This is a genomic window from Mucilaginibacter aquatilis (assembly GCF_009755275.1).
Lineage (GTDB): Bacteria > Bacteroidota > Bacteroidia > Sphingobacteriales > Sphingobacteriaceae > Mucilaginibacter > Mucilaginibacter aquatilis.
Window position 1 is genome coordinate 230686 of the sequence record NZ_WQLA01000008.1, and the last position, 57671, is coordinate 288356.

At 42.1% G+C, this 57671-nt stretch carries 53 protein-coding genes (2 of these 53 only partly in view); 28 read left to right on the forward strand and 25 right to left on the reverse strand.

All coding sequences use genetic code 11. From position 1 onward, the window contains the following. Window positions 1–1009, reverse strand: the 5' portion of a protein-coding gene (locus tag GO816_RS18335) for a xylulokinase (RefSeq protein ID WP_157543409.1). 485 nt of this gene lie to the left of the window's left edge; 1009 of the gene's 1494 nt are visible here — the first part of the coding sequence; the start codon lies at window positions 1007–1009; its stop codon lies off the left edge, out of view. 316 nt (window positions 1010–1325) lie between these two features. On the opposite strand from GO816_RS18335, the gene glgX reads away from it, so the two are divergent. From glgX to treY, 3 genes are read left to right on the forward strand one after another with little or no spacing between them, the layout of a single operon-like run. Then, window positions 1326–3470, forward strand: a complete 2145-nt coding sequence (gene glgX / locus GO816_RS18340) for a glycogen debranching protein GlgX (RefSeq protein WP_157543410.1) — start codon at window positions 1326–1328, stop codon at window positions 3468–3470. Continuing rightward, window positions 3442–5280 (forward strand): malto-oligosyltrehalose trehalohydrolase, encoded by a 1839-nt coding sequence (gene treZ / locus GO816_RS18345; protein WP_198171575.1) that lies wholly within the window; start codon window positions 3442–3444, stop codon window positions 5278–5280. The genes glgX and treZ overlap by 29 nt, the downstream gene beginning before the upstream one ends. Next, complete coding sequence (gene treY, locus GO816_RS18350) at window positions 5273–9499, forward strand: malto-oligosyltrehalose synthase (RefSeq protein WP_157543411.1); 4227 nt, start codon at window positions 5273–5275, stop codon at window positions 9497–9499. The genes treZ and treY overlap by 8 nt, the downstream gene beginning before the upstream one ends. Before the next feature lie 75 nt (window positions 9500–9574). Here treY and GO816_RS18355 read toward each other — a convergent pair whose 3' ends face one another. Continuing rightward, window positions 9575–10630, reverse strand: coding sequence for a fatty acid desaturase (locus GO816_RS18355; RefSeq protein WP_157543412.1), 1056 nt, complete (start codon window positions 10628–10630; stop codon window positions 9575–9577). A 106-nt stretch (window positions 10631–10736) separates the two neighbouring features. Between GO816_RS18355 and GO816_RS18360 the strand changes: the two genes are divergently transcribed. Next, the gene (locus tag GO816_RS18360; protein ID WP_157543413.1) at window positions 10737–10955 is read left to right on the forward strand and encodes a hypothetical protein; all 219 of its coding nucleotides are present in this window, start codon (window positions 10737–10739) and stop codon (window positions 10953–10955) included. Window positions 10956–11005: 50 nt separating this feature from the next. Here the strand turns inward: GO816_RS18360 and porT are convergent, their stop codons facing one another. The 4 genes from porT to GO816_RS18380 form a co-directional block, all read right to left on the reverse strand. After that, on the reverse strand, window positions 11006–11734 hold the full coding sequence (gene porT, locus GO816_RS18365) for a type IX secretion/gliding motility protein PorT/SprT (protein WP_157543414.1): 729 nt from the start codon (window positions 11732–11734) through the stop codon (window positions 11006–11008). After that, window positions 11735–12466 carry a bifunctional demethylmenaquinone methyltransferase/2-methoxy-6-polyprenyl-1,4-benzoquinol methylase UbiE gene (gene ubiE, locus GO816_RS18370; protein WP_157543415.1) on the reverse strand — a complete coding sequence of 244 codons (732 nt, stop codon included), beginning with the start codon at window positions 12464–12466 and terminating at the stop codon, window positions 11735–11737. A 105-nt stretch (window positions 12467–12571) separates the two neighbouring features. Beyond that, the gene (locus GO816_RS18375; protein ID WP_157543416.1) at window positions 12572–12997 is read right to left on the reverse strand and encodes a BLUF domain-containing protein; all 426 of its coding nucleotides are present in this window, start codon (window positions 12995–12997) and stop codon (window positions 12572–12574) included. A 106-nt stretch (window positions 12998–13103) separates the two neighbouring features. Beyond that, window positions 13104–13475, reverse strand: coding sequence for a response regulator (locus GO816_RS18380; RefSeq protein ID WP_157543417.1), 372 nt, complete (start codon window positions 13473–13475; stop codon window positions 13104–13106). Between the two features lie 146 nt (window positions 13476–13621). On the opposite strand from GO816_RS18380, the gene GO816_RS18385 reads away from it, so the two are divergent. The 5 genes from GO816_RS18385 (at window position 13622) to GO816_RS18405 (ending at window position 18517) form a co-directional block, all read left to right on the forward strand. Then, complete coding sequence (locus GO816_RS18385) at window positions 13622–14200, forward strand: Crp/Fnr family transcriptional regulator (RefSeq protein WP_157543418.1); 579 nt, start codon at window positions 13622–13624, stop codon at window positions 14198–14200. A 258-nt stretch (window positions 14201–14458) separates the two neighbouring features. Next, a complete protein-coding gene (locus tag GO816_RS18390) occupies window positions 14459–15853 on the forward strand; it encodes an arginine decarboxylase (protein ID WP_157543419.1) in 1395 nt (464 codons plus the stop codon). A 60-nt stretch (window positions 15854–15913) separates the two neighbouring features. After that, a complete protein-coding gene (locus GO816_RS18395) occupies window positions 15914–16768 on the forward strand; it encodes a helix-turn-helix domain-containing protein (RefSeq protein ID WP_157543420.1) in 855 nt (284 codons plus the stop codon). Window positions 16769–16848: 80 nt separating this feature from the next. Then, a complete protein-coding gene (locus GO816_RS18400; protein WP_157543421.1) occupies window positions 16849–17562 on the forward strand; it encodes an SIP domain-containing protein in 714 nt (237 codons plus the stop codon). A gap of 217 nt (window positions 17563–17779) precedes the next feature. Further along, window positions 17780–18517: a class I SAM-dependent methyltransferase gene (locus tag GO816_RS18405; RefSeq protein ID WP_157543422.1), complete on the forward strand. Its 738-nt coding sequence runs from the start codon at window positions 17780–17782 to the stop codon at window positions 18515–18517. A 220-nt stretch (window positions 18518–18737) separates the two neighbouring features. On the opposite strand, the gene GO816_RS18410 is transcribed toward GO816_RS18405, so the two are convergent. The 4 genes from GO816_RS18410 to GO816_RS18425 all read right to left on the reverse strand — a co-directional run bounded on the left by GO816_RS18410 (window position 18738) and on the right by GO816_RS18425 (window position 23730). Continuing rightward, window positions 18738–19817, reverse strand: coding sequence for an SGNH/GDSL hydrolase family protein (locus GO816_RS18410; protein ID WP_157543423.1), 1080 nt, complete (start codon window positions 19815–19817; stop codon window positions 18738–18740). A gap of 228 nt (window positions 19818–20045) precedes the next feature. Continuing rightward, window positions 20046–20774 carry an endonuclease III domain-containing protein gene (locus GO816_RS18415; RefSeq protein ID WP_157543424.1) on the reverse strand — a complete coding sequence of 243 codons (729 nt, stop codon included), beginning with the start codon at window positions 20772–20774 and terminating at the stop codon, window positions 20046–20048. 113 nt (window positions 20775–20887) lie between these two features. Further along, the gene (locus GO816_RS18420) at window positions 20888–23257 is read right to left on the reverse strand and encodes an endonuclease MutS2 (RefSeq protein WP_157543425.1); all 2370 of its coding nucleotides are present in this window, start codon (window positions 23255–23257) and stop codon (window positions 20888–20890) included. Then, window positions 23257–23730 carry a DUF4296 domain-containing protein gene (locus GO816_RS18425; RefSeq protein WP_198171576.1) on the reverse strand — a complete coding sequence of 158 codons (474 nt, stop codon included), beginning with the start codon at window positions 23728–23730 and terminating at the stop codon, window positions 23257–23259. Before GO816_RS18425 ends, GO816_RS18420 begins: the two co-directional genes overlap by 1 nt. Window positions 23731–23880: 150 nt before the next feature. Here GO816_RS18425 and GO816_RS18430 point away from each other — a divergent pair, with 150 nt between their 5' ends. From GO816_RS18430 to GO816_RS18445, 4 genes are read left to right on the forward strand one after another with little or no spacing between them, the layout of a single operon-like run. After that, complete coding sequence (locus GO816_RS18430) at window positions 23881–24570, forward strand: YggS family pyridoxal phosphate-dependent enzyme (RefSeq protein WP_157543427.1); 690 nt, start codon at window positions 23881–23883, stop codon at window positions 24568–24570. A gap of 8 nt (window positions 24571–24578) precedes the next feature. Next, a complete protein-coding gene (locus GO816_RS18435; protein ID WP_157543428.1) occupies window positions 24579–25052 on the forward strand; it encodes a GNAT family N-acetyltransferase in 474 nt (157 codons plus the stop codon). After that, window positions 25049–25849, forward strand: a complete 801-nt coding sequence (locus tag GO816_RS18440; RefSeq protein ID WP_157543429.1) for a DUF3298 and DUF4163 domain-containing protein — start codon at window positions 25049–25051, stop codon at window positions 25847–25849. The genes GO816_RS18435 and GO816_RS18440 overlap by 4 nt, the downstream gene beginning before the upstream one ends. A gap of 2 nt (window positions 25850–25851) precedes the next feature. After that, a complete protein-coding gene (locus GO816_RS18445; protein WP_157543430.1) occupies window positions 25852–27114 on the forward strand; it encodes an aspartate kinase in 1263 nt (420 codons plus the stop codon). Window positions 27115–27121: 7 nt separating this feature from the next. Here GO816_RS18445 and GO816_RS18450 read toward each other — a convergent pair whose 3' ends face one another. Both GO816_RS18450 and GO816_RS18740 read right to left on the reverse strand, forming a co-directional pair. After that, entirely contained in the window at window positions 27122–29182 is a 2061-nt protein-coding gene (locus GO816_RS18450; RefSeq protein ID WP_198171577.1) for a tetratricopeptide repeat-containing sensor histidine kinase, read from the reverse strand. Window positions 29183–29344: 162 nt separating this feature from the next. Continuing rightward, window positions 29345–29518 carry a hypothetical protein gene (locus GO816_RS18740; RefSeq protein WP_198171578.1) on the reverse strand — a complete coding sequence of 58 codons (174 nt, stop codon included), beginning with the start codon at window positions 29516–29518 and terminating at the stop codon, window positions 29345–29347. Window positions 29519–29723: 205 nt separating this feature from the next. On the opposite strand from GO816_RS18740, the gene GO816_RS18455 reads away from it, so the two are divergent. From GO816_RS18455 to GO816_RS18465, 3 genes are all read left to right on the forward strand, one after another. Further along, on the forward strand, window positions 29724–31079 hold the full coding sequence (locus tag GO816_RS18455) for a glutamine synthetase family protein (RefSeq protein ID WP_157543432.1): 1356 nt from the start codon (window positions 29724–29726) through the stop codon (window positions 31077–31079). A gap of 39 nt (window positions 31080–31118) precedes the next feature. Further along, entirely contained in the window at window positions 31119–32165 is a 1047-nt protein-coding gene (locus GO816_RS18460) for a hypothetical protein (protein ID WP_157543433.1), read from the forward strand. A gap of 97 nt (window positions 32166–32262) precedes the next feature. Then, window positions 32263–33123: an HAD-IIA family hydrolase gene (locus GO816_RS18465; RefSeq protein WP_157543434.1), complete on the forward strand. Its 861-nt coding sequence runs from the start codon at window positions 32263–32265 to the stop codon at window positions 33121–33123. Here GO816_RS18465 and GO816_RS18470 read toward each other — a convergent pair whose 3' ends face one another. From GO816_RS18470 to yihA, 7 genes are all read right to left on the reverse strand, one after another. Further along, a complete protein-coding gene (locus GO816_RS18470; protein WP_157543435.1) occupies window positions 33124–34065 on the reverse strand; it encodes a bifunctional metallophosphatase/5'-nucleotidase in 942 nt (313 codons plus the stop codon). Next, a complete protein-coding gene (locus tag GO816_RS18475) occupies window positions 34043–34786 on the reverse strand; it encodes a 5'-nucleotidase C-terminal domain-containing protein (protein ID WP_157543436.1) in 744 nt (247 codons plus the stop codon). The genes GO816_RS18470 and GO816_RS18475 overlap by 23 nt, the downstream gene beginning before the upstream one ends. Further along, a complete protein-coding gene (locus GO816_RS18480) occupies window positions 34773–35678 on the reverse strand; it encodes an NAD(P)/FAD-dependent oxidoreductase (RefSeq protein WP_157543437.1) in 906 nt (301 codons plus the stop codon). Before GO816_RS18480 ends, GO816_RS18475 begins: the two co-directional genes overlap by 14 nt. Before the next feature lie 67 nt (window positions 35679–35745). Continuing rightward, entirely contained in the window at window positions 35746–37347 is a 1602-nt protein-coding gene (locus GO816_RS18485) for a Na+/H+ antiporter (protein ID WP_157543438.1), read from the reverse strand. A 79-nt stretch (window positions 37348–37426) separates the two neighbouring features. Beyond that, window positions 37427–38038 carry a Crp/Fnr family transcriptional regulator gene (locus tag GO816_RS18490; RefSeq protein ID WP_157543439.1) on the reverse strand — a complete coding sequence of 204 codons (612 nt, stop codon included), beginning with the start codon at window positions 38036–38038 and terminating at the stop codon, window positions 37427–37429. Further along, a complete protein-coding gene (locus GO816_RS18495; RefSeq protein ID WP_157543440.1) occupies window positions 38023–38880 on the reverse strand; it encodes a UbiA-like polyprenyltransferase in 858 nt (285 codons plus the stop codon). The genes GO816_RS18490 and GO816_RS18495 overlap by 16 nt, the downstream gene beginning before the upstream one ends. Window positions 38881–38949: 69 nt before the next feature. Further along, window positions 38950–39558, reverse strand: coding sequence for a ribosome biogenesis GTP-binding protein YihA/YsxC (gene yihA / locus GO816_RS18500; RefSeq protein ID WP_157543441.1), 609 nt, complete (start codon window positions 39556–39558; stop codon window positions 38950–38952). A 54-nt stretch (window positions 39559–39612) separates the two neighbouring features. Between yihA and GO816_RS18505 the strand changes: the two genes are divergently transcribed. Further along, window positions 39613–40101 carry a VOC family protein gene (locus GO816_RS18505; protein WP_157543442.1) on the forward strand — a complete coding sequence of 163 codons (489 nt, stop codon included), beginning with the start codon at window positions 39613–39615 and terminating at the stop codon, window positions 40099–40101. Between the two features lie 2 nt (window positions 40102–40103). Here GO816_RS18505 and GO816_RS18510 read toward each other — a convergent pair whose 3' ends face one another. The 6 genes from GO816_RS18510 to GO816_RS18535 all read right to left on the reverse strand — a co-directional run bounded on the left by GO816_RS18510 (window position 40104) and on the right by GO816_RS18535 (window position 45363). Beyond that, on the reverse strand, window positions 40104–40841 hold the full coding sequence (locus GO816_RS18510) for a DUF481 domain-containing protein (RefSeq protein ID WP_157543443.1): 738 nt from the start codon (window positions 40839–40841) through the stop codon (window positions 40104–40106). A 70-nt stretch (window positions 40842–40911) separates the two neighbouring features. Then, complete coding sequence (locus GO816_RS18515) at window positions 40912–42162, reverse strand: DUF2130 domain-containing protein (RefSeq protein ID WP_157543444.1); 1251 nt, start codon at window positions 42160–42162, stop codon at window positions 40912–40914. Window positions 42163–42413: 251 nt separating this feature from the next. Then, entirely contained in the window at window positions 42414–42920 is a 507-nt protein-coding gene (locus GO816_RS18520; protein WP_157543445.1) for a hypothetical protein, read from the reverse strand. Continuing rightward, window positions 42913–43395, reverse strand: a complete 483-nt coding sequence (locus GO816_RS18525) for a hypothetical protein (protein WP_198171579.1) — start codon at window positions 43393–43395, stop codon at window positions 42913–42915. Before GO816_RS18525 ends, GO816_RS18520 begins: the two co-directional genes overlap by 8 nt. A 179-nt stretch (window positions 43396–43574) precedes the next feature. Then, a complete protein-coding gene (locus tag GO816_RS18530) occupies window positions 43575–44126 on the reverse strand; it encodes a YhcH/YjgK/YiaL family protein (protein ID WP_157543447.1) in 552 nt (183 codons plus the stop codon). 199 nt (window positions 44127–44325) lie between these two features. Then, window positions 44326–45363: a DUF4097 family beta strand repeat-containing protein gene (locus GO816_RS18535; protein ID WP_157543448.1), complete on the reverse strand. Its 1038-nt coding sequence runs from the start codon at window positions 45361–45363 to the stop codon at window positions 44326–44328. A 464-nt stretch (window positions 45364–45827) separates the two neighbouring features. On the opposite strand from GO816_RS18535, the gene GO816_RS18540 reads away from it, so the two are divergent. From GO816_RS18540 to GO816_RS18590, 11 genes are all read left to right on the forward strand, one after another. After that, entirely contained in the window at window positions 45828–46991 is a 1164-nt protein-coding gene (locus GO816_RS18540) for an ABC transporter substrate-binding protein (protein WP_157543449.1), read from the forward strand. Beyond that, window positions 46984–48138, forward strand: a complete 1155-nt coding sequence (locus tag GO816_RS18545; protein ID WP_157543450.1) for a CaiB/BaiF CoA transferase family protein — start codon at window positions 46984–46986, stop codon at window positions 48136–48138. Before GO816_RS18540 ends, GO816_RS18545 begins: the two co-directional genes overlap by 8 nt. Further along, window positions 48135–49271: a CaiB/BaiF CoA transferase family protein gene (locus GO816_RS18550; RefSeq protein WP_157543451.1), complete on the forward strand. Its 1137-nt coding sequence runs from the start codon at window positions 48135–48137 to the stop codon at window positions 49269–49271. Before GO816_RS18545 ends, GO816_RS18550 begins: the two co-directional genes overlap by 4 nt. Before the next feature lie 2 nt (window positions 49272–49273). Then, window positions 49274–50533, forward strand: a complete 1260-nt coding sequence (locus tag GO816_RS18555; RefSeq protein ID WP_157543452.1) for an extracellular solute-binding protein — start codon at window positions 49274–49276, stop codon at window positions 50531–50533. Beyond that, window positions 50517–51596: a Gfo/Idh/MocA family protein gene (locus GO816_RS18560; RefSeq protein ID WP_157543453.1), complete on the forward strand. Its 1080-nt coding sequence runs from the start codon at window positions 50517–50519 to the stop codon at window positions 51594–51596. The genes GO816_RS18555 and GO816_RS18560 overlap by 17 nt, the downstream gene beginning before the upstream one ends. Window positions 51597–51799: 203 nt before the next feature. Beyond that, complete coding sequence (locus GO816_RS18565) at window positions 51800–52243, forward strand: MaoC family dehydratase (RefSeq protein WP_157543454.1); 444 nt, start codon at window positions 51800–51802, stop codon at window positions 52241–52243. 22 nt (window positions 52244–52265) lie between these two features. After that, window positions 52266–53576: an L-fucose:H+ symporter permease gene (gene fucP, locus GO816_RS18570; RefSeq protein WP_157543455.1), complete on the forward strand. Its 1311-nt coding sequence runs from the start codon at window positions 52266–52268 to the stop codon at window positions 53574–53576. A 2-nt stretch (window positions 53577–53578) separates the two neighbouring features. After that, complete coding sequence (locus GO816_RS18575) at window positions 53579–54823, forward strand: ribulose-bisphosphate carboxylase large subunit family protein (protein WP_157543456.1); 1245 nt, start codon at window positions 53579–53581, stop codon at window positions 54821–54823. A 7-nt stretch (window positions 54824–54830) separates the two neighbouring features. Beyond that, complete coding sequence (locus GO816_RS18580) at window positions 54831–56228, forward strand: four-carbon acid sugar kinase family protein (RefSeq protein ID WP_157543457.1); 1398 nt, start codon at window positions 54831–54833, stop codon at window positions 56226–56228. 7 nt (window positions 56229–56235) lie between these two features. Beyond that, window positions 56236–56889 carry an aspartate/glutamate racemase family protein gene (locus tag GO816_RS18585; RefSeq protein ID WP_157543458.1) on the forward strand — a complete coding sequence of 218 codons (654 nt, stop codon included), beginning with the start codon at window positions 56236–56238 and terminating at the stop codon, window positions 56887–56889. Between the two features lie 12 nt (window positions 56890–56901). After that, a protein-coding gene (locus tag GO816_RS18590) for a bile acid:sodium symporter family protein (RefSeq protein WP_157543459.1) crosses the window boundary here: on the forward strand, window positions 56902–57671 show its 5' portion. Its footprint extends 538 nt past the window's final position; the window shows 770 of its 1308 coding nt (coding positions 1–770); the start codon lies at window positions 56902–56904; the stop codon falls past the right edge of the window.

The following is a 57671-nucleotide window of genomic DNA, read 5'->3' on the forward strand; positions in this document are numbered from 1 at the left end:
CCTCTGGCGCCTGTGCAGCCAGGCTGTTCATTTCTGTATAACTTATGTTGGCACCAAACAGGTTTTTAGCCCACCGGTTTAAGCTGCCTGTTCCATTAATACATAGCAAAACGCCCATACGCGGCTGTGCCTTGTTGTAGTTAACATGTGCAAATGTGTTCACGCGCGATTGCGGATCATAAGCAAGTTGGTCGCTTACACCATAAATAACACCCGATGTTCCGGCTGTTGCAGCAACTTCGCCGGGGTTAAGTACGTTTAATGACAAAGCATTATTAGGCTGATCACCAGCTTTATAAGCTACCGGTATACCGGCTTTAAGTTGCAAAGCAGCAGCTACATCGGCCTTTAGCCCGCCATGATTTGAAAACAAAGGTTTTACCTCCGGTATCAAGTCATCATCAAAACCAAAGAAGCGCATTACATCTTTGGATAGAGATTCCTCTTTAAAGTCGTAAAAAATTCCTTCCGACAGTGCCGACACCGTAGTAGTTATTTCACCCGTAAGCTTCATGGCAATAAAATCCCCCGGAAGCATGATCTTATCAATTTGCTCAAAAACCTGCGGCTCATTGTGCTTAACCCAGGCCAGCTTAGCCGCCGTAAAGTTACCGGGAGAATTTAACAAGTGTGATAAGCTCCGCTCCTCGCCTATAGCTTCAAATGCCTTATCACCAAACTCAATTGCCCTGCTATCACACCAAATGATGCTGTTGCGTAACACATGTTGATTGCGGTCAACTAATACAAGCCCATGCATTTGATAAGCAATACCAATGGCAGCAATATCCTGCGGGTTGTAATTGCCTTTAGCATTACACACCTTAATAGCTTCCTGTGCCTGCTGCCACCACATTTCAGGGTCTTGCTCGGCCCAGCCAATTTGCAAAGAGATAATTGGTGATTCAGTATCAGGATAATGCGCCGATGAAAGTACTTTTTGTGAACAAGCATCAACCACCGATACCTTAACTGATGATGTCCCTATATCTATACCTAATATTAGCATTCAGTTTGCTTGGGTTTTTAACATTGATGGCAATTGGTTTAACTAGCACGCCATACTTAAAATGAGGCGTTTTCAATCTCTGCAATCGATTGTCAAATATAGTTTGATTTTATTATGATGCAATAGTTAGTGTACAAAAAACACTATATTTTTCCCATAGCTCTCAGACGTCATTATCAACACACCTACATGCCGTGTCAAAGAAAAATGGCTTATAAAAGTATTAAGTATTCTTTCTTACTCCCTGTACTTGTTAATAGCTATACGCATTTTATCCACTTCTCAAACATTTTTTGTTTAAAATCCTTGATGAGGTATGAAAACAAACAGTTTCCCAGGTAAACCTTATCCGTTAGGCGCTACCCCTGACAGCAAAGGCGTTAACTTCGCTATATATGCTAGCAATGCTACTAAAGTTGAGCTTTGCTTATTTAAAACACCACAAGATGAAGTTGAATTCCTAAAAATAGATTTTACAGAACATTCGCACCATATATGGCATGCTTATGTGCCGCATTTAAAGCCGGGCCAGTTATACGGTTATCGCATACATGGCCCATATGAGCCACAGAATGGCTTGCGCTTTAATCCTAATAAATTACTTATCGATCCGTACGCAAAAGCTATATCAGGCACTATTGACTGGCATGACTCTCTTTTTGCTTATGATGTTTACAGCGACGAAAAAGACCTCAGCTTCAGTGAAACCGACAGTGCTCCATTTATACCGAAAAGCGTTGTTGTAAGTTCGAAGTTTGATTGGGAGGACGACTGTCCACCTGCAACACCTTACCACAGTACAATAATTTACGAAACCCACGTAAAAGGCTTCACTAAGCTTCATCCTGAGATTCCCGAAGAAATACGTGGCAGTTACGCAGCATTAGGGCATCCGGTAACTATTGAGTATTTAAAAAAACTTGGCATAACCGCTATTGAGCTTATGCCTGTGCACCACTTTGTGGCCGACCGTCATTTGGTTGAAAACGGCTTAACCAATTATTGGGGCTATAACACCATAGGTTACTTTGCACCTGATGCACGCTACGCCAGCGCCGGTAAACAAGGCGAACAGGTAACCGAATTTAAGCAAATGGTTAAGGAGCTGCATAAAGCAGGTATTGAGGTGATATTAGACGTGGTTTACAACCATACTGCCGAAGGTAATGAGCTTGGCCCTACCCTATCGTTTAAGGGTATTGATAACGAGGGCTACTATCGCCTCACCGAAGATAAGCGCCATTACATGGATTACACCGGTACAGGCAACACCCTTAACGCTTACCTGCCAAACGTACTGCGTTTAATAATGGATAGCCTGCGCTATTGGATTACTGAGATGCACGTTGATGGTTTCCGTTTCGACCTGGCTTCTACCCTGGCGCGCGAGCTGCATGAGGTAAACCGCCTGAGTGCCTTTTTTGATATTATTCACCAGGATCCGATTATATCGCAGGTTAAGTTAATTGCAGAGCCTTGGGATGTAGGCGAAGGTGGCTACCAGGTAGGTAAATTTCCACAAGGCTGGGGCGAGTGGAACGGCAAGTACCGCGATTGCGTGCGCGATTACTGGCGCGGCGAGCATAGTACCCTTGCTGAATTTGCATCGAGGTTTACCGGCAGCGCCGATTTATACAAAGACGATTTTAGAAACCCTACTGCAAGTATAAACTTTATTACGGCTCATGATGGCTTTACTCTGAATGATTTGGTAAGCTACAACGACAAACATAATGATGCCAATGGTGAAGATAATAAAGACGGGGAAAGCAACAACCGTTCTTGCAACTATGGCGCCGAAGGTCCCACTGATGATGAAACGATAAACCAAATACGCGAACAGCAGAAACGTAATTTTATCACCACGCTATTCCTATCGCAAGGTGTACCTATGCTGGTAGCAGGCGATGAAATGAGCCGTACCCAAAACGGTAACAATAACGCTTATTGCCAGGATAACGAAATATCATGGGTTGATTGGTCTAGCGCTGATCAGGAACTTATTGAATTCACCAGCCAGATGATTCACTTCAGGCGTAAGCACCCTGCTTTTGCCCGCAAGCGCTGGTTTAGAGGTACCCCAATTAAAGGGGTTGAAGATATTGCCTGGTTTTTACCCGAAGGTGAACAGTTTTCTGACGAACATTGGAATACTGACTTTGCTAAATCATTGGCAGTATTTATAAACGGTCGTGCTCTACGTACACGCAACAGCGTTGGTGAAGCAATTATAGATGATGGGTTCTACGTGATTTTTAATGCCCATTGGGAGCCTGTTGAATATAAGTTACCAGGAAGTTTGTACTCAAAAAACTGGACTAAAATTATTGATACCACCAACCATACCGTTGCTGACGAAGAGACTTATGATGCAGAGTCGAACATAACTGTTAACGGCCGTTCAATTGTGGTGCTTCATCACCCGGTAATATATGACCAAAGCTACAATGAATCAAATTAATACACGCCCGGGAATTAGTATCACTGATAACCGCGCATCGGTATGGGTGTGGGCGCCGGAAGCTGAAAAGGTATCCCTGAAATTAAATAGCAAATCCCTTGATTTGCAAAAAGCAGAACGGGGCTACTGGCACCTTACAAGCGATGAAATAAATACTGGCGACAAGTATAAATTTTCGATTGATGGTGGCGATGAGTTACCCGATCCAGCTTCTTTAAGTCAGCCCGACGGTGTGCATGGCTCATCAGAGGTGATTGATTTAAGAGCATTTGCATGGAAGGATGCCAACTGGCAAAATCCGGGGTTGGAAAACTACATCATATATGAGCTTCATACCGGAACCTTTACATCCGAAGGAGATTTTAGAGGCATTGAAGCCAAGCTTGACCATTTGGTAAGCCTTGGTGTTACAGCTATTGAAATTATGCCTGTTGCTCAATTTCCCGGCGAGCGCAACTGGGGTTACGACGGGGTTTTCCCTTATGCAGTACAAAACTCGTATGGTGGTGCCAGGGGCTTACAAACACTCGTTGATGCATGCCATGCTAAAGGCTTAGCAGTTGTACTTGATGTGGTGTACAATCACCTTGGTCCTGAAGGCAATTACTTCAATGGTTATGGGCCTTATTTTACCGAAAAGTATAACACGCCATGGGGCAACGCCATCAACTTTGATGATGCCGGATGCGATGCCGTACGTCATTACTTTATTGAAAATGTGCTGATGTGGTTCCGCGATTTTCATATTGATGCCCTGCGGATGGATGCTGTACACGCAATTAAAGACTTTAGCCCTGTGCATATACTGGCAGAAATTAAAAGCAGCGTGGATAGTTTAATGCAGGAAACAGGCCAAAAACACTATTTGATTGTTGAATGCGATTTGAACGATACGCGTTACATCAACCCCATCAAAAAGGCTGGTTATGGCATGGACAGCCAGTGGATAGATGAATTTCATCACGCATTGCGTATTACAGCAGGTGGCGAACAAACAGGCTATTACAGCGACTTCAGTGGTATTGATCATTTAGCTAAGGCTTACAATGATGCTTACGTTTATGATGGTCAATACTCGCCGCATCGTGATAAGAATTTTGGCAGCAAGGCTACCGAAAATGGTGGAGAGCAGTTTATAGTGTTTTCACAAAACCATGATCAGGTGGGAAACAGGATGCTTGGTGAACGCAGCAGCGAACTGTTCAGCTTCGAGATGCAAAAGTTAATGGCCGGAGCTGTACTTACATCGCCTTATTTACCTATGTTGTTTATGGGCGAAGAATGGGCCGAGACCAATCGCTTTATGTACTTTGTTAGCCATACTGATCCTGAATTGGCAGAAGCTGTGCGTAAAGGACGTAAAGAAGAATTTGCGGCGTTTCATGCGCAGGGCGAAGCGCCAGACCCAATGTCGGAGGAAACTTATGAAAATTCCAAGTTGCAGTGGAATTCATTAAGTAACGACAAGCACAAGCTTATGCTCAATTTTTACCGTGAGCTTATTGCACTTCGTAAAAGCTTACCACCACTAAGTAAATTAAGCCGAAAAGAAACCAAAGCGGTAGCCGATACAGCAACAAACACGCTAACGCTTACCTGTAAAAATGGAGATAAGACGGCAATAGTATTGATGAACTTTTCTCTTAACATTCAAACACTATATTTACCAGCTACGTCATCGTCATGGACTAAACAATTTGATTCTGCCGATGTAAAATGGAACGGCCCGCATGCCGCTCCATCAAGTTTAATTACCGAAGCACCTGTGCAACTTCAACCCGAATCATTTATAATTTATATTAATGAATAATCCTGTTGCTACCTACCGTATTCAATTCCATTCGGAGTTTACGTTTGATGATTTTGAGCGTATTATTCCTTACCTGCAAAAGCTGGGTGTAAGTACAATATATGCCTCCCCTGTGTTTGAGGCGGCTCCGGGTAGCACGCACGGTTATGATGGCGTGAATCCGCATCGCATCAACCCTGAAGTTGGCACCGAAAAACAGCTAAAAGCAATCACTGGCAAATTAGCACAAAGTAATATTGACTGGTTGCAGGATATTGTTCCTAACCACATGGGTTTTCATCACAATAACCCGTGGTTAATGGATGTACTTGAAAAGGGGAAACTCTCTATGTACGCATCTTTTTTTGATGCAACATGGACCTCTGCCCTATTCAGGGATGAACCGCTTATGGTTCCATTTTTAGGAAGCAGCTTAAACGAAACTATTGAAAACAACGAACTTTTAGTTGCCTATGAACAGCAGCAGGGCCTGGTTTTTAAATATTTTGATAGTTTATATCCGCTAAGCCCTGCTTCCTATGCTAGTATACTGGGCAACGTTCAAAATACAGAGAATAAATCTTTGCAAAGCCTGGTTAAAGGTATCAATACCCTACCAACTACCGATACAGGCCTGTATGCAATAAGATGGCAGGGTGTAAAGCAAAAGCTTATTAAGGCCTTCAAAGATGAAGATTTTAAGCAGCACTTTGACCAAAGCATAGTTTTGGTAAACCAAAACCACGATTTGTTGAAGCAATTAGCAAATACTCAAGCTTACCGATTGTGCAGCTGGCAGGAAACCGACCAAAGTATTAACTTCAGGCGTTTTTTTACGGTGAACAGTCTTATTTGCTTAAACATTCAAGACAAAGCCGTATTTGACCATTTTCATCAATTTATTAAGCACCAGGTTGAGGCGGGTGTGTTTAAAGGCTTACGCATTGATCATATTGACGGACTTTATGACCCTGCTCAATACCTTGAACGCTTAAGAGAACTTGCCGGCGACGACACTTATATAGTCGCTGAAAAAATCCTCGAACACGGCGAAAAGCTTCCTGAAAGCTGGCCGCTTCAAGGTACATCAGGCTACGATTACCTGGCTGTGTTAAATAATCTGTTTACTAACGCTGGAGCAAAAAAGAGATTTACGTCTTTTTACAATGACCTTGTTGATAGTGAGAAACCGGTTCATGAGCAAATAAAAACTAAAAAAGCAGCTATTTTATTTGAGCACATGGGTGGCGAGCTGGACAATTTGTATCAGCTGTTTAAACGCCTTAAACTTACCGACAGAAAACTGATTGACGGCATTGATGCCGATTTGGTTAAAAAAGCTATTGCGCAACTGCTTATTCTTTGCCCTGTATACCGCTACTATGGTAATCAACTACCGTTGCAGCCCGATGAGTATGATGCGGTAAAGGCAATATTTACACAGGCCAAAGATGAAAATGCTAAACTGCGGCCGGCTTTAAATTTGTTGGAAATTGTACTGCTTGAAAAGCCAAAACTTGGCAGTGCAGATTACAACCAACGCGCCTTACAATTTTATCAGCGCTTAATGCAGTTCAGCGGCCCGCTAATGGCTAAAGGAGTTGAGGATACATTAATGTATACCTACAACCGCTTTATTGGTCATAACGAGGTTGGTGATGCGCCGGAAGCGTTTGGTATAAGCACTAAAGAATATCATAAGCTGATGAAGCAGCGTCAACAGCAATGGCCGCTTGCTATTAATGGCACATCAACACATGATACAAAACGTGGGGAAGATGTTAGGGCTCGCCTTAACGTGCTTACGGATTTATCAAAAACATGGATTAAAACGGTAAAGCAGTGGCAACAAATAAACGCCGATCTTAAAAAAGGTGAGGCACCCGACGTTAATGATGAATACTTCATTTACCAAACACTGGTAGGGGCATACCCAATGCCGGGCCAGCCCGAAGATGATTTTACAAACCGGGTGCAAGAGTACCTGACCAAGGCATTACGGGAGGCCAAAACAAACTCAAACTGGGCACAACCTGATGAGGAATATGAAAAGGCAACACTAGGCTTTGCTGCACAGCTTTTAAATAAAGAAAGCGACTTTTGGCCTTCATTCGAAGCCTTCCATCAAAAAATTGCTGACTATGGAATTATAAATTCTTTAGCCCAGGTATTGCTTAAGTTCACAAGTCCGGGTATACCTGATGTTTACCAGGGTACCGATCTATGGGATTTAAGCTTAGTTGACCCTGATAACCGCCGCCCTGTTGATTACGAGTTAAGAAACCGTTTTCTAACTGAAATTAGTGACAGTGAGGATAACGGAGCTCTAATTAGTAAGCTATGGAATGAACGCTTTAGCGGACAGATCAAATTGTGGCTTACACAAAAATTATTTACCGAACGCAGGGAAAACGCTGAGGCTTTTGCTAAAGGGAGCTATATTCCGCTGAAGGTGAAAGGTGCTTACAGCGATTATATCATAGCTTATGCGCGGCGCTATAAGCAAACATGGTATTTAACCATTGCTCCTGTAAATTTACCTGAGCTTTGCCGCGACCAGGATCGCAATGCAAATGAATTAAAATGGCGCAATACCCGCGTTATACTACCGGCCGAAGCACCTGCCGAATGGAGTAACATTTTAAATGGCATTGATGGAAAAGCTATTGAAAGCAGTATTCGCATTAAAGATGTGTTTAATACCATTCCATTAGCAGTACTCAAACTGCAGCTACCTGAAACAAACAGGGGAGCTGGTATACTAATGCACATAACTTCATTACCTTCACCATTTGGTGTGGGTGATTTGGGTACAGGCGCCTACAATTTTGCAGATTTTTTAAGCCGTTCAGGACAAAAATACTGGCAACTGCTTCCATTAAACCCAACCGGTGCGGAGCAGCAGTTTTCGCCCTATAGCTCGGTAAGTAGCATGGCGGGCAACAACCTTTTAATAAGTCCGCAGTTGCTTGTTGAAGCAGGTTTGCTTACCTCCAAGGATATTGAAAAATTCACCCTGCCTGTAAATGCCAAAGTTGATTACAATGAGGCCAGTAATATAAAAAGTCAGTTGCTGGCTGCGGCATACCGCAACTATACCGAGGGAAACTTTAACAAGCTGGAAAAGCAATATGAACGGTTTTGCAAAAAAGAGGCTTACTGGCTTGATGATTTTGCCTTGTTTATAGCCTTAAAGCAAAACTTTAATAACGAGCCTTGGTACGAATGGCCGGCAGAACACAGGCAGCGTAAAGCAACAGCTATCAAACGCTTTAGCAGTTTGCAGGAGGCTACTATTAACGAAATTAAATGGCAGCAATTTATTTTTGATCGCCAATGGCATGATCTTAAAAGCTATTGCAGTCAATTAAACGTTACCCTTTTTGGCGATATACCATTTTATGTAAGCCATGATTCGGTTGATGTTTGGGCTAATATTGATGGCTTTAATTTAGATGCCGATGGCCGAATGGCGGGCGTTGCTGGCGTACCTCCGGACTACTTCAATGCCGATGGGCAACTATGGGGAATGCCTGTTTACCGCTGGGACGTGATGAAAGCCAGAGGTTACGATTGGTGGATAAAACGCCTGAAAAAAAACATGGAGCTTTTTGATCTTATCAGGTTAGATCACTTCCGTGCATTTTCTGCTTATTGGGAAGTACCCGCCGGTGATGACACTGCCAAAAACGGCAAGTGGAAAACCGGTCCTGGCAATGACTTTTTTAATGCTGTTAAAGATGCCCTAGGTAAGCTTCCATTTGTTGCTGAGGACTTAGGTGAAATTGATGAACCGGTATTTAAGCTGCGCGATGAGTTTGAAATGCCCGGTATGAAAATTTTGCAGTTTGCGTTCGGAGACAACGTTGCAGCATCATTATACATACCACATAATTATCAGGAAAACTATCTTGTTTATACAGGTACGCATGATAATAATACCACCGTTGGCTGGTTTAATGAAGATGTAACCAAAGATGTTAAAAAGCAAATTGAGCAGTATACGGGCCAGTCGGTAAAGTCAAAAAACATACATGATGTTCTGGCACGCCAGGCTTATGCCTCAACTGCAAAGATTGCAATTTTACCCATGCAGGATGTTATAGGAGCCGATGCGTCTTCACGTATGAACAATCCATCATCTATAAAAAACAACTGGATATGGAGACTTACAGAAACCATTGATGAGAGTACTGAAGGAAAGCTGTTAAACTGGGTACGATTATACAACAGAATGTAACAACCACCTTTTCGGCAACATCTTTTTAAACAACACAACCCGCTTGATGCGGGTTTTGTTGTTATATGGAACTTACTACTTTACAAGTACAGGTTGCGGCTGTATTTGCGCCAATTTGTATGGCTGGTAGTACTCTTTCAAAAACTTCTTTTTGGAATCGGTATACTCCGTAACACCACCAATAAGATGCAAGAATTTGATATAGCACCAGGCTAAATCAAGCTGGTGCGGCAAAAACCCTGAACGTGCACTTTTAGGATATAAGTGATGATTGTTATGCCACTCACCCGCTACAATGCCCGGCCACACCTGGTTAACCGACATATCGGCCTGGTTGTAATCTGTACCTTCTCTTCGTTTGTCTTCTCCTTTGCCGTGCCCTTCATAGTTGAAAGTACGTACACCAACAGCCCAAAATCCGGCGGCACCAAATAGCGTACAAGCTAGTGCATGGCCGCCAATTAAATAAAACGTCAGATACCAAAACCCCCAGTTAAGTAGTATACCGGCAATGGTGCGCAACGGGCAAGCCAACGTTCCCCATTTTTGGTAGCGCAAATAACTATTAGATACCTGGCCAGTATGCTGCATTAGTTTTACACAACGTTTGTAGGTTTGCTCATCCATATCACGGGCAATGGCCTGATGGTTAACATCCGCTAAAAAGCAATATAAAAAGCCACCTTGGGCATTATAGGGGTCGCCCGGCTGATCTGACTTGGCATGGTGCACGTGATGTGATATAACGTATATCTCTTCGGGAATAATCTTAAGTGTAATGTTCTGCGTAATAAAACGCCAAACAGGGTTACGAAACTTGTACGCCCGGTGAGTACAGTAACGGTGATACCAAACTGTACCATGCGAACCCATCACTATCATGCTGTAAGCAAAAGCAATAAATAACAGTCCAAACGTAAAATACTTGAAGATGAAAAAGCATAACGGAACTGCCAGGCACACAATCATCATCCAGCTTGTGAATGATAGCCAGTTCTTTTTATTAGAAAAAACGTTTAGCCTGAAAAAAAATTCTTTGAAAATTTGGGAAGCCTTAGGCTTTGATAAATCACCATTCTCATTCACCCAGCCATAGGAAGGCTGCTCCAACACGCGGTCAATAAAAGCCATCAGTTGTTTAGTTTAAATTAATTGTTTTGTAAGGTAAGTATTAAATGTTAGATTATTGTAATTTTTAACACAACCTTAACAGTGATTTGGTTGTTACAAAATAACTATGGAAGACTTTGGAATAACACTATCAATAAACAGCCGCTTGATTGAAGCCACCGTGCACCCGCATATTGAAGGCGAAACCACCTACTATGATGTCACTACCGATGATTTTTCAATAAGCATATATAAGGAGACAATGTATACTTGGGCTGCAATGGATGATGCAGGCTTTAGCGCTGAGGAAATACAAACCATTGGCGAACAGTTGAACGACTATTAAAGGCGTAATTAATAGTAATGCAAAAGCGTAGTTAGGTAGCGTAATTTGAGTTACTCAAAATGTAAGCTAAACATTAAACTATGCAAAAATAACTTATTTAATGGCTGGCTTAAGGGAGCGTTACCAACTAAAACACTGTTAAAGGAGTTAGCTACCTTAATTTCAGGAGACATTTTGAAGTACTCGAAATAAATATCGCATCCCAAGCCAAACTCATATGATCCTATTCCTCTCCGGTTTAGGATTTTTTGTTGCAAAGGTTCGTCGTTCGGGTCAATTTTACCTTTATTCACTGCAAGCGAGTACTTTACACCGGCAACGAGATAAGCCCGGAAATTTTTTAACCTGTCTGACCGTAGCTTTAGCAACAACGGCATGTCAATAGATGTGGTTTGAATTTGACGATTAAGATCATCAGCCTTATTTTCAAATTCATAATTAAGCTCACGATCGGCAAATACCAAAGCAGGCGTCGTTCTCAGCTCTAAATGCTCGGCTACCCTGTATCGTGTTATAAAACCCACTGTAAAACCGGGCGTTGGCTTTGAGCTTATACGTGTTAAAGGGCTGGTTAAATTGCTACCTGTTTCAGGATCTTTTATGGGTGTGCGCCATGTATCCTGCCTTACAATCTTATAATCTTGCTGTATGTATTGAAAGCTAAAGCCAAAACTTATGAGGTTTTCATCGGCACCTCCACCCCAGGCCTGCACCTGTGCGTAGCAGAGGTTGCCAAGTAGCACTAATGCCAGTAACGTTATGGCCTTTTTTACCATCATTTACTTTATACCTGTGTAAACAGAACAAATACCAAATAATAAAGGCCTGTTTTTAGTGCTTTTAAAACCAACCTTTTCCATAAGGGCTACAAAATTTTTACCATCAGGAAATGCAGCAACAGACTCGGGCAGGTATGAATAGGCACGGGCATCTTTTGAGAAAAGCCGGCCTATACCAGGTGTTATATATTTAAAATAAAAATTGTAAAGCTGCTTAACCGGAAACACCTTCGGCTTTGAAAACTCAAGCACTACAGCTTTGCCGCCTGGTTTTAATACGCGCCTCATATCGGCCAGGCCGGCCTCAAGGTTTTCAAAGTTGCGTACACCATAAGCAACTGTAAGTGCATCAAACTCATCACTTTCAAATGGTAGCTTTTCAGAGTCACCTAAACGCACTTCAAAACGATCGCTTAGTCCGCGTTTGGCTATCTTCTGTTTAGCAATGTCAAGCATTCCTGCTGAAATATCAACACCTATAATTTTTTTAGGCTTTAATATGGATAATGCTTCAAAGGCAAAGTCACCTGTGCCTGTAGCAACGTCAAGTATGCGTTTTGGCTGTGCAGCCTTAAGCTCATTAATTGCAATTTTACGCCAAACAATGTCAATACCCAACGACATAAAGTGGTTTAAAAAATCATAGGTTTTTGATATGTTATTGAACATATCGGCAACCTGCTCTTTTTTAGTTGACTGTTGGTTTTGATACGGCGTTACAATTTTACTCATGAGGCCGTAAAGATAACGATTTTGTTATTAAGGAAACTGTACAGAATAGATTAGCGAAGCCTGATAATAGTTGTTTATCTGTAATTTTTAATCGTGAACTTGCTATTAGTAGTTATCAGACATGCGGTTGGTGTCGGCAAAAGTTTTCATCATGTTAATGATGGCATTTGACTTTTCGTTGCTTAAAAATCCGGGTTGCCGCGGATCGATGTAAGCATCAAATTCCGCCAGTTCATCGGCATTAGCTGCTTTAAAACCCATACGCCACTCCGGAAAATGTCGTTGCTCCAATTCTCCTTCCGTCATTTTTATAATATTTTTATGACGGAAGTCGTGCTCAATTGATTTGTATGTTTCGGCAAGTTGGGACGGTTCACCCTCCAACATTTGTATAAACACCCCTTCACCGTAAAGCAGCATTCCGGTAAGGTTATTTTTTTTGTTGTTTTTGCGGCTTGCTTCCAGTATATCCAAAAGCTCATCCTGATTCATCAGATGATCGGCGGTACTAATGTAAACTAAGTATTTCATGCAGGTAGAATGGCTACAAATATACAAGCCAGTGCATGGCCTTTTGTTCTTATGCTAATGGCTGTGCATGTAATATTTATCTTACATACACCTTTTTGCTATTAACTTATGCCGCCAAAGGAAGTTTATTATGGATAAGGTTTAAAAACTGATCCATGTCAAAAGGTCTAGGTATAACTCCATCGGGTGGTCCTTGCTGGTTATACGATTCCATAATATCCATTAAACCCGAACACATAATAACCTGTATATGTTGCAAATTCGTATTCAATTTTATATCACGGCAAACTTCACGACCATCACCATCCGGAAGCCTTGCATCAAGTATAATTAAATGAGGCTCGAATTCTTCTATTGCATCGTATATACCTTCAACACGTTCATGGCGTTTAATTACATACCCTCTTTTTTCAAGAATTAATGATGTTATGCTTAGGGTAAGCTTGTCATCGTCTATCAATAGAATTCTGTTTTTCATGCTCTAATACCGATATACACACTTGAAACCCACTTTATTAATTATAGTTTTTAAGGATAGTGTATTTTGCACACCTAATAGTGATAATTTCAATCTACGTTTTGAAATCCTGCAGTTCATGAATAAAGTTTTACTTTTATTCTTTTATGAACGCGCATTTTGAACTGATTACTGAGAATGTAAGCAAGCATGTGATGCTTACGCCAGCCGAAAAGGATTTGTTTACCGGCATGCTTCAACCTAAGCAAATTAAACGCAAACACCATTGGGTTGCCAACGGCGATGTTTGCCGCCACTCGGCGTTTGTTATTTCAGGATGCTTAAGGGGCTATACCGTTGACCAAAACGGCTATGAACATGTGCTTAGCTTTGCCCCGCGCGATTGGTGGATGGCCGACATGTACAGCTTACTTACCCATCAGCCGGGGAGCCTTAATATTGAAGCATTGGAAGACACCGAAATGCTGTTGCTTCCAAAAAGCAGTCAGGAAGATTTATATAAACAAGTGCCTAAGTTTGAACGTGTATTTCGTTTACTGGCCGAAAAATCATTAGTAGCTTACCAGCAACGCCTTATTGATAACCTGAGTTTGCCGGCTGCCGAACGGTACGACCGCTTTTGCAAGCGCTATCCTACGTTAATTCATCAGCTACCTCAAAAGCAAATAGCCTCGTACATTGGTGTAACACCTGAATTTTTCAGCAAGATGCGGAAGGCGATGTGATGGTTGGCTCATTAGCTGGTTTATGCTATAAATTTATGCGATTGCAAGCTGCTCAAACTAAACATAATATGGTTTGTTTTTATACCTATGTAATCATTCAACAACTTAATTACTAAACCCATAGGTCAACAAGCTTATAACCAACAAACTATAGTTGATTAACAAATTACAATTGAGCGATAAAATTGTATGAGTTTTTAAGCACTATTTAGCTAAAAAAAATTCATTTTTGCCAAAATTTAAACTACGTAATAAAGAATGCAAAGTTACCAGGAGTTTCTGGACCTGAGCGTGGGTTTTCCGCAGGAAGGTTTCGAGATCATAGATGATGAGTTATACTTTCATGACCTCAACCTGATGGAAATGATTGAAACGTACGGTACACCGTTGAGGTTTACATATGTGCCAATCATATCTAAAAAAATTCAGCAGGCTAAACTCATGTTTCAGCAGGCTATTATCAAAAACAACTATCGCGGCAGCTATAAATATTGCTATTGTACCAAAAGCTCGCATTTTAAGCACGTAGTTGAAGAGGCATTACGCAACGACATTCACCTTGAAACATCATCGGCCTTTGATATGCCAATGATTGATGCGTTGGAGAAAAAAGGTGTAGTAAGCAAAGAAATTACGGTTATATGCAATGGGTTTAAAACCTATCAGTACAAGCAATATATTGTTGATATGCTGCACGACGGTTTTAAAAACATTATACCTGTTTTAGATAATAAGGAGGAGTTTAATATTTATGATGACGAGATTGAGCTTGATGAGCCTTGCAATCTTGGCATACGTATAGCTTCGGAAGAACAACCTGACTCTCAGTTTTACACCTCGCGTTTGGGCATCCGGATGGAGGACGTAATTGATCTGTATTACAATAAGATTGAGAAAAACCCTAACTTCCACGTTAAACTACTGCACTTTTTCATTAATTCGGGCATTTCTGATACACCGTATTACTGGAATGAGTTGGAAAAATACGTTACGCTTTACTGTAAGTTTAAAAAGATAAACCCACACCTGGATACACTGGATATTGGTGGTGGTATGCCTTTTAAAGATTCATTGGTTTTTGACTTTGATTACGAGTACATGATCAATGAAATTGTAAGCCGTATTAAAGAGATTTGTGCTGAGCACGAAGTTGAAGAACCGGATATCATTACCGAATTTGGTAAATATACTTGTGCCGAGGCTTCGGGCATTTTATACAAAGTATTAGGCCGTAAACAACAAAATGACCGTGAAAAATGGTTAATGCTGGATGGCTCATTCATTACTAACCTGCCTGATGTTTGGGCGTTAAACCAAAAGTACATTTTGCTGCCTATAAACAACTGGGATGCTGAGTACGAGCGCGTAAACCTTGGCGGTATAACCTGCGATGGGCAGGATTATTACAACCAGGAAGCACACATGAACAGTGTTTATATGCCTAAAACACGTAAAGTGCAATATTTAGGCTTCTTTAATACAGGGGCTTATCAAGAGGTTTTGAGCGGGTACGGTGGTATACATCACTGCTTACTACCATCGCCTAAGCACGTTTTAATACGCCGTAACCGCGATGAAACATTTAACTTTGAAGTGTTTGGCGAAGAGCAAAATAGTAAGCAGGTGTTGAAAATATTAGGCTACACAGCTTAATTTAACCAACTTACAATTTAACATATTTAGCAACCCTCCCCTACCAGGGAGGGTTTATTTATGCAACACATACCCGTACATAAACTTACCGTACGCAGCGGAATTGGCATTGAAATAAAACATACTGCCGATTTTGACGCGCGCATGCAGGACGTAAAAAATCTTGGTGCACACCGCGATGATCATTACATATTTTTTATGATTGATAGTGGTTACGGGTCTATCATGATTGACTTTGAAGAGGTTGCTATTCACGAAAAATCAATATTTTATGTGCTGCCTGCACAGGTTCATCATAAAATAGAAAACAGCGAAGCCGAAGGTTGGTTTATTGCGGTTGATACTATGCTGGTTCCAAAAGAATATCGCATGGTGTTTGAAAACCAGCTGCTGTTGCAGCAACCATATAAACTCGATGAGGCGAGTCACCTACACTGCCTTACGCTAATTAAGCTACTGTACAATCATTTTAATCATCATAAACAATCGCCGTTTTACCTTGAGATACTGCATTCACTGCTACATTCCTTTATAGGTATGGCCGCCTGTGGCTATGAAACACTGCACGACTCTGGTAAGAAGAAGTTACGTCCTTCGCAAATAATGCAGGATTTCAAAAACATACTTAATGCTAACTTCAAAACAGAGAAGCGCCCAGCAGCTTACGCATCCATGCTGAACATCTCTGAGTCGTACCTTAACGAATCGTTAAAGAACACAACAGGCTTACCGGTTTCATACTGGATAACTAATGAGGTAATTTTAGAGGCCAAACGTCTTTTATATTACAGCAACCTTAATGTAAAGCAAATTGCGCATGAAGTAGGTTATGATGACCATACTTACTTTTCACGCTTATTTAAAAAATCAACCGGTAAAACACCGTTAGCCTTTAAAGCAACTTACCGCAAATAGTCCAACACTTACCTTAATTGTTCCATTTCAGGAGTTGAGCAGTCTGGCTTACTTTGTAATATTAATCAGCAATTATTACAATGCAAAGCCATACCCTGCACCGATTAAAGAAAAAAGCTTTAGGCTTAATAGAAAGCCGAATGCTTAAGTACGGCCAAGTACTTGAAGTGCGCAAGTGGGAGCCATCAACCATTATTGAAATTGACCTCCACCTGCCACAAACCACTATGGATGCCTGGCTCGAAGTACCGTATATAAAATGCAAAGTAGCCGACCTTACCTATCGTGACTATACCCCATCGGGCTGGGATGCCGAAACCCAAACCTGTACGCTGTTTGTTGATGCCAACCATAATGGTGCAGGCAGCCAGTGGGCACAAAAACTGCGAAAGGGTGATACTGTAAGCTATGTTGGTACTAACTCAACCCGGCAAACGCCTAATGTTACATCATCGGTTATATGCCTGGGTGATGAAAGCAGCATTGGGCATTTGCTGGCCATGCAGCAGCTTACGCTGCCGTCAACGCGGTTTTCAGGTGCAGTGGTTATTGGCAATCAGGAGCATCGTAATCAGTTTAAAGAATATCTGCGTTCGCCACTGCAACCAATTGCCCGCAATGATGTGTATGGCCATCATAGTTTAACCGAGTGGCTGCTACAGCAATCATACAACCTTCAAAATACTTTTTTTTATATTGTGGGCAACAATACGATGGTAGTTGAGCTACGCAAATTATTACGTAAACAAGGATACAATTCAAACCAGATCAAATGCCAGGGCTTTTGGTCATAAAACCATTATTATTATGTGCAGCACCATTGCTTTATTATTAAGTACTATTTTACGTTTAGGCATTGCAGGCGGTGCCAGCTACTGGCTGGTAAAGCAAATGAGCCATTGCGATAAAAAAATCAGTTAAGCGCAACTATCTCTTACTTGATATTTTATATGCCTTTTTAAAACAAATAAGGTACATTAGCCTTGCTTTAACGTAAATCACACTCAAGCTATGTTAATTTTAAGGACTTGCCTTTTACCCGCCGTGTTGTTTTTTTGCTGCTGTAACCAGCATGCAACTACCCGTACTGACGAACAAAAGGCAACCCAACAAAAAGACACCGTTTACACCTACAAAAAGCCGGCTAAAAATGGCATAGGCAAAGTGTACAAGGGCCGTGAAATTGCCCAGGTTATGGGCTTTAGCGGTGCCGGATGGCTTGAACGCGACACACGCAATCAGGAGGAAAATGTACAACTTGCTGTTAAAAACCTTCCGGTAGATAAAAAGAGCGTGGTGGCTGACATTGGTGCCGGCACAGGTTTTTACACCTTTCGCATAGCACCTAAAGTGAGTAAAGTTTTGGCTATTGAATTGCAAGACGAAGCGCTTGACTATTTAAAACTGCGTAGTAAAGAGCTTAAACAAAACAACGTAGAGGTGGTGAAAGGGATGGAAAAATCACCTAACCTGCCTGATAATAGCGTTGACTTAGCTTTGTTGGTTGATGTTTACCACGAGCTGGAGTTTCCGCAGGAATACTTGCAGGCTTTATATAGGTCTTTAAAGCCGGGAGGTAAAATTGTGATGCTTGAATATCGGGGTGAAGACCCCGAAGTGCCTATTAAAGAGCTTCACAAAACAACCGAAAAACAAATTACCAAAGAACTGGCCGCTAATGGGTTTACCTTTGTCGAGGACAAAAATGGACTACCTATGCAGCATTTCTTGATCTATCAAAAGAAATAGGTTAAGTGCATTTGTATGCTGTAAAGCTATTAAGCAGTATACTTGATAAGCTTTCATACATGTAAACGGGTAACATTATGTTTCCTTAAAGTTACACATCATAAAATTGCAAAGGCTCAACAATTCCTGATTGTTGAGCCTTTGCCGCTTTTGTATATGCATCAGTTTCAGCGTCCTGAAGTGAGTTAAATCTTTGCTAACAAATACACTTGTTAAGCTATCACCACTTTATATTCTTACTGATAAAGCTTATTAATTGCTCAGACATTGCTTTATGCTCTTTTAAACTTGGGTGCCCGCCGGTATTTTTGAACGGAAACATCAGCGAGTGAATATTTTTATCCTGTAAGTTTTTTACAGCTTGCTGAACATAACCCGGCCACGCCGAACCTGCGCGAGTAGCATCCATACTACCAAGTGCACATATAATTTGCGCATTGGGATATTTTGAGCGTATGGTTGAAATGAAGTTTTGGTAACTTTTAATTATAAATTCGGGTGTGGGTGCCTGCGTACCAAAGCGGGCTTTAAATTGTTCATTTTCGGGTTTTAAAACAATCCATGAGTCGTTCTGGAAAAGGTTCACCACTACTACGTCAGGCGTGTATTTGCTAAAGTCCCAGCGGCTTGTTGAATCATTGGCATCTAAACGGTTGTACATTTCGGGCATGATTAATGGGAACCAGCTTACCATAATTCCTATACCACTTCGCGCAATGCAACTGTATTCGGCATTGAAATGCCTGGCGGTAATAGCGGCATAGCTCTGGTAATTGTCTTCAAACGGCGGTGTACCTCTGTCAAGTTTGGTTGTATCAAGGTTGCCGAAGCCGCAGGTTATAGAGTTTCCATAAAACTCAATTTTGCGAGCTTTCCCAGGAGAGGCGGGCAAAATTTGTGCACCTTTTTCCAGGTTAAACCCATAAAACCATGTTTTGCCAAAAGCCCATTCTGATAGTTTAAATAACTCTAATGAATGCCTTCCAGGTTTCAAGCCTTTGGCCAGTGTATACCATTGCTTTTGGTTTGATGGGTTTATTTTTTGTACCACCTGCCCGTCAACAATTATATTATAAAAGTTTTGTCCACCCTCATCTTTAAGCAATGCCTTAACCTCACTGCCGCTAAAATTAATCTTAACGCTGTTGCCCGACCATGACAACATGGTACTATCGGGCTTGCTATCAACGCGCCCCATGTAGTGTATGTGCTTATCAGAACTTTTTATATCAATATTTTGTGCAAAGCAGGATACCGCACTGCTTAAAGTGAGCAACAAAATTGGGAATAGTTTATTCATGATAGTTTTAATAACTTTTAAACAGTATTTTTATTTAGAATAAATATAAACTACTTTTGTACCCGACAAGTGCCATGGAACAAGAGCAAATAAATAACACATCCCAATATACTGCTAATCAGTTTATATTGAAAGATTTTACTTTTCAACTTGATTGCGTTTACAAAAAGTGCTGTAAAAAGTACAAGAAAGGTAAACGCTGCGGCAGTTGCCCAAAAAAGTAGGCTCTTAATTGTTGATTGGCGGTTGGCCTGAAATGTACTCGCCACCAGCGCTTGCTATCTTTCTACCTGTCTCACAACTATCCAGTAATACGCAATTACCACAAGCGGGCTTCAAATAAAAACACACCTTTTGGCCGTGCCTCATCATCACCTGATGGTGATCAAACATTTCTTTAGCAGTAAACTCAGCCGGTAGTTGATTCTCTAAAATCCGGTTGGCTTTACCCTCACCTATCTTTACATCAATCAATCCTAATCTTACAGCTACCCTATAGTGATGCGAATCAACAGGTAATGCTCTGCCGCGCAAATTGCTGAAAGATATTACTGCAGCGCTGCTCTTTGGCCCTACTCCCGGAAAAGATTCCAGCCACGTACGAGCATCGTCCACATTCATACCAGCTAAAAAGTCTAAATTAAGTTCGCCACGCTGTTCTGTAATAAGCCGTAAAACCTGCTGTAATCTTGGTGCTTTTTGCTCGGGCCATGTACAAGGTTTAAGTGCTACCTGCACCTCAGCTACATCCGCATCACGTACACTTTCCCACGAGCCAAAGGCGTTTTGCAAATTAGTAAATGCCTCTGCCGAGTGGCTGTTTTTTGTACGGTGAGAAAGCAAGGTTGACACCAATTCACTCAGTGGATCATAGTCATGAAAGTACCTTATTTGGCTGCCGTAAACGGCATATAAACGGTTATGCACCTCCAGCACAAAATCTTTTACATCATACATTACTCTATAACGCCACGCCCCTGCGGTTGTTTAATAACAAAGGGTATCAAAGCCGGCAATATGTTCCAGCTCTGATACCCTTTAAGTATCTTTCTTAATGTTCTTACTCTTCGTTATTTGAGATGCACGTAGGTTATTCCATCACCGCCCCTATCCGGGTGTTCATCTTCCATGTGGCTTACTTCGTTATACTTCTTAAGGTAGCCACGTATTAGTTTCCGTAAAATACCATCGCCCTTGCCATGAATAACTTTGAGGTTACCAAAGCTCATCATAATGGCGCGGTCTAACAGCTTTTCAATAGCATGTAACGCATCCTCACCACGCATTCCCCGCACATCAATCTCCGGACTAAAACCGGCTACATCACTGGTAGAGGAAGCACTGGTGCCTGCCCGACGTATTTCTTTAGGAACTTCCTTACGAGATGCCTTTTGGACGCGCTTGCGCTTGGCTACAGTACGCAAATCACCTATGGCAATAATAATGTTGTCTTTGGCTATTTCCATTACCTGGCCTGTAGTGTTCGAGTCCGTAAGCTTTACCCAATCACCAACCCTAATTTCCTCATCGGCAATTTGCTTGGCAGCAGATGCTTCCGTTTTAACCGTATTCTTTTGCGCTTCGCGGTTTAAGTTCTCACGTAGGGCCCGTGTTTTCTCCTTATCAGCCTGGTTATTTTTGATTTCGGCAATGGTATTTTCAACCAGCTTATTTGCGTTAGTAATAATATCCTTAGCCTGCTGCTTGGCATCACGAATAAGCGCACGCTGATTTTCCTCCAGGTAGCTTTTCAGCTTTTCATTCTCTGTAAGCAAATCATCCACACGCTTTTGCTGGCGGTTAAGCTGTACTTTGGTATCGTAAATCTCCTTTTTCTCCCGCTCCAGGTCAACCAATAATGTATCAACCTTCTTTTGCGTAAAACCTATCTTATTTTTTGCCAGATTAAGCACCTGCGGAGGTAATCCAATTTTTTGGGCAATTTCAAATGCATAAGAGCTGCCGGGTTTACCTACCTCTAGCTGGTATAATGGCTTCATTTGCACATTATCAAACAGCATGGAGGCGTTCTCAATGCCTTCAGTATTACTCGAAAATATTTTAAGGTTAGAGTAGTGCGTGGTTACCATGCCGCGCACCTTCTTATGGTTAAGCGATTCAAGTACAGCTTCGGCAATTGGGCCACCAAACTGCGGATCGGTGCCTGTACCAAACTCATCAATGAGGATCATGGTTTTGCCGTTAGCCATTTCAACAAAGTGCTTCATTTTACTTAAATGGGCACTATATGTACTCAGGTCGCTTTCAATAGACTGGTCGTCGCCAATATCAACAAACAATTGTTTGAACACACCGGCTGTACTGCTCTCATCAGCCGGTATAAGCAAGCCGGCCTGTATCATCATTTGTAGTAAACCAACCGTTTTCATACAAACTGATTTACCTCCCGCGTTAGGGCCTGATACGGTGATGATACGCGTACCTTCATCAATTTGCACGTTAAGCGGCGCTACTGTTTTTTGTTCTTTTTTAAAACTTAAAAACAGTAATGGATGGCGGGCATTGATAAACCGTAATCTGGCTTCGTTAACAACCACAGGCATTACACCCTCAACATCAATGGCAAACAGTGCCTTTGCCCTAACAAAGTCAAGCTTGGTAAGTAAACCATGATATGACAGCAGTAACGGAACGTATGGCCTGAGCTCATCAGTTAACTGGGTAAGAATTCTTACAATTTCGCGGCGGCGTTCAAACTCAAAATCGCGAATGCGATTATTGAGTGAAAAAACTTCTTCGGGCTCAATGTAAACTGTTTGCCCTGTGGCCGATTCGTCGTGTATAAAACCTTTAAGCTTTCGCTTGTTTTCGGCCAATAACGGTATACACAAGCGGCCATCGCGTATGGTAAGCGAGCCATCTGCCGTCCAGCCGCTTGAGCTTGCACTTTTAAAAATATGGTCAATTTTACGGCGCGCTTCCTGTTCGGCTTTGCTTATGCCCGAGGTAATATCCTGTAATTCTCTTGAGGCATTGGGACGTATCTTACCTTTAGCATCAAGCACCATATCTATTTTTTTGAGTATAGATTTTTCAATGGGCAGGTGCTCAAATAAGGCCTCCAGGTTTGGATATTGCCCTTCGCGCTCATTAAAATAAGCTATAACTGCAAACACAGTTGTTAACGAAGTTTGTATTTGAAAAAACTCTTCCTCGCTAAGAAAAGTGCCTTCAATTCTGACCTTGTTGGCCAATGATTTTATATCAAAAAAATGATTGATGGGCAATGCCACATCATTTTGCAGTATGTTTTTAAATTCATTGGCCTGACTCAAAAATTTACGAATCAGATCAAAATTATTCATCACCTGAATTTTATCAACCATTTGCTGGCCCATAGTACTCAGGCAGTGTGCTTTTATTAACTCCTTTACTTCGGTAAAGCCTAATTTATCAGCACTATTATCTGGATATAACATTATAGTAGTTTCGGTTTAACAGGCTTTTTAACAGCAGAATCTGTTTTTGCCTTCTTACGTATGGAGTCAGCCTTAAGCTTCTCTGCTTTTTTTACCGAATCGGCAACACGTTTTGCCCTTTCGGCTAATAATTTATTTTGTTTAACTTGTAGTAATGAATCGGCTTTGGCGCGAGCTTTTAATGATGAATCAACCTTTGCCTTGATGATATCGCTTACCTTAACGTAAATATCATAAAGCTGGTCGGGTTCGTTAGCATACCAGGCAAAGCTTTTTCTAAATTGAACGCTGTCTGCCCCGTGTGCTTTAAAAACTTTATCATACCGGCTTACGCCATGCTTAAACAAGCTATCGGGCATTGCAGGCACATTTGATAAACTTCCGTCAACTATGTGAACATCTACCAACAAAGGCACCATTTGCTTGGGGCTCAGAATACCGTTGGGCCTGCCTTGCTTGCACGAGGCAAGCATAACAACCGCTGCAAAAAAAAACAAGATTTTATATATACGCATTCCGTAATTTAGCGGGCTCATAAGTAGCCCTCACATTTCTGCCCAATAAAAGGCAGTTTTAGCAGCAGCTTATGTAGCTTAATTTTAAAGAGCAAATTTACATAATAAATGAGCATTACTGATAATATTAATAGTGTTAAACGCGAACTCGATACCGTTAGTGTAACCCTTGTTGCGGTTTCCAAAACCAAGCCTGTGAGCGATTTACAAGAGGCATACGACGCCGGTCAGCGCATTTTTGGCGAAAACCAAGTGCAGGAGCTGGTTGAAAAGTATGAAGCACTACCAAAAGATATTGAATGGCATTTGGTTGGCCATTTGCAAACTAATAAGGTTAAATACATTGCGCCCTTTATTAGCCTTATACAATCGGTTGACAGTCTTAAATTGCTGCAGGAAATTAATAAGCAGGCCGAAAAAAACAAACGTGTTATTGATTGCCTGCTACAGGTTTACATTGCCGACGAGGAAACCAAATACGGCCTTGGTTTTGATGAAGTGATTGAATTGCTGCGATCTGAAGAGTTTGCTCAATTGAAAAACATTCGCATACGTGGGCTTATGGGCATTGCTACCAATACCGATAGCGAAAAGCAGATTAAAGAAGAGTTTTACGAGCTAGATACCTTTTTTGATGGCATAACCCAAAGCTTTTTCAGGCATGAAGACAGTTTTGACACCCTATCAATGGGCATGTCTGGAGATTATAAGATTGCCATAGAGCAAGGCAGCACCATGGTACGTTTAGGAAGCACCATTTTTGGCGACCGCGTTATTAAGCATTACAAAAACAATTAATTGTACATATGAAGGCACATTTAAGAGTGGCGCAAAAGCAAGATTGTCCGCGGTTATTGGAATTGATAAGGGAGCTGGCAGTATACGAACGTGCCCCTCAGGAAGTGACGGTTACCTTGCAACAATTTGAAGAAGCCGGCTTTGGCGTAAAACCAGTTTGGAAAGCCTTTGTTGTAGAGGTGAATGAATTTATTGTAGGTTTTGCCCTTTATTACGTGCGCTATTCAACCTGGAAAGGCAGCCGCCTTTACCTTGAAGATTTAATAGTAACTGAAATTATGCGCGGAAAAGGCATCGGCAAAATGCTGTTTAACCGCATGATACAAGAGGCTAGGGAGCTTGGCTTTAGAGGAATGACCTGGCAGGTGCTTGACTGGAATGAACCGGCAATAAAATTTTATAAAAAATATGAAGCCGGCCTGGAGGCAGGTTGGCTTAATGCATCATTATCAACCGAGCAGATACTAAACTATCCGTTATGAGAACTAAATTTTTAACACTGATAAGCATAGCTGGCCTGAGTTTAACCGCCTGCGTAGAAAGAAAGCCAAAAAACGATATTCCTGATGTATGGCAGGACACGCTTACTTATCAGTTTAAAACCATAAACGCCAAAGCTGATGATTGCGCCGGCAAACCTGATAGTGCTTGTACTACTATAAAATTTCGCTATCCTGCTTTTGATAATCAGCCTTTACTTAATGATACTGTAGTAACCGGTCTGTCAACACTGTTAGACCGTCAAAAAGGAATAGCCGGACTACAACGCCTGAGCTGGCAATTTTTGCAAGACTACAAAGATTTCAAAAAACAAAATCCTAAATCACCGGCATTTTTTGAGTTAAATAGTAAAGTTGATGTAATACGTCAAGACAGCAGCTTACTTAATTTGGAATACAACGGATACCAGTTTACCGGTGGTGCGCACGGAATGACCATTGTTAGATACCTTAACTGGGATGTGGCCGGTAAAAAGAAAATATTACTGAGCGACATTTTCAGGCCAGGTTATGAAGACGAATTGAACAAAATTGCAGAGCAAATTTTCCGTAAACAAGAAAACCTTTCTGAAACGGCTTCACTGGCTAACAATTATTTTTTTAAGGACGCCAAATTCAGCCTGAACCAAAACTTTTTAATTACACCGGTAGGCATTACGTTTTTATACAACCAGTATGAAATTAAGCCTTATGCAGCCGGCCGTACTACGTTAGAAATCCCTTACGAAAAAATTAAAACGCTGCTTAAGCAAGGCACCGTTACAGCCCGATATAATTAATAATGCTTGTATTTAAATTTGGAGGAGCATCGGTAAAAGATGCTGCAGGAGTAGCAAACCTGGCAAATGTTGTAAAAAAGTATGCTGGTGGACCACTGTTGATTGTGGTATCGGCAATGGGAAAAACAACGAATGCGCTTGAAAAACTTACCAAAGCTTACTTCGAGCAGCATGATAGCATGCACATTCTTTACGATGAGATTAAGCAATACCACTACGGCATTATGCATGAGTTGTTTGGCTCCGAGCATCCGGTATTTGACGAGATAAATAACACGTTTGTTGAGATTGACTGGATGCTGGAAGATGAGCCGGTAGACACATTTGACTTCATTTACGATCAGCTGGTATCGGTTGGCGAATTACTGTCAACACGTATAGTTGATGCTTACCTAAGCCAAAGCGGTTTAAATAGCAAATGGCTTGATGTAAGAGGATACATTCATACCGATAATACTTATAGGGAAGGCGTAGTTGACTGGACTAAAACCTGCGAAAGCATACAGCAGGATATTCCTGCAATGCTAAGTCAAAACATTATTGTAACGCAGGGCTTTTTAGGAGGTACATCAGAAAACTTCACCACAACGCTTGGCCGTGAGGGGTCTGACTATACAGCCTCTATATTTGCGGCCTGCCTCAATGCAAAGTCTGTTACCACCTGGAAAGATGTACCGGGTGTACTTAACGCCGATCCGAAATTATTTACTGATACCGTAAAGTTTGATGAATTATCATACGCAGAAGCTATGGAAATGACTTATTACGGCGCTACGGTAATTCACCCAAAAACTATTAAGCCTTTACAAAACGCAGGTATCCCGTTATTGGTAAAGCCCTTTGGTGATCCTGAAGCACCTGGTACTAAAATTGGAAACACAAGTAATCAAAGCTTTGAAAAAGCTGTAATAATTGTAAAAGACAATCAGGTGCTGCTATCAGTATCAGCCAAAGATTATTCATTCATTACCGAAAAGCATTTGAGCAATGTCTATAACATATTTGCTCAAAACCTATTAAAAGTCAACGTTTTGCAAACCTCGGCATTAAGCCTGTCTGCATGTTTTGACTTCATTGACGAGCGATTTGAAAAGCTGATGGGTCAGCTGCAGGAAAACTTTAATGTTAAATATAACAGCAACCTAAAGCTGATAACCTTACGCCACTTTGAACAGGGTTTAATTAAACAACTAACCGAAGGAAAAAAAGTATTGTTGGAACAAACCAGCCGCAACACCGCACAAATTGTGTTTGCCAGCAATTAATATAACACTAAATATCGGCCTTGCTAGCTTTTATCGACAACGTGTCAATCTGTACACCGGGCACAGTAACCTTAAATAAAGGCAAGGCAAAATAAAACGTTGAACCCTGATTCACAACGCTGTTTACCCAAATACGGCCCTTGTTAAGGTCAATAAATTCTTTGCAAATCAAAAGTCCCAGGCTGGTACCTGTTTCATTGTTGGTACCTTTGGTACTGGTGTTGCTGATGTTGAAGATACGATCAATACGTTCGGCCTTTATACCTACGCCACTATCTGTTACAGAAAAAACAACTTCAGATAACTCTGTATCTATTTCGGCCGCAATAATAACGTTACCGCCCGACGCCGTAAACTTAACTGCGTTTGATAACAGGTTACGCACAATGAATTCAAAATGATTAGGGTCAACAGTAATAGCCATATGCTCGTCCACCCTATCAATTATCCTGATCTTCTTTTTCTCAGCACTTGAGCTTACCAATCCCATTACCCGTGTAATAGCTTGTTTAGGTTCAACAATCATACTGTTTAACCTTACGCCCTTTATTTGCATTTCGCCCCACTTAAGGAGCATGTTAAGCGTTTCTAATGATATGTTTGCAGCAGTAGTAAGCTTTTTCACCAGCATTACGCGCTCTTCGGCACCAATATCATCATCCTCAAGTAAATGCATTAAATCCAAAACCGACGCAAACGGCGATCGTAAATCATGTGCTAATACTGAGAACAGTTTATCTTTTACCCGGTTAGATTCTTCCAGACTGGTATTTGCCGTATTAAGAAGCTTATTAAGTTTACGCGTTTTATAAAAATAGTAGCTTACAATAGCAACCACAAACAATGATGCGATGCATAAACCTATAAATACGTTGCTTTCAAGCCGTTGACGGCTATTTTGCTGCTTCAACTGGTTAACACGCGCCTTCGATTTGTATAACTCATAGCCCGACTGTAGGCTAACAACCTGCCTGGCCATCTTTTTATAAAAAAAACTATCGGCCAAAGCATTCTGCTTTTCCTTCATCAGCAATGCAGTTTCAAAGTTTTTTTGCGATTTATATAGGTCAGCTAGCCTACCCAAAACCTCAATTTCCTGCTTACGTGCACCCTTTTCGCGCACCAGGTTTAAAGCCAAATTGTAATAATGTATTGCTTCTTTACCATTTAAAGCGCCATAGGTATCAGCCAGGCCGGTAAGGGTTTGATACTCGCGCAAATAGTTTTGAATTTTACGCGCCTTCTCCAATGCCGATTTTTGCAGCTGAATTGACTTTCGCTTGTTACCTTCTTTGTTATATACTTTGGCCAGGTTATTTGTAAGCGAAATGTTTAGCCCCTGGTACTGCGGCTCATCACTTAAAAGAATTCCTTTTTCAAGGTAAGTTTTAGCCTTTTCGGTAAGGCCTAATTCACGGTAAATAATACCGTAATTATTATAAATGTTTAATGATAAATTTGAAAACGGAAGCGTTTTGTTAATCCCTTCGGCTATGTTAAGGTAAGTAAGGGCCATTTTAAATTTGCGCTGGCCTACGTAACCTTCTGATACGGTTAAATAAGCTTCCATTTTACCAGCCTCGTTATTACTACGATCAGCAACCTTAAGGGATTGTAAGAAATATCCTATTGCTTTATCATAATTACCCTTCCGCAGCTCAACCACACCAAGGCGTATTATAACAGCAGCTTCACCAACAGCGTTACCTTTTTTGCGATACAGCTGCAGTGCCTCAGAATATTTTGCTCTTGATGATTCAAACTCGCCTAAGTTATCATCAATCATACCTAAATGATTAAGCATCATAGCCTTGCCATTTAGATCATTAGTTTTTTGGGCCAGTAAAATAGCTTGATTTGCGTAGTAAACAGCTGAATCAGGTTTTGAATAACGGTAGCGTTTAACCAATTTATCCAAATCAGAAATGGTAAGTGCGTTATTGTGCTTTGCTACCGGCAATGAAGCGGCAGATTGCGCTTTAACCCAACCTAAAGGCAGGCAAAACATCAAAATCAATAGCACAAATTTCAACAGGGGCATTAAAGTAGTACCGTAAATATAAGGCAATATCTTATGCTTTTTACGGGTACAAACTAAAATTGTTGTGTTTATAAATAACCGTTAGGCAGACTATAAATTGCCGATACAAATTTAATTAAAAATTAATAAACAACAAAAAAGCCCCTTGTAGTTTACAAAGGGCCCAAATTATAAAATGTGGTTAGTTCTTTACTTTTTGTTTTTCTGACCGCGGTCGCTATCTTTATTTGACGTTACAAACGAAGGCTGACCACCACTGTTACTTACACCTTTTGATTTTTGTACTTCGCGCTGGTTGGCAAATTTACGATCGGCTGTGGTTGAGCCCTGACCATTATTTGTTAAATTTTCCTGATTTTTCATGATTCACAATCCTTAAGTTCAACAATCATTTTAAGTAGACAAACTCATTGTCTTACTTTACGTATAAAACAATAACCGTACCGATGTTAATTTTAAAGAAAATAGCGTAAGAATTACCTGCTGAAAACTAGCTTAACCATGTAAGTGTAGCTTTATTACTGCATATTTATTTAACTTGCTCAACTATCACATAACCTTACGCCTTATGGATAAAAAACAAATAACAGACTACTTAGACAACCATAATATACAGCACATTAAGTTTGCCTTTGCAGATATAGACGGTGTTTTAAGGGGAAAAGTAATTCATCGAAGAAAGTTTGAAGCCGGACTTAATGATGGCTATGGCTTTTGCGATGTTGTTTTTGGTTGGGATAGCAATGATCAAGGCTATGATAATGTAAATGTTACCGGATGGCATACGGGTTACCCTGATAAGCAATGCAAAATTGATTTATCAACCTTTCGCACTATACCGTGGCAAAATGACATGCCGTTTTTTTTGGCCGACTTTGATGTGAAGGGCAATGAGCAGGTACCCTGCCCCCGTACTTTGCTTAAAAAAATTGCTAAAGAATGCCACGTCTTAGGCTTCCACCCTGAGTTTGCACAGGAATTTGAGTGGTTTAATTTTTCTGAAACAGCACAATCACTCGAGCAGAAAAACTTTACCAACATCAATCCGCTTACGCCGGGAATGTTCGGTTACTCCATATTACGTCCTTCGCAGCAAAGCGATTTTTACTTTGATCTGCTCAATCTGCTCACCCAGTTTGGTATACCTGTAGAAGGATTACATACCGAAACCGGACCCGGGGTGTACGAGATAGCGATAATGCATGACGAGGTTTTGACCGCTGCAGACAAAGCCGCATTATTAAAAAATGCCGTTAAGGAAATTGCTTCAAAACATGGCATTATGGCGTCTTTTATGGCAAAGTGGAGCCATGATTTGCCGGGTTGCAGCGGCCATGTACACCAAAGCCTGTGGAGCATGGATAAAAGCAAAAACTTGTTTTATGACGATGCGGATGAAAATAAAATGAGCGAAGTTATGAAGCATTATCTTGCAGGGCAGTTGTATTGTTTACCTCATATAGTTCCTATGTACGCACCTACCGTTAATAGCTACAAACGCTTGGTGGAGGGTGCATGGGCACCAACTACCGTTACCTGGGGAATTGATAACAGAACAGCTGCTTTGCGGGTACTGAACCATGCACACGATTATACCCGCCTGGAAACCCGTATTCCCGGGGCAGACTCCAATCCTTATTTGGCCCTTTCCGCGGCATTAGCTTCTGGTTTATATGGTATAAAACATAAATTACCATTAAATTTGCCTCCCGTTAGCGGTAACGGCTACAATTATAAAAGCAATGGCAGCATTGCTACCAATTTGTTTGATGCAGCTACCACCATGAAAAGCTCGGCAGTTGCCCGCGAGCTTTTTGGCGATGTGTTTACTGAGCACTTTACCAACACACGCGTTTGGGAATGGCGGCAGTTTAACCGGCACGTTACCGACTGGGAACTTAAACGTTATTTTGAAATTATATAATGGTTTGCTGCTAACCACGGCAACCGTTTAAAACCAATTATGGACCACGAATTAAGCAGGCAAATTGTACGTAAAGCCTGGGAAGGATATGATGCCTCAAAAATTATTAAAAGCATTGACGATATAAGCGCCAATGTATCAACCAATTTAGTTTTCAGAATAAGGTTTGAAGACGATGATATTGTAATTGCAAAGCTATCAAGCTTTGGAAAATATGACTACTTTAAAGAAGATCATCGTATAATACACAGCTTAAGCAATAACCTGCTGTACCCTTATGAAAACTTCCTTGCAAAGTCATTACTCAAAAATAACCGGGTTTACATTTACAGGCATCGCGGCAGCGGTGAGGAAGCCTGGGTGGTATTTTACAATCCAACGCGTATAATGGAACGCTTGCCCCGTCGGTTAGAGGACAATAACATACGCAAGTTTGCCCAGCAAACAGCTAAGTTTCATAAGGCTTGTGCACGTGTAAGCAAGGTGTTGCCAAAGTCTTCAAAGACTATGCGTACTGATATCAATAGTTTATTAGATCAGATTGCTGAAAACGAAAGCATATTTGGCACGCGCAGCCAAGTAGATCAGTTGCGTTATCATTGTGATAAGTATTTAAAAGGACGGGCCAAGTACGCGGCAAATACTTTTCAAACTATCCCGGTGTTTATTGATTGGAACATTGGCAACTTTTCGGTAACGCATAAGCAGGAGTTATATTCACGTTGGGACTATGATTGGTTTAGGATGACTAACCGTGTAATGGACTTTTACTTCTTTAGCAGGGTGGTTTCTGATGTAGGCGACCGCACGGTGTTTAGCTACTACATAACAACGCTTACAGAGAAACGCTTTATTCAATTTTTAGAAGAATATCACAAGCATAATCCGCTTACTGTTAATGAGGTATATTTTATGAAAGAGGCTTATCGCTTTTTTATACTTAATTATGTAATTAAAGATGGTAAACACTTTTTCCATGAGCAGTATGCCAATAAATTACAGCAGGAAGCCTATGATATTTACCTGCCCTCAGTTGAGCGCGATTTTGATGCAGAGGTAATATTAAAGGCACTAAAGCTTAAATAACTCAGCTTTTAAAACTAATGAAAGGCTAATTACCTTTTATGCTCTGAATTTTATAACCATCGCTTTTATAAAGTTGCGGTGAACTCTTACGGAAACCATGATGAAAACTGTTGACTTTAAAATTCTTGCCGACCGTTATAAAGTAATTTTTTTCGACTCGTTTGGCGTTATTAAAAATTACGGCGGATTGGTTCCGGGTATGAAAGATACTTTTGACTACCTGGAAGCTAACGACAAAGAGTATTACATTGTAACCAACGATGCATCACGCAGCCCCCAGCAATTAGCCCAATCATTTGTGAAGCTTGGGCTGGATATGATAACGCCCGACAAAATCATATCATCAGGAATGCTGGCTAAAGACTATCTCGATTTAAAAGTGGATGGCGGCATTGTTGCTTATCTGGGTACAGATGATTCGGCACATTATATTGAAAGTGCCGGACTACATACCATTCCTGTGCGTGATATTACGGAGGAAAACATCAATCATGTAAACGGCCTTGTTTTTATGGACGATGAAGGATTTGACTGGTTTGCAGATTTAAACAAAGCTGTTAACCTGTTGCGTAAACGCAATATACCCGCCATAGTTGCCAATACCGACTTTGCTTACCCGGTAACCATGCATAATGTTGCTATTGCCGTTGGTGCACTCGCTAATATGATTGAGCATATTGTAGGCAAAAAGTTCCTGCACTTTGGCAAGCCCGATTCGCAGATGTTTATGTTTGCCTATGACCTTGTCAGAGCTAAGAACGAAAACATCAGCAAAAAAGATATTTTAATGGTTGGAGACACACTGCATACCGACATACTAGGTGGCAATAAGTTTGGCCTGGATACCGTGCTGGTATTTTCGGGCAACACACTACCAGAGGATGCACAAACAGTAATAAATGCCACCGGAATAGTACCAACTCACGTTTGCCAATCGGCCGTGGTAAAGGTTAAGTAATTAAAGGCCGTTGGTTATTTGATATTGCGAGGCCTGTTTGCTTTTCTTACCGTTGCGTTTCTCAAAATAGTAGTCAATACGCCCAAGATTTATACCAGCCCAGCCAACCTGGTTTATGGTAGTAACTTCTCCGTCAAGGTTTTTCACATCTTCAGGCTCATCTAAAAATGTGTGAGTGTGGCCGCCTATTATCAAATCAATATTACGGGTTTGTGCAGCAAGCACCTTATCAGATACTTTATTTTCACGGTAACTATAGCCAAGATGCGAGAGGCATATCACCAAATCGCATTTTAATTCATTTTTAAGCAGGGCTGCTATTTCATTCCCTTTTTTTACAGGGTCGAGGTATTGCGTCTCCTTGTAATTCCGCGGATCAACCAATCCGGCTAGTTCGATGCCCAATCCAAATACACCAATTTTTAAGCCCTGCTTGTTAAAAATTTTATACGGCTTGGTAGATGCATGCATTACGGTATTACTAAAATCGTAATTACTCATTAGTATAGGGAAATTAGCATTTGGTAGTTGCTTATAAAACCCTTCAATGCCGTTGTCAAAGTCATGATTGCCCATGGTTGCAGCATCGTAACCCATATCGCTCATGAGTTTTAGTTCAAGTTCGCCGCCAAACATGTTAAAGTACGGTGTACCCTGAAATATATCACCAGCATCGAGCAATAGCACGTTACTTTGCTCTTGCCTAATTTTATTAATTAAAGCCGCCCGCCTTGCTGCTCCACCTAAGCCTTGATTCCTCGAACCATCCATCGGAAATGGCTCTATACGGCTATGCACATCATTGGTATGCAAAATGGTTAACCGCTGCAAATCGCCTGCAGCTAACGCATCAACAGCGTAAGCACTCATCGCCGCCGAAGCTGCAAGTACACCTCCAACCTTAACAAATTGCCTGCGGTTAATTTTCTTTAATTCGTCCATCTAACTGAGCATTAATTACTTTACCTGATGCGGTTTGATTTTTTACATAGTTTACAAGTGCATCGCGCACGCGCAATCCAATTGTTTTACGTTCAAGCGGTGTTGCCAATCCTTTAGTGTTATCTCCACCGTTTGCCAGGTAATCTGACGTTAACACGGTATAGGTGTCGGCAACATTAAACGGCTTTCCATTAATTAGTAAGTTAACAGGCTTTTTATCACTTATGGTCATTTGCAGGCCGCTAACCGGCTGACCGTTGCTTGCTGCTATAAAATTGAGCAATTGCTGTACATCAGTTCCTTTAAGCTTAAGCAGCACCAGCTCATTTTCAAATGGCATAAGTTCAAATATGGTACTTAAAGTTATTTTGCCTTTTGGAATCTCGTTACGTAAACCACCTTTGGTAGTGGGTATGGTAAAGTCAAAGCTAAACAGTTTACGGGCTTCGGAAGCTACCGCGTCAGCGTAGAAATTTCCAAGCAGACTTTCTGTTCCACGCTCCTTTTCTAAAGCTACAGCACTTTCTCCTAAAACTGCGTTCATTTGCGCCTCCATCTTCCTTTTGTAAGGCAAATAAGTTTTCACTATGCCCGAGTCAAGGGTAAGCGTACTATCAATATGATACTCTCCTCTTGCCGATCGGACTATTGAATACCTTTTACCGCAGCCAAAAAAAGTGGCTAGGATGGCTAAATATAATAACGGTTTAAAAATCTTCATTAATAAGTTCTTTATTTAAAAAAGCCGCTGCGGCCATACCACCGCGTACAGCACTTGACACCGAACGCAACGGATCACAGCAATCACCTGCAACATAAAGGCCGTTGACGTTGGTTTTGCCATAGCCATTTGTTTTAATATGACCCGTATCAGCCATTTCACAACCTAAAGTCTGGGGTATATCACAATGCTGCTTAAATGCAGTATGTGCATACAAAACGCTTAAATCAGCGGTGATCCCATCACTTAAAACAACGCCTGATATCTGTCCTTGAGCATGAGTTACTTCTGTAACAGGAGTTTCAATTACTGCAATGTTGTTAGCCGCAAGCTTTTGAGCTTGTTCGGTATTCAACAATGAAGGCCCGTTAGTAAATAACGTCACTTTTCCTGCCCAATGGCTTACGGTTTTAACGTATTCAAATCCGTTTTCGGCATTACCAAACACTCCTGTAATCTGGCCTTTTACTTCATAACCATGGCAATACGGACAATGTATAACCGATTTTCCCCAACACTCTTCAAAACCTTTTATATCGGGCATTATGTCGCTGATTCCGGTTGCAAAAAGCAACTTTCGCGCGGTGATTCTATTTTCAAAGATAGTGGTAATCTCAAAATTTTCATCGAATTGAAGCGCCTGCAACACCGTGTCTTTCAAAAATTTTACGTTTGAATAATTTTTGAGTTGCTCCCTGCCCTCGGCAGCAATGATATGCGGCTCTTTGCCATCATGGGTTAAAAAATTGTGAGAATGTGGCGTAAACCTGTTGCAAGGCATTCCGCTTTCAATAACTAATACTTGGCGCTGCGAACGCCCTAGAGTTAGCGCGGCTTGCAAACCCGCATAACTGCCCCCAACTATAATAACATCATATTGTGCTGAATTCATATCAGCAAAGCTATACAAAAGCAACTAAGTTGCATTTGTACGATTATTTATCAATTGTCATTTTCGTTTACAACTCAAATTGCTGCCTTAACTTTTCTTCTTCCAAATCAAGCTGAGAGACATATTTATCAATTACATCTTCTTCAAACTCGGGCTTTTGATTAAGCTCCTGCAGCTTTTGACGCTGTACTTCAATTACATGTTTGTAAGCGGCCTGAAAACGCAGTTTGTTTTGCACAGCTTCATGCTCATCTCTGCTGTGCCTGCCATCAACATAAGCCAACTCATTTGAAAGACGAGTCTTGAGTTCCTTTAAAAGAATATTGCTAATTGCATCTTCTTTATATTCCTTATCTAGCAATGCCAAGGCAACATTCTTCATTTCAGATTTGACCATTGCCTCCTGCTCTTGCTCAGGAATAAGGTAGTCGCGCTCAGGCTCACCAAATTTTTTAATGATCCACGGTAATGTAAGCCCTTGAAACACCAGCGTAAACATGATTACAATAAAGGTTATAAAAACAATTGTTTCGCGATGCGGAAATGGCTGCCCGCTTTTAAGCACTAGTGGTATTGACAACGCCGATGCAAGGGAAACAACACCCCGCATGCCTGCCCATCCTATTACCATGGGACCGCGCCATCCCGGTCGGCTATCTTCAGTTTTAATGAATTTGCTGGCAAACATGGTAAAAACTGATGCGCCCATGGTACTAAGTAACCGCAGTATGATTACGGCAATTGATATCACAATGCCGTAAATGAGGTTACTATTAAGGTTTGTACCCGTGGCTTTTATAACAGCGGTAAACTCCAAACCTATCAACAAAAAAACGAAACCGTTAAATAAAAAGCCAATAGTTTGCCATACGTTTACTGTTTGTAACCGGCTTACATGATTGAGTATAACATGACTTCGATTGGATAAATAAAGACCACCGGTAACTACAGCCAACACCCCTGAGTAGTGAAAATGCTCGGCAACTATATACATAATGTAAGGCTCCACAAAGGTTAGTACTGTATCAATACTGGCTGTAGTGGGCATCCAGCGGTGAAGGGCATAAAAAATCACTCCTATAATTAACCCGGTAGCAATACCCATTACAACCACCTCAACAAATTTATAAGAGGCCTCTCCTATTGAAAAGCTACCCGTTATAACTGCCGCCAGCGCAAAACGGTAAACAATTAAGCTGGATGCATCATTAAGCAAACTTTCACCCTCTAATATGGCCGATGTGCGTTTAGGCACCTTTACTTCTTTTAAAATGGATGTTGCGGAAACGGCATCGGGCGGTGAGATAATTCCACCGAGTAAAAAACCTAATGCCAGGGTGAATCCAGGAATAAGCTGATTAGAAATTACAGCAATTACTGCAGACGTAATAATTACTATGGGAAATGCGAACGAAGCAATAACCCTTCGCCACTTCCAAAAATCTTTCCATGATGTTTGCCATGCTGCATCGTAAAGTAACGGTGGCAAAAAAATTAAAAAAATTAGCTGTGGTGATATATGTATTGATGGAACCGATGGTATAAAGCTTATAGCAAAGCCACCTACAACCAATACAATAGGGTAAGAGATTTTGATTTTTTGCGCCAGCATAACCAGCAGCATGATAATAAGCAACAGGCAAATATAAAACAGGAAGCTCTCGTGCATAAGTTTTCGGCTAAAACAGATTTTCCTAAAAATAAGAAATTCCTAAGAGAATTGTTTTTTGCAACGTTTACTTGTGTGCTCAAACTACCGGCCTATCGGCAAATATACGTTTACGTATACGCGATAAAGATACATGAGTAATACCCAGATAATGTGCTATATAATGTTGAGGTATACGTTGCAACACGCCTTTGCCATTGCTTAATAATTTCAAGTAGCGTTCTTCCGGGCTTTCGGTAACAAAGGCAGCTATACGGTCTTCATAACAGCACAAATAATGTTCGGCCAGTAAGCGGCCAAAGCGCTCCATTTTATAAGCAAGTTTTGGATTCGCCAGCAATTGTTCCCACTGTTGGCGGGTTACAACAATCATCTCTGTATCTTCTAAAGCCTGAATGTAATTAATACCAGGCTCAATCCTTAAAAAGCTTTTGTATGAGCTAACGAATTCCTTTTCAAAGCAAAAGTAACCGGTAACTTCTTCCCCATCCTTCATGTAAAAATAGCGAACAGACCCATTGACAATAAAGCCAAGGCGGTCTTCAACTTTTTCGGGTACGGTAAAGTTCTCTTTCTTTTTTAATGTTAGGTAGCCAATATATTGTGAGCACAGCTGCCACTCATCGTCGGTAAAAGTAACAAAGCGGGCCATTCCAACCCTGAACTTTTCGTTGGCTATTTGTGTATCCACAACCTGTCAATTAAAAAAAACACAGCAAATACCACGCTGGCTATACCATTGGTTGTCATGAAAGCGAAATTTACCCGGCTTAAATCATTTGGTTTCACCAGGCGGTGCTGGTAAACCAGCATGCTGCAGTAAACGGCCAAGCCAATATAATAAGCAAAGCCAAACTCATAAAACACAGCAGGCAGTATCACAAATATGGCCGACAGCACATGCAAAAAGGTTGAAAGATTCAATGCCCTTACAGTGCCTAACGCGCTAGGTATAGAATGCAGGTGATGGTTACGATCAAAGTCTTCATCTTGCAGGGCATAAATTATATCAAAACCACTTACCCAACAAATTACGGCAAGCGAAAAAAATACAGGTAACATGGCAAACTCGCCAGTTACTACCAAATATGCACCAATAGGTGCTAGCGATAAACCTAAACCCAATACCAAATGGCATAACGCCGTAAAACGTTTGGTGGCACTATAACCTAGCACTACTAATAGCGCAACCGGCGAAAGAAAGAAGCAAAGTTCATTTATAAACCATGTTGTAATAATTAACAGCGCACAATTGACAAGCGTGAAAGTGAGCGCATTTGTGGGCGAAATGCGGCCGGCCGGTATATCACGAATTTTGGTACGAGGGTTAAGCGCATCAATATCCCTATCCAAATAGCGGTTGAAAGCCATGGCCGAATTGCGGGCAAATACCATGCATAACAGCATCAGCAATAGCTTAACCCAGTTGAACGTATGTTCTGTAGTTGTAACCGCCAAAAAGAAGCCTATAAAGGCAAAAGGCATGGCAAATATGGTATGCGAAAAGGTAACTAAAGAAAAGTATTTTTTCATTTCAATTTGTTCAATCTATCCTCATTAGTATGAGGATGCTCAGACTTTAAGGGTTAGATAGTTTCGCTGTTACCAGTTTACTTCGAAACCCTTATTCACTTCATCAATAAAGCCCAGCACTTCATCTTTACCCAACTTACTTTCTGATGAGGTTACAAAAAATTGTGGCACTTCCTCAAACGTCGCAAGTAAGGCTTTACGGAACTTGGCAATATTCTGATCGGTTTTAATGCTTGATTGCTTATCGGCCTTGGTAAATACCAACACAAATGATAGCCCTTTCTCGCCAAGCCAGTTACAAAATTCTACATCAATTTTTTGCGGTTCGTGCCTGCTGTCAATAAGCACCAGTACGCATTGTAAACTCTCGCGCTTATCTAAATAGGTACGTATAAACTTATCCCAATCTTCCTTTTTACTTTTAGAGATGCGGGCATAACCATAGCCTGGTAAATCAACCAGGTACCACTGCTCATTTATGTAAAAATGATTTATTAGCTGGGTTTTACCTGGCGTTTGCGATGTTTTTGCCAAGCCCTTTTTGCCCGTAAGCATATTGATAAGTGACGATTTACCTACATTGGACCGGCCAATGAAAGCATACTCCGGCTTTTCGGGAGGTGGCAATTTTGAAATTTGTGTATTGCTACAAATAAATTCGGCAGATTTGACAATCATGATACAAAGGTAACAGTTACAAATTTTAAATTTGATGTTTAAACATATATTTATATGAGTTATTCTATTCCATCACAAACGCGCGTTGGTCACGTTCATTTAAAGGTTAGTGATTTACAACGTTCACTTGATTTTTACTGTGGTTTGTTAGGGTTTGAATTGGTGATGAAATACGGAGCGCAGGCTGCTTTTATATCAGCAGGTGGATACCATCATCATATTGGTTTAAATACCTGGCACAGCCTAGGTTCAGAACCTGCGCCTGACCGTTACCCGGGTTTATATCACACTGCCATTGTATACCCCCAGCGTAAAGACCTTGCAGCTATTTTGAAACGTTTGCTTGATGCCAGTTATCAGCAAATAACCGGGGCGTCAGACCATGGAGTATCTGAGGCTATTTACTTAAACGACCCTGATTTGAACGGCGTTGAACTATACTGGGATCGCCCGCGTGAATTTTGGCCAACTGATGAAACCGGAAGCCTTACTATGTACACCCGGCGTTTAGATACCGATAATCTTTTGGCTGAGCTGCAATAACTTTAAAAGTATTTCTCAAGCTTAAGTCCGTAAGTAAGTAAAGTATTTTCGGCCTTTGTACGTGTGATTTTATTGTAGGCAAATGAGCTGTTTAAAGCAAGCCAGTTAGTTACTTTAAAACCCAAGCCAAATGTTGTGCGAATGATATGATCATTTGACCGCAGTAAAGATGGCTGCCAAAAGTTACCGCTATCAATTGTAATTAAATCTTTAATTACAAAGTGAAACTGTAATCTTAATGAGTTTCGGTAAGTGTTATAAACTTCGCGTGTGGTATCGCTGGTATTTATGTCACTTAAATCATATAGTATACCATCGCTTACGTTGAGGTAAGCATTGGGCCTGTCTAAAATACTGTAGGCAATACCCGCCCCTGCCAGTAGTTGATTATTGATTTTAAGTGAAAAGCTGGTGTTATAGTTGGCTAACCCCCAGTAGTAAGCATGCGGAATTGCTTTATACAGGTTAAAGTCAATGGCTGCCGAATAATCGTTATTGGTGACCGATCCATTTGATTTTCCGTAAACCCAGGAGTTAGTTGCATTAAGTGAAACGCTTTTCTTTTTTACTTCAAAGCGCAAGGCGTTATTAAGCAAATAGGTATTGCCTTCGGGAGCACGATTGGCCGTGCCTGAACCGTTGAATATTAAATGGTAATTAGTGGTATCGTTGAATTGGGCTTTGGCAGTAATTGTTGCAAGCACCAACATCAGTAAGCACAATATTAAGCTTCTTTGCATGCAAAAAGCGGTTGGTAATCATTTAACCGACAACCCAACCGCCCGATTGTTTTTGAAAAAGGCCTCTATGCTAGCCCAGCATTAACAAGTCGTCATCATCGGTTAAGCTTAATTGTATATTATCATTACCGGCAATACCTTCAATTGAGCCTTGTATTTGAACCGCGCTTAACAGTACTTTCTCTAATTGTTTTTCACGCACTTTCCATAACTTTTCCATGGCCTCGCGTTCTTTTTGTATTGACATACGCATGCTGCCAAAACCTTCACGCAGTGCCTTCCATTGCTCATTAAACTCGCTGCTGGTAAGGTAATCATAAAGCAAGTGCATCTTATCACCCTTACCCTCCTGCGCCTTCACAATGGCTGAGGTTTTCATTATACCCTGCCTCAACACATAAGAAACAGCCTTTATCTCACTAAATGAACATATCCAAACGCCATCCTTTTCACCAAAGCACTCCATATCTTTTGGATAGCATTGGGTTACTATAACGGCAATATCAGCACCCATATGGCGCATATCTTTTTTCAGCTTTTCTATCCAATCGCCGCCAAATTCTTTGGTGCGCTTGCTTTCGTAAATGATTTTACCACATTCCTGCCCAAATTGGTTGCGAACAGTTTGTATACAGTCGGCTCCGCGTATGCCCTTACCAACTTCGTTAACCATATCAAACGGAAAGTAGCTACGTAGCTGCTCTTCCAGCATCAGCTCCTGCACCTCACCCTGCAACTGCATGGAACCTTGCTCGGCTTTACGCTTCATCTCGTCGGCCAGTTTTTTCTGATCATCGAGCTGCTTTTCAAGTTCACGTACCTTAAACTGGTACTCATTATCGCGCAATGAAAATTTCTCGGCTTCCTGTTTGCGTATTTGTTCGGCTAAAGCCTCGCGCTGCTCTTGTAATTTGCGTTCTGTTATCAGTTCCAGCTCTTCTTCGCGTTGTTTAAGCGTTTGCTCTTTTTGTAAAAATTCAAGCTCTTTTTGACGCGATGTACGCAGCTTTTCTTCCTGCTCCTTAAGCGAATTTTCGAGCATGCGCATCTGATTTTCTACATCGGCGTGTATTGATTTGCGTAGTGACTGCTCCATATCTTGCTGTAAAGCCCGCTTCTCCTCGGTAAGGCGCTGCTCAAACTGCATTTGCTGCTGACGTTGCTTTACAGCAAACTCCTCTTCCTTTTTCCTGAATTCGTCCTCTTTTTGCTGGGTATACTGCTGCATCTTATTTCTAAGCTGCTTTTTATACTCCTCAGTCATTACCTCCTCAATAGGAAAACCGTGACTGCAATTAGGACATTTTACTTCTGTAGCCATATAATCGTCGTTACAACTGTGCAAATATGCATTAACGAAGGTAACGGTAATTTTGCTAACTTTTTAAGCATTTTATATATCAGTGTTAATGTTAAATTGATCAAAGGGCTTTTTGACTACGATCTATTTAAATGGAGGAATGAGGCTGGAGATAGCTCAACAACTGAGTAGAACATAGGTGTAAACGAACGCTATATGCTCATTGCAATAAGATTCCGATCAAAAAAATCTGTATTGATTATTTTAACAATTTAACGATTGCTCTTAAGCTGCCTTATCTCAAGCTTAAGCTCTTGTATATTTTCTTTAGCTTGGCGGTTTTCCAAATAATAATAGATAGCAAAGCCAAGAAAAACTTTGCCTAATATAAATACAGCAGCAAACACCCAGCGCCACACTTTATGTATACGCATGTGGGTTGATGAGCCTTCTACTTCAATAAACCCTGAATCGGGCTTGTGATTATGCTGAGATGAACGCTGGCTTTCATCGCCTGGATGCTGGGGTAAATGTTTGGATGTAACTGTCAATCCATTAATTTCGCTTTCAATACGATCCCACAATTGCGGAGGCGGCGGCGAAGCCATCCGCATTGCAAGCTTCTCCATATCAATTTCCAATTCATTAAGTGCCTGCTCTACTTCCGGAAATTGCTTTTTCATTTGCAATACCTCACGCTCTTCATTTGCTGATGTAGCACCGGTAACAAATGCTTCAAGGATGCCACTTTCTATATAGTCATGTATCCTCTTATCCATTTTTCATCATTATAAAAGCTTCCCTTAAAATTTTCTTCACTTCAGCATCAGTTAAATTAAGCTCATGAGCCAAAATTGCAGTTGATTTTTGATAATAATATACGCCGCAAAACACAATTTGTTGCTCAATAGTTAAACCACTCACAACTCCGTCAAACTTTAACCTTTCAGAGAAAAGCTCTTTTCCACTTAAATTTCTGTTGTAAGCTGTCTTCAATCTAGCCTGCGCAAGCATTCTTAATTGTTTCCACGAATCGCTTCCTGTGCTGTTAAGCTCGTTAAGTTTGTAAGGAACTTCTTTAAAAATGTCTGCCAGGTACTGCTCGGCTACTTCATGATCTTTCACTATCTCAACTATGTAACCTAATAGCCAACTTCCGTAACGGTAAAACAGGGCCCGGGTTGCTAAAATATCTGAATTTGTCAGATGTTGAGCTTTCTCAATATTTAAATTCACACTTAACGAGGGGGTCAATTAGTTTTTAAAATTACAATAAAAACTCTATTTAAGCAGCTTCATACACCAAAATATCATGCATTTGCTTCAACCTCTTTAAGGCTCAAAAATGAATATGATAGTTGCCCACTATATTCAGCTAAAATTACTCTTACCATCATCAGGAATTTTCCGCTTTGAAAGCTCCTTAGCAATGCCTACTCAATATACTTTAGCTTCAAAACAATCTTTTTGCTTCCCCAATAGCCATCGGCTTTAACCATAGGCCGGTGTACATCAGACGGAAAAAAAATAAAGAATTCAGCCGGCGTTGCTAAATGCAGTTCACCCTCACCTTTATAAAACATAACGTCTTTCAGTTCGTCATAAGGGTCGGTAACGTTAAGCTGCGATGCCTGGGTAACTCCCATTTGCTCGGCACCATCAATTACATACTGAATGTCAATTGCTTTTTTATGGGATTCCCATTTTGCATCAGCCAAATCTTTATTTGTGCTTTCACTTACAGCTATGTATAAATCACTGCCTTCCAAGCTATGCTTACCCTCGTTTAGCGATTTTAAATCTGTATTTTTCAAATATTCAAACGCCGTGTCCCACTGCTGTTTATTGGCAGCATACTGGCGCGCAAATTCAAGTATATCAGTTGCTGCATGAGGTTTTATTTCTAAACCATTAAGGTAACTTTCTGATTTGAACCAGTTTTCGGCCGCTTCTTTAGAGGCGGTTATATGTTGCATGTTTTCCATGGAGGCAATTGGATGTATTTAATTAATAAGCAAGCAAGATAACATCAATTTTCGGGTTAGTAAGTTTTGTTGAAAACATTTGCTTTAACTTTTTTAAGTATAAGAATCGCTTTGTTGGCACTGCCATTGAAAATCCAACAAAAAAGGCCGTTCCCAAAAAAGAACGGCCTGCAGAATGATTGATAAGGTTGTATGTTTATTAATTGAAGCTCAAATTAACAGAACCGCTTGATGCATGAGCAGTAACCGGAATACCGCCACCGTTAAGCTTTCCTTCTACACGATCTTTCTCTTTAGTACCCGAAAAATTGCTTAATGATGCGTTTACACGGCTGCCTTTTAAATCAAGATCAAGGCCTTTAGGCGTTGGCATTGTGATACTGATACCACCTGCACTTGTTGACAATCTTACATACTTACCTACGCTTTTAAAATCAGCGTGAATGCTGCCGCCGCTGGTTGAGCCTTCAACACTGCAAGCCAGTTGAGTTAAATTTACGCTACCGCCTGATGTTGACGTAATTAATTCTCCCGATATACCGTCGGCATGAATGCTGCCTCCGCTGGTAGTTGCATTAATATCGCCGCTAAGGTTATTTAACTTTAATGATCCGCCGCTCGTAGTAAGGCTAATTTTACCCTCGCAATTGCTGGCCACAATACTGCCACCACTGGTGGTAAGGTCAATTTCTTGTTTAGCATTATCAATATGAATGCTGCCGCCCGATGTGCGGCCTTTGATTTTACCGCTTACATTGTTAACTTTTAAACTACCACCACTGGTAGCAAAGTTTTGCACGCCGGTAAGGTTGCCAATGTTAATGCTGCCACCACTTGTACGTAAATTGGTTGCAACTGCTTTAGGCACATATATTTTGAAAGATATGCTTACAGCTTTGCGCCAATTTAAGTTGAATGCTTTACTTTTAGCTGTAACATGCAACTCGTGATTGGCATCTGTAATTTCAAGTTTGTAATTATCTTCCAGGCGCTGCTTTATCTCTTCTTTTGTTATATCATCGTTACTGTTATTTGGCGATACATAAACTTCAATACGGGCCTCTGATGCAGCAACACCAGTTACAGAAATGCTACCGCCCGATGTTTCGGCAAAAACATCCTTAATACCCGCCGAAGACAGATTTTTAGTTAAATAGGGTTCGGTAGTCCATTTGTTTTGAGCCATAGCTGCAGAGCAGCCTAAAACCATAAATGCAATAAGGGTAAACTTTTTCATAAGCCGTTTAAATTTTGAGTATTCAATCATTTATTCCAAACAAGAATACTTTATAAAGCTACAAAACAATACCAAAAACGCAAGTGTCAAATTATCAGATATTTAATATATAAGTTTGAATAACTAATGTGCGGCTATGCAACACGTATTGTGCGATTTCGATACAATTTGAATCAATGCAATCTAATGTCCACAAAGACTATTCAGACCTTTAGAAAAATATAGTTATTATCATCCCTTGGCGACAATGCATAAGGACATTTTTGCTGCTTTATAAATAAGTCATGCTAAAATATTACAACTCCTTGCATATATAGTATAAGCAATTTTATGCTCAGGCCAATACATTTGCTAACGTACCAATAATCTAAGTAGGGTTTAGTGTGAATGTTATTGAAACCGATGCTACCATACGCCGGCGGGTTTTCAGCTAACATGTTACTAAACCGTCTATACATAAATTTATGTCTGATCAAGTTATACTTAAAGGAATTACCTGGAACCACAGCCGAGGCTTTGTACCCATGACTGCCACCGCACAGCGTTTTAGCGAATTGAACCCCGGTGTTGAAATTACCTGGGAAAAACGCTCGTTACAGCAATTTGCCGACCTTTCAATCGAACAATTGGCGGCCCGTTACGACCTGCTGGTTATCGACCACCCCTGGGCCGGCTTTGCAGCCAATACACGCACCATCTTACCGTTCGATGAGTTTTTATCGCCTGAGTTCTTGAAAGACCAGGAGTTCAACAGTGTAGGCCAATCATATGAAAGCTATAACTTTCATGGCCAGCAGTGGGCTTTGCCTATTGATGCCGCCACTCCGGTAGCATCAAGCCGCCAGGATATTCTGCAGGAACATGATATAGATGTACCTTCGACCTACGATGAATTAATTGATCTGGCTAAACGCGGACTGGTTGCCTGCCCGCTGATCCCTATTGATTCGTTAATGACATTTTACACCTTCTGCTGTTCATTGGGCGAAGATCCGTTCCAGACAGAAGATACCGTGGTTAGTCGTGAATTAGGCATACAAGCCTTGCAAATGTACCGCCAGTTGGCTCAACTGGTTGACCCCAAATGCTTTAACTACAACCCTATTAAAGTATACGAGCGCATGACGCTTACCGATGATATAGCTTACTGTCCGTTCGCTTACGGATATTCCAACTACTCTCGTGTGGGTTATGCCCGCCGATTGCTGCATTTTCATGATATGGTTACGCTCGATGGCAAAACCAACCTGCGTTCTACCTTGGGTGGTACCGGTTTAGCGGTTTCATCGAACTGCAAAAACGTAGATGTTGCCATGAAATATGCCGAATTTGTAGCATCTCCCGATTGCCAGGCCGGTTTATTTACCGACAATGGCGGTCAGCCCGGTCACTTACAGGCCTGGACCAGCGAACATACCAACGCCATCAGCACCGATTACTTCAGCAACACCCTGCCAGCCCTGCAACGTGCATTTTTACGTCCGCGTTATAACGGGTCCATGTATTTTCAGGATCATGGCGGCGACATTGTGCGCAATTACCTAATGAACGGCGGCAGCGAAACCGAAGTTTTAGATGCTTTAGATAACCTTTACCGCGAATCTAAAAAAGAGGTTCAGCATGGTTAAACCGTTAGAAGGATTGATTGTACTGGAGTTTAGCCAATTTATGGCCGGACCAACAGCAGGCCTTCGCCTGGCCGATTTAGGCGCCCGCGTAATAAAAATCGAACGCCCTGTAAAAGGTGAGGCCGGCCGGCAAATTGCCATCCGCAACATATTTGTTAATGGCGATAGTTTGGTGTTCCATACCATAAACCGTAACAAAGAATCATACGCGGCCGATTTAAAAAACCTAGAGGATTTAGAGCGGGTTAAAAAACTTATTGCTCAGGCCGATGTAATGACGCACAACTTCCGCCCCGGTGTAATGGAAAAAATAGGACTGGATTATGAAACCGTGCAAGCCATCAACCCTAAAATAATTTACGGCGTGGTAACCGGTTACGGAGCCAAAGGCCCATGGGCATCTCGCCCCGGTCAGGATTTGTTAATTCAGTCGTTATCTGGCTTAACTTATCTGTCCGACACACAAGATGCAGGCCCTGTTCCTTTTGGATTGGCCGTGGCCGATATTATGTGCGGAGCACACTTTGTACAGGGTATTTTAGCAGCCTTAATTAAACGAGCTAAAACGCAAAAAAGCGTTTTGGTTGAGGTGAGTTTGTTGGAATCGGTGCTTGACCTGCAATTCGAATTCTTAACCACACATTTAAATGATGGCGAAACCTTACCGCAGCGTAGCAAGGTTAAAGGTACCGGTCACCCCTATTTAAGCGCCCCTTATGGCATTTACCGTACGCAGGATGCTTATTTGGCATTAGCCATGGGCGATTTACATCACATAGGCAAGGCTTTAGGTATCGATTTAAGTGCTTTCGCTACCAAATCGTCGTGGTTTGACCAGCGTGATGAAATTATGGAATTAATAGCCGCACAGCTTCAAACCAAAACCACTGCCGAGTGGCTTGCTATTTTAGAGCCACTTGATATTTGGTGCAGCCAAATTTTGAGCTACGCCGAAAGCTTGCAGCATGAAGCATTTACGGCCCTGGGTATACAACAACAGGTTATTTTGCCCGATGGCAGCCAGTTGAACACCACCCGCTGCCCAATCCGTATTGATCATACACGGCTTTACTCATCGGTTGCGGCACCGCGCCCCGGAGTGAGCACCGAATTAATTAACCAGCAATTTAATTTAACCGAAGCATGAAGCCATTAGAAGATTATTTAGTGGTTGATTTCAGCCAGTTTTTATCGGGGCCTTCGGCAGGTTTACGACTGGCCGATTTGGGTGCCCGTGTTATAAAAATAGAACGCCCCGAAACAGGCGATATCTGCCGCCACCTGTACACATCAAACGTGATCATGAATGGCGAATCGTCGGTTTTTCATGCCATAAACCGCAATAAGGAAAGCTTTACCGCCGACCTGAAGAATGAAGCCGACCGCCAAAACGTTTGGGAACTGGTAAAAAAGGCCGATGTGGTAATGCACAACTATCGCCCCGGCGTAATGGAGCGTTTAGGCTTTGACTACGAAAGCGTAAAAGTGGTTAATCCCAACGTTGTTTACGGCGAAATTTCGGGCTATGGCAACGTTGGTCCATGGAAAGATAAACCGGGGCAAGATCTCTTGCTACAATCATTAACCGGCCTTACCTGGCTTACTGGCAATGCCGGTGGACCAGTACCAATGGGCTTGTCTATTATTGATATGCTGGCCGGAACGCACCTTGCTCAAGGTATACTGGCTTGCCTTGTACGCCGAACCATTAAAAACGAAGGTGCACTAATACAGGTAAGCATGCTCGAGTCTGCTTATGATTTGCAGTTTGAAGCCGTTACCACGTATTACTATGATGGTAAACTGCCCGAACGCTCTGAAAAGAACAATGCCCATGCCTATTTAGGCGCACCTTATGGTGTTTATAAAACCGGCAATGGTTACATGGCTTTGGCTATGGGGTCAATTCCGCAATTAGGGCAGTTGCTACAGTGCGATGCGCTGTTAGCTTATACGGACGTTGGTCAGGCGTTTCATCAGCGCGACGAAATTAAGGCCATACTGGCTGCACACCTGCAAACCGGCACTACCGAGAGCTGGTTAGAAGTACTTTTAGCTGCCGATATTTGGTGTGCCGAAGTACTAAGCTGGGATGTACTGATGCAACAGGAAGGCTTTAAAGCGCTGAATATGATACAGGAAGTGAGCATGAACGATGGTTACAGCTATTGTACTACTCGCTGCCCTATCCGCATTGATGGCGAAATATTTACCTCAGAAAAAGGTTCGCCGGCTTTGGGCGAAAATACCGAAGCCATTTTACAGGAGTTTAAAGCGTAAGTATGAGTCAGCAAGACACCATCAGGATAGCAGTACGTAAATTTGGCCCTTTTGAAAGCGCCCTGCAAAAAATATGGGATAGCTTTTGCACCGAAACCGGCTGCACGCTAAAAGCCGAAATGGTGCCGATGGACCTGGAGCTGCTTTACGATAGCATCATTGAACAAAAAGGCCTGCAAAACGGTGACTGGGATATTGCCCATGTTGTTACGGATTGGCTTTACGAAGCCTGGACCACCGGTGCATTGCTCAATTTACAACCTTTAATTGCCCAAAATCCACCAGAAGATTTCCCTTCAGGATGGAGCCAGTCGCTTTTGGCGGCACAGCAGTTTGGTGAAAGCATAGCGGGGTTGCCGTTTCATGATGGCCCGGAGTGCTTTATTTACCGCAAAGACTTGTTTGAAGACAGTCGTGAGCAACAGTCATACTTTGACCAGCATGGCACTCCCCTGCGCGTACCGCAAACGTGGGATGAGTTTCAAACCGTGGCGCGTTTCTTTAATCGCCCCGAACAAAACCTTTACGGAACCGTGTTTGCCGGTTACCCGGATGGGCATAATACCGTATTTGATTTTGTACTACAGCTTTGGACGCGCGGCGGCCAGCTAACCGATGCCAACGGCGAAGTTAATGTTGATACCCCGCAAGCTGTTGTAGCGCTGGAATTTTTTAAACAATTGTTCCTTGATAAATCGGCTGTACACCCCCAATCGGTTAATTACGAATCGGTGCAAATGGGTATGGCCTTTGCCCGTGGCGAGGCTGCCATGATGGTGAACTGGTTCGGCTTTGCATCCATGTGCGAAGTGATTGCCGAATCGGCCGTTAAGGGCAAGGTTGATGTGGCTAAATTGCCTGCTGCGCCAGGCACTGAATCTGCTTCGCTGAACGTTTACTGGTTGTACACCATTGGCGCAGGTAGCAGGCACAAGCAAACGGCTTATGATTTTTTACGTTTTGCCGTAAATCAGCGTAACGATAAACTATTAACCTTAGAAGGTGGAATAGGTTGCCGCATTTCTACCTGGAACCATGGCGGAGTAAATGCCATTATCCCTTACTATCATAAACTGGAAGAACTGCATACCGTAGCCCGTATGCTTCCGCAAAAAAGCAACTGGGCGCAAATAACTCACATTATTGATGAGGCTGTTTTGGCAGCCATAAATACCGATACTGCTGTGTCGCAAATACTAAAAATCGCGCAGCAGAAGATCACACAACTTACTACGGACGAAAAACATGCAAATACCTTATAAACCCATACTACCACATAACCCGTTACCCATCATTATTATTGGTGCAGGCGGCATTGTGGCCGATGCACATTTGCCAGCCTATAAAAAAGCAGGATTTGAGGTGGTAGGGATAACTAACCGTACCCGCGCCCGTGCCGAAAAACTGGCCGCCGAGTGGAACATCCCCAACGTATATGACACCGTTGCCGATGCCGTGGCAAATGCACCGGCTAAAGCAGTTTACGACATCACCATAATGCCCGAAAAGTTTGTGGAAACTTTGGAGCAACTGCCCGATGGCAGCGGCGTGCTCATCCAAAAACCCATGGGCGATTACTTTTGGCAAACCAAAGAGATATTAGAAGTTTGCCGCCGTAAAAAGCTAAACGCTGCCATTAATTGCCAGTTGCGCTTTGCACCTTACGTAAGCGCAGCCCGTTACATGATCGACCAAGGTTTAATTGGTGAGCTTTACGATATGGAGGTACGTGTTACCCTCGAAACACCGTGGGAATTGTTCCCGTTTGTAATGGTTCATCCGCGTTTAGAGATACAATACCACAGCATCCACTACATTGATTTGATGCGTTCATTTTTGGGCGATCCACAGAGTGTGTATGCCAAAACTCTTAAACATCCTGCTAAAAAGCTATCATCATCGCGGTCGACCATTTTGTTTGATTATGGCGATACCATGCACGCTGTGATAAACACTAATCACGACCACTCTTTTGGTCCGCATAACCAGGAAAGCTTTATCAAGTGGGAAGGTACCAAAGGCGCCATTAAAGCACGTATGGGCTTGCTGATGGATTACCCACACGGCGTGCCCGACAAATTTGAGTACTGCATTGTAGAAGAAGGCAAACAACCCGAGTGGAAAGAAATTGAACTGGAAGGTTCATGGTTCCCGGATGCCTTCATCGGCACTATGTCGAGCCTGATGCGCTACCAAAACGGCGAAACCCATGTGCTGCCAACGCATGTAGAAGATGTGATAAAAACCATGGCCGTGGTAGAAAGCGCTTACCAAAGCAGCGATACCGGCGGTGTTGTGGTAAGTGAGCAATTGAAAGATATCTGAATCAGAATTTACTGAATTAGAGAATTGACAGAATAAAATCTAACATTTAAAACCCTGTCATTTCGACCTGAAGAGAAATCTTTTCAAAGCGTCTAGCTTATCAATCCGAAAAGATTTTTCTTTATCGTTCGAAATGACATATTGGGAAATAAAAGAGAAAAATAAATCCGAAACCGAAAATCCGAAATCCGAAATACGAAACCATGTACTTTAAATCAACCTTTTTTGAAGATTATACTGTAGGCGATAAACGCGTAACCCTTGGCCGTACCATTACCGAAACCGATTTTGTGGTACATGCCGGTCATACGGGCGACTTTTTCCCTCATCATTTGGACGCCGAGTGGTGTGCCACCCAACCGTTTAAACAGCGTATAGCCCACGGCACTATGATATTTGCTATTGGCATTGGCTTAACCGCTTCCGAAATAAATCCTGAAGCTTTTTCAAAAGGTTATGATAAATTGCGCTTTGTAAAACCGGTATTTATTGGAGACACCATCCATTCAGAGGTAACTATTTCTGAAAAAACGGATGCTAAAAAGCCTGAATACGGTACCGTTACGGAACATGTGGAAGTCATCAATCAGCACGGAGAAGTTGTGCTGGCTTGTGACCACCTGCTGCTGACGAAGCGTAAAAATTAACCCGATAACCAAATTTAAACTAATGGCATTAATTACCGATCAGGATTCAGGCCTGGTAACCGAAACTAACTCCTCAGGTAAAAGCTACACTTTACCATTTATTCTGATTGTTAGCCTTTTCTTTTTGTGGGGCATGGCCCACAATCTGGATTCTATACTTATTCCACATTTAAGAAAAGCATGTCAATTAAAAAACTGGCAATCAACACTTATTGACACTTCGGTTTTTGCCGCCTATTTTCTGATGGCTATTCCGGCAGGTATGTTGCTGAAAAAGTTTGGTTACAAAAACAGCATCATTATTGGCTTAACCCTTTTTGCAGGTGGAGCATTCCTTTTTGTTCCGGCAGCAAATACGCTTAGTTATCCTATATTTTTAGGTGCGTTATTTATTATAGGTTGTGGTTTAGCAACGTTGGAAACTGCTGCGAACCCTTACGCCACCGTTTTGGGCGACCCGGCAGGTGCTACTACTCGTATCAACCTTGCTGCATCATTCAATGGTCTTGCCACTATTGTAGGCCCATATTTAGGCACCATATTTATTTTATCGGGTAAAGAGTACACAGAAGCACAACTGGCAGCCATGAGCGCCGTTGAAAGAGCAAACTACTTTGCCGGTGAAGCAGCATCAGTTAAAGTGCCTTACATCATTTTAGGCTGTGTGTTAATTGCAGTGGCTCTACTATTTAAAGTGAGCAACTTGCCCGAAATAAAAAACAAAGCCAAGGAGGAAACATCGGGTGGCAGCTTTTTAGGCGCCTTACGTCACCGCCACTTACTGTGGGCAGTTATTGCTCAGTTTTTCTATGTGGGTGCGCAGGTTTGTGTAACCAGTTTTTTCATACGCATGGCACATCAAGGCGCACATTTTGACGAGAAAACTGCAGGCACTTATTTAAGCTGGCTATATGGTGGCCTTTTTGTTGCCGGGCGTTTTATTGGCACCTTTTTACTAAAATTTATAAAGCCAAATGTATTACTATCTGTATTTGCCGTATTAGCTACATTGCTTTGCGTGGTAGCCATTTTAGGCGAAGGAGGTTATGTAATTTACGCCTTAGGCGGTGTAGGCTTCTTCATGTCTATCATGTTCCCTACAATATTCGCCTTAGGGGTGGAAGGATTAGGTGACGACACCAAACCAGGCTCTTCATGGTTGATCATGTCGATAGTTGGCGGTGCAATACTGCCTGTAATTATGGGACTTATTATTGACAGTAACGGCGATAATGTTCAATCGGGCTACATTGTACCACTGCTATGCTTCCTGGTTATCTTGTACTTTGGCCTAAACGGTTACAAAATCAGAAAACAAATCGTTACAGTTTAGTTATGGAAAGAGTTACCGGCAAATATTATATAGAAACCCCTTACAAGTTAGAAAAAGCCGCGCAGGTTTTAGCAGGCGAACAATCAAGCGGGACGTTCGTGGCCGTTCCGGGCGAAACAGAGGAACTAAAAGCGCGTTTCGCGGCAAGAGTGGAGAAGATAACACACCTTGAAACCGTAAAAGAGCCTGCAATTCCGGGCGCTACCTCAAAAACGGGCGAATATCATCGCGCCAGCATAGAGGTTTCATGGTCGGTTGAGAACTTTGGCTACAACCTGCCGGTGCTGGTTTCTACCTTACAGGGTAATTTATACGAAATAACTCAGTTTACCGGCTTAAAGCTGATGGACATTGAACTGCCGGCATCATACAGCGAGCATTTCAAAGGCCCGCAATTTGGTATTGAAGGTTGCCGTCAATTAACCAGCGTGCAAGATCGTCCGCTGATTGGTACCATCATTAAGCCTAGCATAGGCATGACGCCTGAGCAAACGGCCGAATTAGTTAAAACTTTAGCCGAAGCAGGTATCGACTTTATAAAAGATGATGAGCTGCTTTCTGCATCGGCCAACTCATCATTTGAAGACCGGGTTGATGCTATTATGCGTGTAATTAATGCTCATGCCGATAAAACCGGCAAAAAGGTCATGTACGCGTTTAACTTAAGCGACGAGGTTGACAGCATGCTTCGCCGGTACGAGTATATTTTAAACGCAGGGGGCACTTGTGCCATGGTGAGCTTAAACAGCGTAGGCTTATCGGGCGTAAAAAAGATATGCGATCAGCGCGAGTTGGCCATTCATGGACACCGCAATGGCTGGGGTATGCTTAACCGTCACCCCTTGCTGGGTATCGAGTTCCCGGCGTACCAAAAGCTTTGGCGTTTGGCCGGGGTTGACCAGATACACGTAAACGGCATCCAAAACAAATTTTGGGAGTCGGATGATTCGGTTGTACGCTCGATAGAGGCTTGCTTAACACCATTGGATAATGGCACTACTGTATTACCAGTTGTATCATCGGGCCAGTGGGGCGGTCAGGCGTTCGAAACCTATCGTCGGACCCAAACCACCGATTTGCTTTACATGGCAGGCGGCGGCATTATGGCTCACCCTGACGGGCCAACCGGTGGCGTGGTAGCCCTGCAACAAGCTTGGAAAGGCGCTGTTGACGGACTAACCCTCGAACAAGCAGCATCAACCTACCCTGAGTTTAATAACTCAGTTAAAAAATTCGGCGGTAAGTAGTTAAAGCATGGCGGCAAACAATCATCTTTTATTGGCCTACTACGGCGACGATTTCACCGGATCGACAGATGCGCTGGAATTTTTGAGCCGTGCGGGCATCAAAACCGTTTTGTTTATGGAGCCGCCAACAACCGCACAATTATCTCGCTATAGCGGCTTACAAGCCATTGGTGTAGCCGGACTAACCCGCTCTATGCCACCTAATGATATGGAGGCTGTATTAAAGCCTGCCTTTAATGCGTTAAAAGCATTAGGCGCTCCGCATGTTCATTATAAGGTTTGCTCCACGTTCGATTCTTCGCCCACCATTGGCAGCATTGGCCGGGCAATAGATGTTGGTGCAGAGATATTTAAAGCGCCGTTTGTACCGCTACTGGTAGCGGCCCCGGCTTTAGGAAGGTATTGCTTTTTTGGCAACCTGTTTGCCCGAATGGGTATTGGCAGTAAGGGTGAAATTTACCGGTTAGACCGCCACCCTTCAATGAGCCGGCACCCGGTTACGCCGGCTGATGAAAGCGACTTGCGGCTGCATTTATCTAAACAGACTGTTAAAACCATTGGGCTGCTGGACATATTACAAATAAGCAAGCCGTTTGAAGAGGCACAAACAGCCTTATCACAAACTATTAAAAACGGTGCCGATGTTGTTCTTTTTGATGGGCAGGAAGACACACATTTAACCAAGATTGGCCGTCTCATAGATGAATATTCAGATAGTGATAGTCCGCTATTTTCGGTAGGATCATCGGGTATTGAGATGGCTTTAGGCAGTTACTGGCAGTCGATAGGAGAAGTTGGAAAGCCTGCCCTATGGACTGCGGCTGATGAGGTTGAGCAATTACTTATTATCTCGGGTAGTTTGTCGCCGGTAGCATCTAAACAGATAGAAGTAGCGCTAAACAACAATTTTGAAAGTATTGCAATCAATACCTCTGCTTTGGCATCAGGTGCAGATGTGGGTATAGTAATAGTACCAGCTATCCAAAAAGCTATTGAAAGCATTAAACAAGGCAAAAGCGTAATTATACATACCAGTACCGGTAACCACGATGAGCGTGTGCCCAATGCAAAGACTATGTTTGAAAGCCGTGGCTGGGATGCACAAACCATTCGCAAGCAAACGCCTAAAATATTTGGTACGGCACTGGGCCTTGTGGCTGATGCCGTAATTAGCCAAACACATATTAAACGCCTGGTGATTGCCGGTGGCGATACATCCAGCTATGCTGCCCGTGCTTTGGGCATTGAAGCTGTGGAAATGATAGCTCCTTTATGGCCCGGCGCACCATTATGTAAAGCCTACGCCCCCAATAAACCTGTAGATGGGCTACAGGTGAACATTAAAGGTGGGCAAGTAGGCGACGAAAATTATTATTTAACCGTACTAAAAGGAAAACCATTATAAACCAAAGATGAAGACTTTAGGATTAATTCACACCTCTCACACGCTGATTCCCATGTTTCAGCAACTGGTTAAAGACCATTTGCCGGGCGTAAACATTGTTAATATTGTAGACGATAGCCTGGTAAAAAACATCAGGAGCCGCGGTAGTTTAACTGAATCTATTAGCAAGCGTGTTGCCGATTACGTTGCATCGGCGGAAGACTCAGGAGCTGATTACATCCTGGTTACCTGCTCATCAATTGGTGCGGCGGTTGAAGCTGCTGCCCAAAACGCCGGTGTACCGGTATTACGTGTAGACCAACCCATGGCCGACGAAGCTGTGCAGTCAGGTAAGCGAATTGGCGTAATAGCCACGTTGTCTACCACGTTAGAACCTACCGGTGACCTGGTTAAACGCCGCGCTGCTTTGGCCGGCAAGGAAATAGAACTGGTATCGAAGCTTTGCGACGGTGCTTTTGAAGCGCTCATGAGCGGCGATACCGAAACACACGATAAAATTGTTACTGCTGCCTTGCGCGAACTATCGGCGCAGGTAGATGTAGTTTTGCTGGCACAGGCATCAATGGCGCGTGTGGTTGACGGATTGGATGAAGCCGATAAAACAGTGCCCATTGTGGCAAGCCCGCCAACGGCCATTAAATACATAGCAACCAAACTTTAACAATTTCAACCGATGGAAGCGGTTAGAAAAATATGCCTTGCTGCAGCCGGAATTGCTGCACTGGCATTGTTGTACGGTTTTTTTGCGTCAGCAACTCACATTTGCCAGCCTGCGGCTGTATGCCTCTGCTTGTTTGGAGCCATTGGCATAGGTGCAGTTCCTGCTGTAGCAAATTATCAATACACGGCCTGGATTATCACTGCTGTGGTTGCGGCTATGGTTTACCCCGAAGCTTTTTTGAAGTGGGGCAGTTTCGACTTGCGCAATAAGTGGCTCATTTTGGCTGTGGTACAAATGGTAATGTTTGGCATGGGCATACAAATGAGCCTGCGCGATTTTACCGGCCTTGGCAGTACAGGCAAAGGTGTGCTTATTGGTTTAGCTTGCCACTTCACCGTAATGCCTTTAATGGGTTTGCTGCTTACCAAAGTATTTAACTTTGACCCCGAAATTGCAGCGGGTATCATCCTCATAGGATCCTGTTCAAGCGGGTTGGCATCAAATGTTATGGTTTACCTGGCACGTGCCAACCTTGTATTATCGGTAACGGTTACAGCCATGGCAACTTTGGCAGCTCCCTTTTTAACTCCTGTACTGATGAAGTTGCTGGCGGGCACACTTATCCAAATCAAGTTCATTAATATGATGATGGAAATCATCAAAATTGTGCTGGTACCTATAGGCGCGGCCTTGTTACATGATTACTTAAAGCGGGCACCGGCACCACAGCGTCGTAACGTTTACATAATTGCATTGCTATGTGCTTGTTACCTCGCTGCCCT

Excerpts from the sequence above, each read along its gene's own strand:
- glgX (WP_157543410.1), top strand. The coding sequence starts at position 1,326 with ATGAAAACAAACAGTTTCCCAGGTAAACCTTATCCGTTAGGCGCTACC.
- treZ (WP_198171575.1), top strand. The coding sequence starts at position 3,442 with ATGACCAAAGCTACAATGAATCAAATTAATACACGCCCGGGAATTAGT.
- treY (WP_157543411.1), top strand. The coding sequence starts at position 5,273 with ATGAATAATCCTGTTGCTACCTACCGTATTCAATTCCATTCGGAGTTT.
- GO816_RS18355 (WP_157543412.1), bottom strand. The coding sequence starts at position 10,630 with ATGGCTTTTATTGACCGCGTGTTGGAGCAGCCTTCCTATGGCTGGGTG.
- GO816_RS18360 (WP_157543413.1), top strand. The coding sequence starts at position 10,737 with ATGGAAGACTTTGGAATAACACTATCAATAAACAGCCGCTTGATTGAA.
- porT (WP_157543414.1), bottom strand. The coding sequence starts at position 11,734 with ATGATGGTAAAAAAGGCCATAACGTTACTGGCATTAGTGCTACTTGGC.
- ubiE (WP_157543415.1), bottom strand. The coding sequence starts at position 12,466 with ATGAGTAAAATTGTAACGCCGTATCAAAACCAACAGTCAACTAAAAAA.
- GO816_RS18375 (WP_157543416.1), bottom strand. The coding sequence starts at position 12,997 with ATGAAATACTTAGTTTACATTAGTACCGCCGATCATCTGATGAATCAG.
- GO816_RS18380 (WP_157543417.1), bottom strand. The coding sequence starts at position 13,475 with ATGAAAAACAGAATTCTATTGATAGACGATGACAAGCTTACCCTAAGC.
- GO816_RS18385 (WP_157543418.1), top strand. The coding sequence starts at position 13,622 with ATGAACGCGCATTTTGAACTGATTACTGAGAATGTAAGCAAGCATGTG.
- GO816_RS18390 (WP_157543419.1), top strand. The coding sequence starts at position 14,459 with ATGCAAAGTTACCAGGAGTTTCTGGACCTGAGCGTGGGTTTTCCGCAG.
- GO816_RS18395 (WP_157543420.1), top strand. The coding sequence starts at position 15,914 with ATGCAACACATACCCGTACATAAACTTACCGTACGCAGCGGAATTGGC.
- GO816_RS18400 (WP_157543421.1), top strand. The coding sequence starts at position 16,849 with ATGCAAAGCCATACCCTGCACCGATTAAAGAAAAAAGCTTTAGGCTTA.
- GO816_RS18405 (WP_157543422.1), top strand. The coding sequence starts at position 17,780 with ATGTTAATTTTAAGGACTTGCCTTTTACCCGCCGTGTTGTTTTTTTGC.
- GO816_RS18410 (WP_157543423.1), bottom strand. The coding sequence starts at position 19,817 with ATGAATAAACTATTCCCAATTTTGTTGCTCACTTTAAGCAGTGCGGTA.
- GO816_RS18415 (WP_157543424.1), bottom strand. The coding sequence starts at position 20,774 with ATGTATGATGTAAAAGATTTTGTGCTGGAGGTGCATAACCGTTTATAT.
- GO816_RS18420 (WP_157543425.1), bottom strand. The coding sequence starts at position 23,257 with ATGTTATATCCAGATAATAGTGCTGATAAATTAGGCTTTACCGAAGTA.
- GO816_RS18425 (WP_198171576.1), bottom strand. The coding sequence starts at position 23,730 with ATGCTTGCCTCGTGCAAGCAAGGCAGGCCCAACGGTATTCTGAGCCCC.
- GO816_RS18430 (WP_157543427.1), top strand. The coding sequence starts at position 23,881 with ATGAGCATTACTGATAATATTAATAGTGTTAAACGCGAACTCGATACC.
- GO816_RS18435 (WP_157543428.1), top strand. The coding sequence starts at position 24,579 with ATGAAGGCACATTTAAGAGTGGCGCAAAAGCAAGATTGTCCGCGGTTA.
- GO816_RS18440 (WP_157543429.1), top strand. The coding sequence starts at position 25,049 with ATGAGAACTAAATTTTTAACACTGATAAGCATAGCTGGCCTGAGTTTA.
- GO816_RS18445 (WP_157543430.1), top strand. The coding sequence starts at position 25,852 with ATGCTTGTATTTAAATTTGGAGGAGCATCGGTAAAAGATGCTGCAGGA.
- GO816_RS18740 (WP_198171578.1), bottom strand. The coding sequence starts at position 29,518 with ATGAAAAATCAGGAAAATTTAACAAATAATGGTCAGGGCTCAACCACA.
- GO816_RS18455 (WP_157543432.1), top strand. The coding sequence starts at position 29,724 with ATGGATAAAAAACAAATAACAGACTACTTAGACAACCATAATATACAG.
- GO816_RS18460 (WP_157543433.1), top strand. The coding sequence starts at position 31,119 with ATGGACCACGAATTAAGCAGGCAAATTGTACGTAAAGCCTGGGAAGGA.
- GO816_RS18465 (WP_157543434.1), top strand. The coding sequence starts at position 32,263 with ATGATGAAAACTGTTGACTTTAAAATTCTTGCCGACCGTTATAAAGTA.
- GO816_RS18470 (WP_157543435.1), bottom strand. The coding sequence starts at position 34,065 with ATGGACGAATTAAAGAAAATTAACCGCAGGCAATTTGTTAAGGTTGGA.
- GO816_RS18475 (WP_157543436.1), bottom strand. The coding sequence starts at position 34,786 with ATGAAGATTTTTAAACCGTTATTATATTTAGCCATCCTAGCCACTTTT.
- GO816_RS18480 (WP_157543437.1), bottom strand. The coding sequence starts at position 35,678 with ATGAATTCAGCACAATATGATGTTATTATAGTTGGGGGCAGTTATGCG.
- GO816_RS18485 (WP_157543438.1), bottom strand. The coding sequence starts at position 37,347 with ATGCACGAGAGCTTCCTGTTTTATATTTGCCTGTTGCTTATTATCATG.
- GO816_RS18495 (WP_157543440.1), bottom strand. The coding sequence starts at position 38,880 with ATGAAAAAATACTTTTCTTTAGTTACCTTTTCGCATACCATATTTGCC.
- yihA (WP_157543441.1), bottom strand. The coding sequence starts at position 39,558 with ATGATTGTCAAATCTGCCGAATTTATTTGTAGCAATACACAAATTTCA.
- GO816_RS18505 (WP_157543442.1), top strand. The coding sequence starts at position 39,613 with ATGAGTTATTCTATTCCATCACAAACGCGCGTTGGTCACGTTCATTTA.
- GO816_RS18510 (WP_157543443.1), bottom strand. The coding sequence starts at position 40,841 with ATGCAAAGAAGCTTAATATTGTGCTTACTGATGTTGGTGCTTGCAACA.
- GO816_RS18515 (WP_157543444.1), bottom strand. The coding sequence starts at position 42,162 with ATGGCTACAGAAGTAAAATGTCCTAATTGCAGTCACGGTTTTCCTATT.
- GO816_RS18520 (WP_157543445.1), bottom strand. The coding sequence starts at position 42,920 with ATGGATAAGAGGATACATGACTATATAGAAAGTGGCATCCTTGAAGCA.
- GO816_RS18530 (WP_157543447.1), bottom strand. The coding sequence starts at position 44,126 with ATGGAAAACATGCAACATATAACCGCCTCTAAAGAAGCGGCCGAAAAC.
- GO816_RS18535 (WP_157543448.1), bottom strand. The coding sequence starts at position 45,363 with ATGAAAAAGTTTACCCTTATTGCATTTATGGTTTTAGGCTGCTCTGCA.
- GO816_RS18540 (WP_157543449.1), top strand. The coding sequence starts at position 45,828 with ATGTCTGATCAAGTTATACTTAAAGGAATTACCTGGAACCACAGCCGA.
- GO816_RS18545 (WP_157543450.1), top strand. The coding sequence starts at position 46,984 with ATGGTTAAACCGTTAGAAGGATTGATTGTACTGGAGTTTAGCCAATTT.
- GO816_RS18550 (WP_157543451.1), top strand. The coding sequence starts at position 48,135 with ATGAAGCCATTAGAAGATTATTTAGTGGTTGATTTCAGCCAGTTTTTA.
- GO816_RS18555 (WP_157543452.1), top strand. The coding sequence starts at position 49,274 with ATGAGTCAGCAAGACACCATCAGGATAGCAGTACGTAAATTTGGCCCT.
- GO816_RS18560 (WP_157543453.1), top strand. The coding sequence starts at position 50,517 with ATGCAAATACCTTATAAACCCATACTACCACATAACCCGTTACCCATC.
- GO816_RS18565 (WP_157543454.1), top strand. The coding sequence starts at position 51,800 with ATGTACTTTAAATCAACCTTTTTTGAAGATTATACTGTAGGCGATAAA.
- fucP (WP_157543455.1), top strand. The coding sequence starts at position 52,266 with ATGGCATTAATTACCGATCAGGATTCAGGCCTGGTAACCGAAACTAAC.
- GO816_RS18575 (WP_157543456.1), top strand. The coding sequence starts at position 53,579 with ATGGAAAGAGTTACCGGCAAATATTATATAGAAACCCCTTACAAGTTA.
- GO816_RS18580 (WP_157543457.1), top strand. The coding sequence starts at position 54,831 with ATGGCGGCAAACAATCATCTTTTATTGGCCTACTACGGCGACGATTTC.
- GO816_RS18585 (WP_157543458.1), top strand. The coding sequence starts at position 56,236 with ATGAAGACTTTAGGATTAATTCACACCTCTCACACGCTGATTCCCATG.